This is a genomic window from Thermogemmatispora carboxidivorans (assembly GCF_000702505.1).
Taxonomy (GTDB): domain Bacteria; phylum Chloroflexota; class Ktedonobacteria; order Ktedonobacterales; family Ktedonobacteraceae; genus Thermogemmatispora; species Thermogemmatispora carboxidivorans.
Genome location: NZ_JNIM01000001.1, coordinates 461,374 through 519,044 on the forward strand (window position 1 = coordinate 461,374; position 57,671 = coordinate 519,044).

Genomic DNA, 57,671 nt, shown 5'->3' on the forward strand with positions numbered 1-57,671 from the left:
TTCGGCGGCTTCGGCGACTTCGGCTCATTCACGACGCTCAACGACATCTTCGAGACCTTCTTCGCTGGAACGGCAGGTTCGCAGCGCCGGACGGGACCGCAGCGGGGCGCTGATATTCGCTATGAGCTGACGATTACCTTCGAAGAGGCCGTTTTCGGTTGTCAGAAGGAGATCGAGCTGCCTCGCTGGGAGACCTGTCCTCATTGCCACGGAAGTGGCGCTCAGCCAGGCACTTCGACCGCTCGCTGCTCCTCCTGCGGCGGTACTGGCGAGATTCGGCGCGTGCAGCAGTCGATCTTTGGTCAGTTTGTCAATGTGACCGTCTGCGAGCGCTGCCGCGGCGAGGGGCGCGTGATTACGACGCCTTGCGAGAAGTGTCGTGGCCAGGGGCGCGTGCGCAATAATCGTCGCGTGGTGGTCAATATCCCTGCTGGCGTTGACGATGGAATCAATGTGCGCGTGACCGGTGAGGGAGAGGTCAGTGCCCGCGGTGGTACACCTGGCAACCTCTATGTGATCCTCACCGTTAAGCCCCATCCTTTCTTTAAGCGCCAGGGCAACGACATTATCTATGAGCTGCCGATCAGCTTTACGCAGGCGGCTCTCGGCGACGAGGTTGAGGTGCCAACGATCGATGGCAAGACCGCAACGCTCAAGATTCCCCCTGGTACCCAGAGCGGTCGCTCTTTCCGCCTGAAGGGCCTGGGGGTACCGGTGGTCCATAGTAGCGCTCGCGGCGATCAGCATGTGATCGTGAAGGTGGTTACTCCTACGAACCTGACGCCCGAGATGCGCCGCCTGCTCGAAGAGTTTGCTCGCCTGGAGCGTGAGCAGAGCGAGCAGAACGATAAGAACATCTTTCGCAATCTCTTCGAGAAGACGAAAGATGTCTTTCAGTGAGCCTTGATGCTGCACGCGCACTCTCAGGATGTCTTCAGCAGGCCGGGAAGGCGAGGGCGAGACTTCTTCTCTGCCCTCCCTTCCAATGGGCCACTGAGGCCAGCCTGGCCCGGTTTACGACAAGGAAAGGGTTGCTAGGGCCTGGGGCCTGGTTTGGGTTGGCTCTTTCTCTGGGGATGGCGTCGCGCTTGGGCCAAACTCGGCCAGCACGGGCAGGTGATCACTAGCCTGGGACCCCGTGATGCCGTTGCCTTCTTGCACGACCTGGCAGACCCTCAGCCGCGGCGCTAGTTCGGGACTGGCAAAGATGAAGTCGATCCTTCCCGCTGGCATGAGTGCCGGACAGGTGAAACCTGGCTCGCGCGGATGCAGGTGGCGGAAGCAGTCGATGTAGCCTGCACGCTGCAGCAAGGGAATACTCTTGCGCGGCACAGAAAGGCCCGCCAGGGCGTCAATGAACCAGAGCGCGAGTCGATTGCGCAAGAGGTGTGCCAGTAGTGGCTGCAGAGGGCGCAGGCGGTCAGGCAAGACATAGGCAAGATGGGGATGGCCATCGCGCTCTTGGCTCTCGTCGGGCAGGGTCTGATCCAGGTAAAGCACGTAGCGCAGCAGGGCGCTGGCTCGCAGCGGCTCGCCCGGCGCCAGCGTATTGAAGTCGCCCATGAGTAGATGAGGCTGGCCGCGCACGGCGGCCATGATGTTCAGAATGGTCTCAATCTCTCGCTGCCGCAGCTGCTCTGCGGTTCGCCCCTTGTGGAAGCTTGCAAGCAGATGAGCTACAAAGACGGTCAGCTCGTTCCCATCCTCCTCGCGTACATGGACCTCCAGAACCGGGCGAGTCAGCACACCTGGCCGGACATGTACCCGGCTGGCAAGGACCGGTAGCCTGGTGAGGCAGGCCACCTGAAACTCTTCGCCTGCCGTCGGATGGTCTCCCCGAAGCAAGGTCATCTCCAGGCGCTCTGCCAGTTCCTCTACAACAGCTTTCTCCGTTCCCCGGCGTGGATTAAGCCCCTCGGGCAACCCGATAATGTCGGGCTGGGCGGCGCTGATCAGGCGCAGCAGGGACTCCGTGCGTCGACCCTCTCCAGCGCAAGGAGTCATGCCACCGGCCAGAATATTATATGAGAGAACTCGTGTCATCCTTGTCAGTTACGGTGCTCTTCGCGCTTTGCGGAACTTGCAAAGCTCTCGTGACTCTTTGTTCGCCCTTCATCGTGCTGTGCTCCCCGTCGGCGAACGGCAGCGGAGCGCACAGATAGCGATCATGCTCTGCTCTCGGCTGCATGACCATCCGCAATTTAAGAACGGTTTGACTGGGGCGAAAAGCACAATTTGTTTCTCACTGCTTCTCACTATCTCTTGGTGACCTCTCCCTCTGCTGGACGGCGCAGCACTCACTGATCTGCGTCAGCAGCAAGACAATAAAAGGCAGAGGGGGGTCAGGTAGCCGAAGGAGAGCGCTCGATGGTGGGGGCGGTCAAGGACAGGGAATCATAACGAAGCTCGCTGATGTGCTGGACCAGGTGGCGCCCGCCGGGTCGAGAGACGAGCGAGCGTGTCAGACACGAAAGGGGAGCAAGTCCAGTCTGCCGCTGTGGTTCCTTGCTCCCCCTGGTACTGAATCCAGGTTAGTCGCGCAAGAGGCGCTGCTCAATCACTGCCAGGTTACGCGCTCGAGCAAGTAGGCTGGCAGCTCCTGAATGGCTACGCGCACCTGAGTCATCGTATCGCGGTCGCGCACCGTCACCGTCTGGTCCTCCAGGGACTGGAAGTCGACGGTCACGCAGTAAGGTGTACCGATCTCATCCTGGCGTCGGTAGAGGCGCCCGATGCTGCCAGTATCATCGTATTGAGCCACCATCAATCGGCGCAGGCGCTCGTAGATCCCGCGAGCCAGCGTCACCAGTTCCTCGTTGTTGCGCTTCAGCGGGAAGACGGCCACCTTCACCGGGGCGAGCATTGGATGCAGATGGAGCACGGTGCGTGTTTCGCCGCTCTTGCCCTGGGGATCAGGCTGCTCCTCATAGGCATCCAGCAGCAGGTAGAGGAAGGTGCGATCGACGCCGCCGGAGGTCTCCACGATCCAGGGGATGTAGCGCTCCTTGGTCACCTCGTCGACGTAGCTCAGGTCCTCGCCGCTATACTGGCTGTGGCGCGAGAGGTCCCAGTCCTGGCGCCAGTGGACGCCCTCCCACTCCTGCCAGCCGAGGATCGTCTGATACTCGATGTCGAAAGCCTGGCGGGCGTAGTGTGCCAGCTCATCGGGACCATGCTCACGCAGGCGTAGGCGATCCTTATGGTTAATCAGCCCGCGGTACCACTCGAAGCGGCGCTGTTTCCAGTAGTCGAACCACTGCTGCATCTCGCTCGGGTGGACAAAGAACTGCAGGTCCCACTGTTCAAACTCGCGCTGACGGAAGAGAAAGTTACCGGGCGTCACCTCGTTGCGGAAAGCCTTGCCGATCTGGCAGATCCCGAAGGGAACCTTCATACGTGAAGACTTGACGACGTTCAAGAAATCCAGATAGATATTCTGGCAGGCTTCACCGCGCAAGTACGTCTTGACGCGGTCGTCTTCGACCACGCCGAGGTAGGTCTCCATCAGCAGGTTGAAGGTACGGGGTTCCATCAACTCGCCGCCATCGTTGGGGCACTTGCGCTGCTCCAGGTTCTCGGGCGGCAGGTGATCGACGCGGAAACGCTTTTTACAGGTCTTGCACTCAACCAGGCGGTCCACAAAGTTCTCGACGTGGCCGCTGGCCTCCCAGACGCGGGGATGAGTAAGAATGGCGCCCTCGATTCCCACGACGTTATCCTGCGTCTGGACCATCGACCACCACCAGTAGCGGCGGATGTTATTGCGCAATTCGACGCCCAGAGGACCGAAGTCGTAGACGCCCGAGACGCCACCGTAGATTTCCGAATTGGGGTACACGAAGCCGCGCCGCTTACAGAGCGAGACAATTTTCTCAAGAGGAACAAAAGCTGTTTCGCTGGTCTGTGGCTGTTCAAGCTGGGTCATAGGCGAGTGGTCTCCTCCTCTGCAATAAAAATCGCCCCAGGCGTTCACGAACGCCAGGGACGAATATCGCCAATGTAAGCCGCCCGGGGCTGACCTCTCTCAGGCGATATGCGCGGTTCCACCCTGCTTCTTCGCACTCTTCGTCCCTACCCGCCACCTCTTCCGGTGTAGGCCCTGGCTATCGCAGGGCGAGAAGGGATCGCAGCGCGAAGCCACTCATTGTAGACATACCGGCTCCGAAGCGCCCTTCACCGGTTCTGGATTGCCGGCCTTCCACCAACCGCCGGCTCGCTGTTACCCTCGACCGGTTACTCCTCTTCATCATCGCCGGTCTCGTTGTTCAGTTGGTCTCTCTGTCGGTCGCCAAAGGAATTGCTCTGTTATCAGTCAGGAGCTTCTGTGTGTCTGTAGTATAGCAGGGTGTATTAGTCAGTGCAAGAGGGCAGGACCGACCCGTCCCTTCCTGGCCGGCACCTTCTGCCCGGCGGCCAGCCGGCCCTGCTTGCCCCCTTCCTTCTTTCATGCTACAATGAAATCATGAAACGAAATGGCCGTGCAAAGTCTCCCACGCGGAAGATCGTTTTTCATGTTGAGCAGCACCGTAGTCTGTTTTCTGGTAGCGCGTTAGAGAAAGGTTGAAATGGGCAAGAGAAACGTGGAGGTTGGCCCTGAGATTCAAGAAGAGATAGAGACATTTGCAAGTCGGTATCCGTTTCCTCTTGACACCTTTCAGAAAGAAGCCATAGCTCACCTGGCACGGGGACGATCGGTACTGGTGGCAGCTCCGACGGGAACTGGGAAAACGCTGGTGGCCGAGTATGCCATCTGGAAAGCCTGGCAACAGAATGCGCGCGTCATCTACACCACCCCCTTGAAAGCTCTCTCGAATCAGAAGTTCCGCGATTTACGTGCCGCCTATGGACCGGAGGCGGTTGGTCTTGTGACGGGAGACATTGTAGAGCGGAGCCGGGCGGCGATTGTCATTATGACCACCGAGGTCTACCGCAACATGCTCCTGGAGGAGGGGGCAGAGGACGGCCCTTCTTCGCTAGCCGACGTAGCCTATGTCGTCTTTGATGAGCTGCATTATCTAAGTGATCCTGAGCGCGGCCCCGTCTGGGAGGAGGCCATTATCTGCTCGCCTCCTCATGTACAGCTCGTTGGCCTCTCGGCGACGGTCAGCAATGCCCAGGAGCTGGCCGACTGGATCAGTCGCGTGCACCGTCCGGTGGCTCTTGTGATGCATGAAGAGCGAGCTGTGCCACTGGAGCATTACTACTTTCTCGATGGCAGGTTGCATCTCGTCCAGGATGCGGCGGGGCGGCGGGTAGAGCGCTTCCCCAACGTTGGGGGCGAGGCACGCCTGGCGCGGCGCTACGCATTTCTGCCTGATTCGGAGGAGGTGGAGGAAGCAGAGCAGGAAGCGAGAGTAGCTTCCGAAGCTGCTGCTGGTGAGGGGCCGAAGGCTGCCGCCGTGGCCTCGACGACGGAAAGCGCGGCCCATGAGCAGGGGCAGGAGAAAGCTCGCTCTAAGCAGAAGCGGGCGCGTCCGCCGCTGCGACGGGCCCCTGAGCCTGGCGAGGTTTTAACAGCTCTTCGCGATGCCGATCTCCTGCCGTGTCTCTACTTTCTCCCGGGTCGGCGAGCCGTCGAGGAGGCGGCGATGGGGGCAGCGCGTCACCTCTTCACCACGCCACAGGAGCAGGAACACATCCGTGAGGAGATCAGTGTCTGGCTGGAACAGTTGCCGCCCGAGGATCGCAACCTACGGCAGGTCCATGCCCTGGTCAGCCTCTTGCCTCGCGGTTTAGCTTTTCACCACGCTGGTCTGCTGCCGGGACTGAAGGTCCTGGTGGAGACGCTCTTTGCTCAGGGACATCTGCGGGCGGTCTTTGCCACCGATACGCTGGCGCTGGGCATTAACATGCCTGCTCGCTCGGTAGTAGTGGGCAGCCTGAGCAAGTTTGATGGCGTAGAGATGCGCCTCCTGACACCGAACGAATACCGTCAGCTCACCGGGCGAGCAGGCAGGCGCGGCATGGATGTGCGTGGAGCGGCGGTCATCCCATACTCGCCCTGGGAGCCGTTTGAGGAGGCCTTTGCCCGCATTACGGCAGATCTCCATCCGGTCTTCAGCTCCTTCGTGATCCGTTACAATTCGATTCTCAGCCTCTGGCGCGAGGGAGATATCGAGCACCTGCGGCGCATTTGTGCCTCCAGCCTGCGCGAATATCAGCGCTATCGGTACTGGGAGGAGCAGGAGCTGCGCTTCATTCAACAGGTAGAGCGCCAGCTTCGCAAGGGGCACAAGGTCAGTACGAAGAAGCTCAAAGCGGCAGAAGCGGCAGCGCGGGCCTTGGAACGGAGTCAGCGGCGGCGTGGCCGACTTCAGCTGAGCCGAGAGGGGAAGGAAGAGCTGCAGGGCACCGTCTTTGTGCTGCGGGCCTTGGGCTACATTGGACCCGACGACCGGCTAACCCTGCGCGGGCGCTTGCTGCGCAGCATCTTCCATCCGGCGGGCATCCTCATTGTTGAGCTGATCATGGATGGCATGCTGGATGAGCTGACCCCGGCGGAGCTGGCGGAGGTCTGCAGCTGGTTCACCTTCGACAACGATCGGCGCCTCTACAATCGCCATGTGCTCAATTCGCGGCTCAGGGAGGTGCGGCGCGAACTCAAGCAGGCTGAGAAGCGGGTCTGTGACATGGAGGAGATGGCCGGGCTATCGCTGACGCCGCGCACCGTTCCCGAGTTTCACGGTGTGGCCCTCTCCTGGGCGCGCGGTATGGCGCTCAACGGCCTCCTGCGGCGCATTGATCTGGCGGAGGGCGATATCCTGATGTTGCTCAACCAGACCATCGACCTGTTGCAGCAGGTGCAGGGAGCCATTGGTCAGCTGCTGGATGCGCGTGATCTCTGGCCCGAGGTGCTGACCTGGCCTAACGACGGCGCTGGCCTCAGCCGCAATACTCTCAAGCAGGTGCGACGGCACTTTGCAGAGCTGCAGGAGCAGCACAAGCGCCTCTCTCGCCTGCGCCCCTTGTTCGCTCAGGCCAGTGCTTTGCTGATGCGGGGCATCATCCTGCAAAGTCGAACGGTCCCCTCGATGGTGGCACGCATCAATGGGGAAGAGCTGCCGCTGGATGCCGAAGAGGATAGCGACCCCCACGAGGCCCTCCAGGATCTGATCGAAGAGGCCTAGAGCAGCCAGCCTGGCCGAGGATCAGACAGAAGCTGGACGCTCCCCCAGTCTGGATGTTTGACTCTGGGCGCCGCGGCTCGCTCCAGGGCAGTAGGTGCAGCGACTCTCTCCTGGGCAAAGAGCCGGCTGATAGCCACGCAGGTGAGGGGCCGCACCTATTCTTTTTCGTAGGTACCTGTTGGCTATTGACTTTTAGCAAAGTAACGTGTATAAATATATGACGATTTGAAATGGGTTTGCTCGGCAAGTTCGTGGACAAAGGGTCTGGCTCCATCATGTCTTTGATCAAATTACAGTTATTAATTACTCTCCCCTTATGGAGGGTAGACTGTTCATTCTACAGGTGGGGTGGACCCGGTGTCTTGCCTGAGGAAGAAGATTTTTTCCTCACCCCTGGAAACAGGGGTGGGGAATTTTTTTATAGCCTCAGCCAGGGCAGACCGCATCTCGTGAGCAGGCAAGGAGGATGCTCGCGCTCGCTCCGTTTCACGGTTGGTTGACGACAGCTGAATGGAAATGGAGCACCGACAAGCGTATGACCAGTCAACAGGTTATGCTGAAAGGCTAGCTGGAGGACAGCATGAATCAAGTGATCACTCATCCGCCTGGCTCACTTGAGCTGATCAGCGGAGATTTCAGGGGGAAAGATATTCTTTCTCTGGATCAATTTTCAGCAGCCGATCTGTATAGAGTCTTTGCGCTGGCGCGCGAGATGAAGGAGTTGGTCCTTGCGAGTGAGCCTTCTCAGCTACTTGCTGGTCAACTCGTCGCCCTGTTGTTCTATGAGCCCTCCAGTCGGACCTTTGGCTCCTTTGCGGCTGCGGTCAAGCGGCTCGGTGGGCAGACGCTTGATATCCAGAATCCGGAGGTGGTCAGCTCAGTCTGGAAAGGGGAATCGTTTGAGGACACGATCAGCGTCTTCGGGGCCTATACGCAGGCGATTGTCCTGCGCCATCCGCGCGCGGGAGCAGCCCTGCGGGCGGCGGAGGTTGCCAGCGTGCCAGTGATTAATGCCGGCGATGGTAACAACGAGCATCCCACCCAGACGCTGCTCGATCTCTTTACGATCTATGAGCGTTTTGGACGTCTTGATCATCTGAAGGGCCTGCTGGCCGGTGATCCGCTCAACAGCCGTACCCTGCACTCGCTCATTCGGGGTTTGGCGCTCTTCGAGGGTAATACCGTCTATCTCCTCTCGCCTGAAGCGCTGTGCCTGGCGCGCGAAGAGCTGAGTGCGCTGAGGGCCCGCGGCATCGAAATTAGAGAGATCCACAGTGAGCGAGACATTCCAACTGACTGTCATTTCTGGTATTGGACGCGTATTCAGAAAGAACGTCTCTCATCTCTCGATGAATATCAACAATTGGCTGCTGCTTCGTTCCAGGTGACACCGGCGTTACTGGCTGAGCGTGCCAATCGCGAGATGATCCTCATGGACCCTTTGCCGCGTGTGGGGACGATCGATCCCGCCGTCGATGGCGATGAGCGCGCGGTCTATCTGCGTGCCCAGATCAGGAACGGTTTGTACACCCGCATGGCCTTGCTGGCGTTGATTCTGGGGAAAGCGTAGTGCGTTGAAAGGACTTCCTGGATGCAGCAGAACATGGTAGATCGGACATTTCTGGTTGAAAACTCCTTTGCTGATCTCTCTCGCTTTGCGCTGGATACCGGTGCCCGCCGGGGGAGGCTGGTGCTGGAGGATGGCACGACCTTTGAGGGCACATCCTTCGGCTATGAGGCTTCCACCGCTGGTGAAGTCGTCTTTTGCACGGGGATGGTCGGCTATCCCGAAGCGATGACCGACGCCTCCTATGGGGGCCAGATCCTGGCCATGACCTATCCACTGATCGGCAACTATGGAGTACCGCAGTCGGCGCACTGGGAAGGCGAGCGGATTCATATCGCCGGACTGATCGTCTCCGACTATATAGACACCCCCTCTCACGCCCAGAGCGCCATGAGTCTGCGCACCTGGCTGCAACAGCAGCAGGTGCCGGCCCTGGAAATCAAAGATACCCGTCTCCTGACGCGACATATCCGTACGCATGGGACGATGCTGGGCAAGATCGTCATCGACGATGGAGATCTGCCCTTCTATGACCCGAATCTCGACAACCTGGTAGCGCACGTCTCCTGTCGGCAGGTCGAGCGTCTGGGGGAGGGCGATCTAACTGTTGCCTTGATCGACTGTGGCACCAAGCACAATATTGTTCGCTCTCTGCTGAGACGCAATGTGCGCCTGGTCCGCGTCCCCTGGGACTATGATCTCTTTGCGCCGGCCAAAACCTTTGACTTCGATGGCATCGTGATCTCCAATGGGCCTGGCAATCCAAAGACGGTACAGAAGACAATTCAGACTATTCAGATCGCGCTGAAGCGGACTATCCCAATGCTGGGCATCTGCCTGGGCCATCAGCTCCTGGCTCTGGCCGCCGGCGGCGATACCTATAAGATGAAATTTGGGCACCGAAGCCAGAATCAGCCATGTCTGCTGAATGATAGCAAGCGCTGCTTTATCACAACTCAAAATCACGGTTTTGCTGTTGGAACATTGCCGCCAGGATTTGCGCCCTGGTTTATTAATGGGAACGATGGCACCAACGAAGGCATGATCCATCATGAGCTTCCCTTCTTCTCGGTACAGTTCCATCCAGAGGCAAGGCCCGGTCCAATGGATACCGATTGGATCTTTGATCACTTCCTCGCGCGCGTCCGCGTTGAAAAGGAGGCTCGCTGCTCACGATGAAGAAATTGCGCAAGGTCCTGGTTCTGGGAGCGGGGGCACTCAAAATTGGGCAAGCCGGAGAGTTCGACTACTCCGGCTCCCAGGCCCTCAAAGCGCTGCGTGAAGAAGGGATCTCAACGGTTCTGGTCAATCCCAACATTGCGACCATTCAGACCTCCAAGGAGCTGGCCGACCAGGTCTACTTTCTGCCAGTCACTCCCTTCTTTGTGGAGCGCATCATCGAGAAGGAGCGCCCCGATGGTATTCTTCTCTCTTTCGGTGGCCAGACGGCGCTCAACTGCGGGGTCGAGCTCTTCAAAAGCGGCGTCCTGGAGCAGTATCAAGTCGAGATCCTGGGCACACCGGTCACCGCCATTATTCTGACAGAAGATCGCCAGGAGTTCGCCGAACATCTCCATACGATCAATATTCCAACGCCGGTCAGCAAAAGTGCGGAGTCGCTGGGGGAGGCTCAGGAAATTGCCCAAACCATCGGCTTTCCAGTCATGCTGCGAGCGGGGTTCGCGCTGGGAGGCCAGGGGTCGGGTATTGCCCACAATATGGAAGAGTTGAGGCGCATCGTCACCAGCGCTCTGGCCTTCTCTCCGCAAGTACTGGTTGAGCAATACCTGCACCACTATAAAGAGGTCGAGTATGAGGTAGTCCGTGATGCCTATGATAATTGCATCACGGTCTGCAACATGGAGAACATGGACCCGCTGGGCATCCACACCGGCGAGTCGGTAGTACTGGCCCCCAGCCAGACGCTCACCAATAGCGAGTACCACACGCTGCGCTCTGCGGCGATTGCCATTGTGAGGAGCCTGGGCATCGTCGGCGAGTGCAATGTCCAATTCGCCCTTAATCCGCGCACATCCGAGTACTACGTCATTGAGGTCAATGCGCGCCTCTCGCGTAGCTCAGCTCTGGCCAGTAAGGCGACCGGCTATCCTCTGGCCTATGTTGCCGCCAAGCTGGCCCTGGGCTATGCCCTCCCTGAGCTGACCAATAAGGTCACGGGGGTGACCCAGGCCTGCTTTGAGCCAAGCCTGGACTATGTGGTGGTCAAGATCCCTCGCTGGGACCTCGATAAGTTTAGGGGCGCCGATCAAACAATCGGCACCAGCATGAAGTCCGTTGGCGAGGTAATGGGCATTGGGCGCACCTTTGAAGAGGCCTATCAGAAGGCTATTCGCATGCTGGACCTCGGGCTTGAGGGGGCGACCTCCAAGCGGGTCTTTCTGGGGGAGGAGAGCGAGGCTGCGATTATCGATAAGTATCTCTATACTCCCACTCCCAAGCGCATTTTCGCCCTGCCTGTAGCGCTGCGCAATGGATTCTCAATCGAGAAGATCAGTGAGATCACCGGCATCGATCCCTGGTTTTTGTCTCGTATTCAGCATATTGTCAAGCTGGAAGAGGAGCTTGCACGCGATCGCGAGCTGACCGGCGCTCGTCTGCTGCTGCTGAAGCAAGCGGGCCTCTCTGATAGGCGGATTGGCGAGCTGGTCGGCAAGACCGAGCGAGAGATTCGGGCCCTGCGCCAGCGCTATGGGGTCCTGCCCTCGGTGTTTCAGATTGATACCCTGGCGGGCGAATTCCCCTCTGACACCAACTATCTGTACATGACCTATAATGGGCAGCATCACGATGTCGAGCCGTTGGGCAAGGAAGGCGTGGCCGTGCTTGGCTCCGGCCCCTATCGGATTGGCTCTTCTGTAGAATTTGACTGGAGCAGCGTCAACACTGTCCAGGCCCTCAAGAAGTACGATAAGCGCTCCATCGTCATCAACTGCAACCCAGAGACGGTCTCTACCGATTATGACATGTCGGATCGTCTCTACTTTGAAGAGCTGACCTTTGAGCGTATTGCCGACATCTGCGACTTTGAGAACCCTTCTGGGGTCATCGTCTCGGTTGGTGGGCAGACCCCCAATAACCGGGTCAAAGCGCTGCATGACTACGGTATTCCCATTCTGGGCACCTCTGCTGAGCACATCGACCAGGCCGAGAATCGCTCGAAATTCTCACAATTGCTGGACGAGCTAGGCATTCGTCAGCCAGCCTGGGATACCTTCGAGACCGTTGAAGATCTCCTCAGCTTTGCCGAGCGCGTTGGCTATCCGGTCCTGGTGCGTCCCTCTTACGTGCTCTCCGGCAGCGCCATGAATGTCTGCTACACTCCTGAGCAGCTGGAGCACTACGCCAAATATGCGGCTGCTGTCTCGCCCGAGCATCCGGTGACGGTCACCAAGTTCTTCCAGAAAGTCAAGGAGGTCGAGCTGGATGCTGTAGCCCAGCGTGGCGAGATCAAAGCCTTTGTGATCTCCGAGCATGTGGAAAACGCCGGTGTCCACTCTGGAGATGCGACGATCGTGCTGCCTCCCCAGACCATTAATGCTGAGACCCTCCAACGCATCGAAGAGGCGGGACGGGCCATTGCGCGCGCCCTGGAGATCACTGGTCCCTTCAACGTCCAGTTCCTGGCCAAGGATAACCAGGTCTATGTGATTGAGGCCAACCTGCGGGCCTCGCGCACCTTCCCCTTTATCTCGAAGGTGACCGGCCTCAATCTGATCGAGCTGTTTGTTGATGCGCTCTTCCAGAAGGAGGTCGCGCCCGTTACGCTACCTCCTTTGACCTTTACAGCAGTGAAGGCGCCGCAGTTCTCGTTCTCGCGTCTCACGGGGGCCGATCCCTTGCTGCGGGTCGAGATGGCCTCGACGGGCGAGGTGGCCTGCTTCGGCGAGGACCTGGAGGAAGCCTATCTCAAGGCCGTCATTGCCACCGGTAGCCATATCCCCCAGAAGGGCATCTTCATCAGTATCGGTAGCGAAGAGAAGAAGCAGAAGTTCCTGGAGAGCGCCAAATTACTGGCTTCTCTGGGGCTGCCGCTCTATGCTACCGAGAAGACCTGCGCCTTCCTACGCCAGCATGGCATTGGGGCGGAGATGCTCTTCAAGATCCATGAGCAGAAAGAGCCAAATGTACTGACGTACTTCCGCGAGCGCAAGATTGATCTTGCCATCAACGTGGTTGACAACTATGTCATGAAGGAAGTCGATGACAACTATACAATACGGCGAGCGGCGGTTGATTATAATATTCCGCTGCTGACCAAAGTCAAGCAGGTGCGTCTCTTCGCGCGGGCCATTGTCAGCAAGGATCTGCGCACGATCCCCATTAAGGCCTGGAACGAATATTGAGGAGCGGTGCTATGCCAACAATCCTCAAGGGCGCGCTCGTGCTGCCCGATCGCATTCTCAACGGAACGATCACTGTAGTCGACGGTAGAATCGCCCGCATAGAAGAGGGTTTCTCTGACCGGGACGGAGGAGAGACCTTTGATTTCCGGGGAAAGTACCTGTTGCCCGGCTTGATCGAAGTGCATGGTCACATGCGTGAGCCGGGTCTGGAGTACAAGGAGGATATTGCTCATGGGACGCGGGCGGGTCTGGCTGGGGGCTATACCACCATTTTAGACATGCCCAACACCAGGCCGCCGACCACGACCGCAGGGCGAGTTGACGAGCAGATCCAGCGCTATGCAACGCGCTCCTACTGCGACTTTGCCATCAATATGGGGGTCTCGCGCGAGGAGATCGACGAGCTAAGAGTGGTTGATCCTGACAAGATCACTGGGGTCAAGATTTTCGCCGCCGGCCACCAGAGCGCGCCGACGACCATTCCGCGCCTGAGCGATCTGGCCCGCATCTTTGCCATTCTGGGCGAGCGCGGCCTGATGGCTATCGTCCACGCCGAAAATCAGGAACTGATCGATTACTTTCTGCATCACTACCGTGATATCGCAGGGCGGCACGATCCCGCGGCCTGGGGAGAGGTGCGCAACCTCTCGGTCGTCTTGACCTCGGTCCTGGAAATGATCTCGCTGGCCAAATACTTCGGCGTGAAGCTCTACTTGCTGCATCTCTCGACACCGGAGGAGTTTGCAGCCGTCGACTTTGGCCGCAGGATTGGGGTGGAGGTCTATGGCGAGGTCACGACGGCCCATCTGGCCTTCAGCAGCGCCGATTATGCCCGTTATGGCAATCTGATCAACATTGCCCCGGCCCTGCGCTCTCCGGAGGCGCAAGATCAGCTCTGGCAGCTTCTACGCGCGGGGAAGATTGACACGGTAGTGACCGATCATGCGCCCCATACGCTGGCCGAGAAGCAGAAGGCCAGCGTATGGGAAGTGGCCTCGGGCATGCCTGGATTGCAGGAGGCGATCCCTGTCCTGGTAAGCAACTGGATCAAGCGTTTTGGGAGAGAGACCCTGGAAGAGGGACTCATCCGTATCGCTCAGGTCACCTCGGGCAATATCGCGCGCATCTTTGGCTTTGAGCAGAAGGGGGCCCTCGCCGTGGGCAAGGATGCCGATATTGTCGTCATTGATACCGAGCGGACCTGGACGGTGAGAAAGGAGGACCTCTATACCAAAAATCAGTGGTCGGTCTATGAGGGCCTGGAATTGAGCGGGCGCCCGCTAGCGACCTTTTTGCGCGGCCAACTCGTTTACCACAAGGGCCAGATTATCGGTGAAGCGCGAGGCCAGCTGCTGAAACGAAGAGCGGCCTGAAAGTACCCTGCGTCTAGCAGAGGGCGAACTGGCTCAAGTCCAGACTCCGAGCAGGCTCTCCTGCCTCCAGTAAAGGGGGAGAGCCTGCTCTTTTGCTGTTAGCGCGCTTCGCTGGCGAGATCCTCTGAAGTGGTGAGCTGGTGCCCTGCCTCTCTTTGAGGAGCCGTTGAGAGTGTCGGGGAAGGGGGGGCAAGGCTACAAGTTGCGGCCAGAGAGCCTTGATCCCGTTTCTGGTGGCGAAGAACCATTACCCACAACCATTACTTTGGTCATGCCTGCCAGGCGGATTCATTGTCAGAGCTGTGCAAATTAACTAAGATGTACAAGCGAAAAAATATTTCACGATACACTGTGGTGTACCCCCCCCGACGTGCCTGCGCGCTGAAGACTGGGTTGCACGTCGTTGCTGAAGAACAATCGCAGCTGGGCGATTGAAACAAAAGAGGATGTTGCATGAATCCTGAAGCTTTGATTGGAATGAAGCTGGGGACCTGCACGCTCCAGCGCTTGATCGGGCAGGGTGGTATGGGCGCGGTTTTCCTGGCACAGCAGTCGCGACCGCGTCGTCAGGTAGCTGTGAAGGTGCTCTTCCCGATGGCCTCGCTGACGCCTCATCAGCTGGCGGCCTTTCTGGAGCGCTTCCGGCGCGAGACGGATGCTGCCGCCTCGCTGGAGCATCCCAATATTATGCCAGTGTATGAGTATGGGGAGCAGCAAGGCCTGGCCTACCTGGTCATGCCCTATGTCAGCGGGGGGACACTGCGCGATGAGATGGAGCGTGAGGGGGCGATGGCCCTGCCCAAGGTGCTCAACTATCTTGAGCAGCTGGCTGCGGCCCTTGATTTTGCCCATGAGCGGGGCGTCATTCACCGTGACGTCAAACCGGCCAACATCTTAAAGACGCCTGATGGTCGCTTGCTGCTGACCGATTTCGGTCTGGTGAAAATTATCTCTGAGGAGCGGGCGAGCCAGGTGCGTTTGACGGGGCCGGGGGCGCCGGTGGGTACGCCCGATTACATGTCTCCCGAGCAGGTGCTGGGGCAGCCAGTTGATGGGCGGGCCGACCTCTACTCGCTCGGGGTCATTCTCTACCAGATGGTGACGGGTGTGGCGCCGTTCCGGGGTGAGGTCCCGATGCAGATCGCTGCTCAGCATCTCCAGACTCCGCCCACGTCACCACGTGTCTTTCGCCCTGATCTGCCTGTTGCTGCCGAGCAGGTGATCCTGCGCGCACTTGCAAAAAATCCTGCTGATCGCTACTTCAGCGGCCAGGAAATGGCTCTGGCCTTTCGTCTGGCTCTGACCTCCGCCGGCATCACTGTCGATACGGGCCAAAATCCCGCCATTGCAGCGCTGGGTCTCTCGGGAAAGTTCGCCGTGCCTGGTAATGCGGGCGGGCTGCTTGACCCACGCTGGATGACGGCCAGTGGCCACCAACCTGCCGTCAATATGGCATCCGCCCCACAAGCGCAGGCGGCCCAGGTAGCTCCTCCGGTGCAGGGGGCACCCGCTGGCGAGCCTCCGGCGATGGCCTTCCCTGTTCCTTCGCTGAAGTTGCCGGCGGCTGAGCCTCCTCAGTCTACGGCGAAGCTCCCGACAGCCAGCAGCTCCAGTCGCCGCGGTGGGCTGCTCTCGCGCACCGGGATGTTTCCCCGCGTAGGCGCCGGAGTGGTGCCGGACAGCGCGCTTGGCCAAGCCGGCCCGGTTACCAATGAACAGCCAGCCGTGCTCTGGTCGACTGAGGAGCAGCAGCCCAATTTCACCGATCCCCTGCCATCTGTGGTCGCTCCAGCCCCTGGCTCTGGCCTCTTAGGGGTGCGAGAGCAGCGACCCACGGAGAATCATAGTCAGGAGGTCCAGCAGCTGTCGCCCGCCCTGCCGACGACGACGGGGGCGCTGGCTCCGGTGGCCCAACAAACGGCCACCTCGCCTTTGGTGAAATTGACTGGCCCTGTCAAGGTGGTCAAGGTTCCCGTCGCTGGCCAGCCGGGTCGCTATGTAACCGGTCTGCTGCCCCTGGCCCCGTCCGCTACGGGGCAGGTCAAAAGTGCTGCCAGGGGCGAGCGTCGTCGGGCGCGCATGGTGGTCACCTTGATTATGGCGGCGCTCATCCTGGTGGTCGGTTCCGGCCTGCTGCTGTTAGGCCATCTACATAGCGGCCAGAAAACGGAGCCACAGGGAACCGCGACTCCGGCACAGCAGTCCACGGCCTCGCCGATGGCCACCGCGGCCAATGCCAGCGATGTGCTCTTCTCTGATCCGCTGTCGCAGAATGTCCATGATTGGCCGACGACACCCGCGGATACCTATGCCTTTAAGGATGGGGCGTATCATATCACGAACCATAGCCAGAAGGGGATCGCCGTTGTCCTTCAGTCGGCGCCTTTCACAGGGCCGACCGGCTACAGCCTGACCATGCAGGAGGTTAAGGGCGACGATACAAACATCAACAATTCGTTCGGCCTGATTCTGCGCTTCAGTCAGCAGACGCGCAGCGGCAAAACGGTAACGACCTTCTATAGCTTCGAGGTCCAGAACATCAAAGGCGGCGAGTACCGCTTCTATAAGTATGATGATAGCCGCGGCCCCAATAATGCCTGGGGTACGCCGATCTGGCGCAAGAAGTTTGGCAGCGAGTTTCACCAGGGACAGGGAGCCAAGAATGTGAATACCTTGAAGGTCTTCGCCAATGGCTCTAACTTTACCTTCATCGTCAATGGCAAGGTAGTGGGTCAGACGAAAGATAGCTCGCTCCCTTCGGGTACCGTGGGCATGTTGGTAAATCTCAACGGGACGGAGGTCGCTTTTAAGAATCTGCTGATTACGCGCAATTAACCAGGGATGCAATGGACGCTGAAGCACTGCGTGGGATGATCCTGGACTGGCATGGAAACGGGCACCCTGCGAGCCGGCTTCCTCGGCGAGAGGAAGGAGAAGGGGCCGTTGGTAGGGCGGGCAGGACAGGGCACGGAACAGGGCTGGTTGCTGGTGGTGGCAAGGACGGTGGAGGTGCTCTTTCTTCCGATGACCTTTCTCGTTCCTGCGCGGCTTCCGGCGTTCCTGGAAGGCTTCCGGCAAGATCAACGGCCAACAGCCAGAACACAAGGGGCAGCCGCCTTTCAGGGCACACTGCACGGAGCGCTCGAGATCTGCTGGCGGCGGCACTGGCATTGGCTGTTCCTGAGACTGAAGCTGGTTGCCACCTTCCGCCAGACGTTGACACTAGCACTGGCTAGCAGGCACTTTGTCACGAGAGGGAGGACAGCAGGGGATGCATCCATCTCAGAGTCCAGATCAGTCACGCCCACCACGACGAAGTCTCTTTGATCCTATCTGGCAGCAACAGAGCGCGCAAAATGCTGCGGACCTAACTGCCAATGCCGCCGCTTATGCTGCTCCCCAGCCTGGAGCTGGAGAGGAGGCGGCTGCAGGGAATGCCCTGTCCAGTGGGGGAGAGACTGCCGCTGGCACGGGGGCGCTCGGCTCGCGTCCGGTGCGCAAGCTCGGCCTGCTCAGTGCCGCCCGCCTCCAGGCTGAGACCACCATGCCGGCTGGCCCAGCGGCAGGCGAGACGCAGGTGCCTCAAATGCCTTTCCCGGGCGAGGAACAACCGTTTCAGACCCAGTTGCCTTCGGCCAGTGTCACGTCCCCATCTCCCTTCGGCTCTGCTGCCTTCTCCTCGTCCTCGGCTGGCACAAGCGCTATGGCAGGTACAGGAGCCGAGGCGCCAACAATGGCCCTCAATCAGACGGCTCTCTTCCAAAGCCAGCAGACGACCAATGCCTCCGCCTTTGGTGAAGGTCTACAGGCGACGCTTGCTCAGCAGGGGGCCTATCAGGCACCCTTTGCCGCTAGCCCGGATGCGTCAGAGGTCCAGCTGCCTTTTCCCTCACCGATGCCGACCTCCTTTACGGGTACGGGCTTCTCCCCCAATGTCACACGTGTCCTTACTCCCTTCACTGGCTCACTTCCAGGTGCCACAGGCACCCTTTCCAGAACAACGACCGGCGCCCTGGGACCCTCGCCCTTTGTTGAGGCCGGCGGCAGCAAGAATACTGCGGCCCTGACTGGCGCTCTGCGCCTGGTGCAGATTCCTGTCGCGGGCCAACCGGGACGCTACGTGACCAGTATGCTGCCCGTCCTGACTGAGCCAGGGCAGTCGTCCCCCGCTCAGGACAGTCGGCCCCAGCAGAGGGGGTTCTCTCCACCCTTGCTCTGGAGAGAGAAGAGAAATCTCCTCATCTTGTTAGTCGTTTTGCTGGTCGTGCTCACAGGGTCCGGCTTGCTCATGTTCGCCCGCCTGCACGCGAATCCTGCACCTCAAGCGAGGAAGGGAGCCGTCACCGCTGTGGCCACAACGGGAACAGCAGCGGTCAAAGGGACGCCAACGCCCAGCGTGATCATGGAGGACCCGCTGTCCCAGAATATCCACAACTGGCCTGTTGCCACCAGCGGCTCGCGCCTCTTTGTCTTCAAGAACGGGGCCTATCACATCATTAACAATGACGATAACAATATGGCGGTAGCCATCTTGCCTGACGCCCCTGGGCCATTGCTGAGCACCTCGCTGGCCTATACCTTGACGATGCAAGAGATCAAAGGAGATGACGGCTCGATCAACAACCAGTTTGGTATGATTGTCCGCTACAGCCAGCAATCCAAGGGAGGCAAGGTAACAACTCAGTTTTACGCCTTTGAAGTGCGTAATACCAGCGATGGCGAATATCAGTTCTGGAAGTTTAATAGCTCCGCCGCAGAAGATAGTCGCTGGACAAAGATCTGGTCGAAGAGCTTTGGTAAGGAGTACCACCAGGGGCATGGATCAAAGGCCGTCAATACGATCAAAATCGTGGCTAGCGGCAAGAACTTTACTTTCTACGTGAATGGCAAGAAGGTGGGAACAGCTCAAGATGGCTCGATTCCCTCTGGCTCGCTGGGGCTGCTTGTGAACTTGAAGGGAACGGAGGTGGCTTTCTCCAAGCTGCTCGTGACAACTCCTTGAGCTGATCGTTTTCTAGTAACGGGAACATCGTCGTTTTTCCTTGAGCGAAATCTGCCCACTTGTGGGCCTGTGGCTGGAGGCAGTATTTTGAGAGCGATCTTTGTCTGGCTGACACTGATTATCACGGCATTCCTGTTCTTGCTCAATCTTGGGCTTGTGATTGTCTTTCGCAGGCGAAAGAAGACAGAGGTGCTGTCCTATATCGGGGCTGGTTTGATTGAGCTGGCTGTCTTCTGCGTTGTGCTCCTCTTCCACCTGGGCGTGCTCACCTCTATCCCCTTTCATTTGCCGCCCGGCCTGAGCTTCAATCGCGCAGAGATTGCAGCAGCTCTGGCCCTGGGCATCGGCCTTTTCCCGGCAGCTTATTGGCATCGGGTATCTATGGCCCAGCTGCGTGCTCGTATGGAGCAGGATGCCAAATTGATGAAGATGCGCAGCGATGGCGGCGTGCGGATCAAAACCCCCGAGGAGTGGATGACCTGAGCAGGACGGTGGCTTCAATGCCACCTTGTGCCTGGCCGGCCAATCTTACCTATCTGATCCCCTGCCCTCGGCCCTTGCCTCGCTTGCTCTCGCCAAGGTCGTGAAGAGCATACTCTCTTGCTGTCTGTTCCTGCCTTGCCGCTAAGGTCTCCTCAGGCGTCATTCGTTGCAAGAGAGTTCTCCCTGCAACAGACCACAGGCTTGATCAGCTGCAACTCTGCTTTCTCTCTTTTGCTCATCTTTGCAGTCTCCTTCTCTGTCTGCCTTCTCCATCGTTTTGAAAGTGGCTACCCTGCCTGCGTTTTTCTATAGCGAATCTCTCCGAATAGCAGCTGTCCTTGACAAAGGAGTCCTTTGCGTGCTATAAAATATAGCAATTAGTTATAACTATTGGGGGTAAGAAGGATGTACTCCGATTCTCGGCAGTTTGCCGTAGCCAATCCTTTTGGACAAGGAATAGGAGAAGTACCACAGGAAGCAGCAATTGTCGCGCGTGACCTCGTGCGCGTCTTTGGCCAGAAGGTAGCGGTCAATCATCTCAATCTGGCGGTGAGGCGTGGCGAGTTCTTCGGCTTTCTCGGGCCCAACGGAGCCGGTAAATCGACCACCATCAAAATGATGGTTGGCTTGCTGCGCCCAACGGCGGGTCAGGTCTGGGTGGCTGGTGTCAATGTCTGGCAGAGGCCGCTGCAGGCCCGTCGCCTTATGGGGGTTCTGCCTGAGCAGCTCAACCTCTATGAGCGCTTGAGCGGGCGTGAGTTTCTGACCTTCACCGGTCATATGTATGAGTTGCCGCAAGAGGAGATCCGGCGGCGCTCGTCCGAACTGCTGCGCTTGTTGGCGCTGGAGGACGATGCCGATAAGCTCATCATTGACTACTCGGTTGGCATGCGCAAAAAAATTGCCCTGGCGGCGGCTCTCATCCATAATCCCCAGGTGCTTTTTCTGGACGAGCCATTCGAGGGGATCGACCCAGTCAGCTCACGAGTGATCCGCGATATCCTGCAAGACCTGACCAGAAGAGGGACAACGATCTTCTTTTCTTCCCACATTATGGAACTGGTCGAGCGCCTCTGCTCGCGTGTAGGGATCATCAATCAAGGGGTGCTCGTAGCTGAAGGGACCTTACAGGAGTTGCGTGCGCGAGCGAGTGGCGCCGGCGATATGCCGCGTGATGCCACTCTTGAAGACATTTTCTTGAACGTGATCGGGGTGCGCAACGAGGAGCATAACCTGAGCTGGCTCGAATAAAGAGGAGTCTTGTATGTCATCTCGCCAAATCACGGGTAGCCTGAGCGAATTCAGACTTGATTCGCATAAGATTCGTTGGCTGCTTTGGCTGCGTTGGCGCCTCTTTGTGCGTGGCTTGACACGCAATCCGCAAAGCGCCATTTCATTTGTGGTGACGGCCCTGTTTTTGACCCTGTGTTGCGGCGGCTCGGCCTTTGGTCTGACTATGGCCTATCGCCTGCTGGCTCCGCCAGGCAATGTAGAGCTGCTCTACGTGTCGCTGACTGTGATCACCTGCTTCTGGATTCTCTTGCCTGTCTTCCAATACGGCCAGAATGAGGGCCTGGACATCTCAAAGTTGCTCCAATTTCCTCTGACCCGTGGGGAAATAATGGTCGGCCTCCTCATTGCTCAGCTTATTGACTTGCTGAGCTTGGGGCTGGCGCTCTGTCTCGTCGCCATTATTCTGGGCTTTACACTCTCTCCTGGGCTGTTGCTTGTCAATCTTATGGCCATGCTCATCTTTTTCGGATTTGTGGTAAGCTGCAGCCAGCTGGTGATGGCCCTTCTCTCAGGTCTCCTGCAAAACAGGCGCTTCCGTGACCTGAGTTATATGATTGTTATTCTCGGTTTTGCCCTCTTTTACATTGCTCAGCAGCTCTTGCTGCGTGGCATCTTTGTCCAGAACTTCGCAAAGGGGTTGATGCAGCGTCAATATTCCTCCTACCTGGCATGGTTTCCCCCCGGCTGGATCGCCCGCGCGATCGAGGCTGGCCTGGGTGGCAACTGGCTGGCCAGTCTTGGCTGGTTGCTCCTGGCGCTGTTCCTCACCTTGATCTTGCTCTATCTCTGGCTGCGGATACTGGAGCGGGTAGTCACCCAGCCTGAAGTGGGAGGGGGAGGCCAGGCCGGACGGGCGTCGCGGCGGGTAGCGCCCATTGTTTCTGGCTCTGGCCTGACGCCGCCTGCTGCCGAAGCGGCAGCGATCCCGACGCTTGCGCAGGGCCAAGTCGGAGCCGCCTCCTCCTGGTTCGCGCGTTTCCTCTCTCCTCAGACGCTGGCTCTGGCCGCCAAAGATCTACGCTACTTCCGGCGCGATCCCCAGCTGCTGGGGCAATTGATCATGCCCCTGGTCGTAGCCTGTGTGGCTCTAGTGGCTCCTTTCCTTGGCAGGGATGGCGTTCGCGTCACAGGGGATGACTGGTTCTTTCTCTTCTATCCCCCTTTCATCGTCTTCCTCTACCTGTCTATGCTCTCGATCAACGCCCTGGGGCTGGAGCGCAAGCCGCTGACCGTCCTGCTCCTCTACCCGATCAAGCCAGAGCGTCTCTTCTTTGGCAAAAACCTGGCGGTCCTTTTGCCTGGTCTGGTGATCCTGCTGGCGATGCTGCTGTTTGAATGCATCTTTCTGGGCCTGTGGCATCTCTTGCTACCGTTCCTGGTGTCTGGGCTGGCGAGTATGGGCGTTGTGCTCGGTTGGGGAAACCTGGCCTCTGTCTTCTTCCCTCAGCCAGTAATCCAGAGGCGTGGCATGCTGGTGTCTGGCTCTGCCAGCTACAGTGGAGCTGGCTGTACGCGAGGCTTATTGCAGCTGCTGGTCCTGGCTATTACCGTGATCTCGCTGGCGCCGGTCATTCTGGCCATGATCCTCCCGATCTGGTTCAACGCAACCTGGATCTGGATTATTAGCATCCCTGTCTCGCTGGCCTATGGTCTCGCTTTTTATCTCCTTCTTACGCGTCTGGTGGCCGCTCCGGCGCTCCTGCGTCGAGGACCGGAGATCCTGGAGGCAGTGGTCCGCGATTAGGAAGGAGGAGCTGTTGAGAGGACGAGCCGGGTGAGTGGTAGGGTACGGTTGCTAGCGGCTGGCAGCCGGGCCGTCTCCTGCCCTCTATGCCAGAGGGGAGGGGCGACCCGGTCTTCCGGCTTCCTCTCGACCTTAGCCACTTGGGGGCTCATCCTTCGCCTGCTGTTTCTGTCCCTGTCTCGGGCGCTGACGCAGCCAGAAGAAGAGTATGGGGGCAATGATCACGAGGCCGGTCAGGGTGTAAAGGGCTACGGTAATGAAACGATTGCTTGACTCTGTTGTGGCTGGGGTTGTCCCCAGGGCGGGGGGATAGAGGCCAGTAATGATGAAATGCGGTGAGCCGCCCACATGGAAGACCTTGACGATCTGGCGCGCTGGTACGTCGAGCATGGCCACGTCGCCGTTGGCCAGGGCGACAAAGCCAAACTGGCCATCGCTGGTGATGGCCACCGCCTGGGGGGCAGCGCTGAAGGTGATGCTGTGGTCTGGCTCCGCCGGCGGGGGACTACCTGGGACAATCGGCGCCAGCACAGCGAGCTGTCGGCTCGCCTTGTCTGGCACGTAGATATCGCCCGTGATGGCGTCATAATCCATAGCGCCGAAGTCGCCACCCCGGAAGAGCGTCGGGTAGATTTCGCGCGTCCCCAGGTTGACCGCAATGATGGTGTGCTGGCGTGTGCTGACATAGGCGATGGAGCCGAGCGGAATCGTGATGGAGAGTGGCCCCTGGGGAACGGAGACAGTGGCCAGGCGCTGACCAGAGGAGTTATAGACTGCCAGGGCCTGGCTCTCCGATACCCAGAGCTGGTTACCTGTGCCGCCCGAAATACCGCTCCCGACTACAGCGACTGCCAGACCTGCGACGTTGCTCGCTGCGCGTATCGTTCTCAACAGCCCACAGTTTGCAGGGTTGAGCACACTAATGAGAGAGGCCTCGGGACCAGCAGCATAGAGCAGATTGGCTCCTGGATCAAAAGCCACGAAGGAGGGAGCGCCGGGCACATGGGCCGAACAGATCACCTGTCCCGTGCGAGCCGCAATCATGCTGACTGTGCCGAGCGTGGGCTGAGTCACGTAGAGAAAGCGCCCGTCCAGGCTGAGATAGGCCATGTGGGGATCGCCTGACAGGCGGATCGAGGGCTGGACCTGCTGCTTGACAATGTCGATCACGCCAATACCGTTCCCTCCACCGACGACATAGGCCAGGTTGGGTGCTCCCCCGTCAGCTCTGGCCGTCGGCAGATCTTCTAATGCTAGCAGAGCAACGAGGCTCAGGGCCGCCAGGAGCAACAACGAGAGAGATGTCAAAAAAGCTGATCCTCTTCCGACAAATGACATCCGCATAATGCCTGTTCCTTGCTTGGGCTTGGCCTGATAGGCCAGCAATGGCCAGTGAGCGCTGAGCCATTGCTGGCCCGTGAGCTATCAGGCTCATCAGGTGCTGGCTGGGGTCAGCGACTGCCAGTGCGCTCCATTTCCTTGGCCGCTGAGCACGTAGACCGCCGTTGGGTAGGAGAGCGACAGATAGAGCTGGAACGGATCAGCCGGATCGACTGCCAGCTCACTCAAGTTGCCACGGATCGTCGGCAGGCTGATCCAGCTCTGGCCGTCATCGGTGCTGCGGTAAATGCTGGTAGCAGTTTCGCCGTAGAGAACGTGCGGATTGCTGGGTGCAGCGACCAGAGAAGTCAGGAGAAAGAAGGAGCGTGCGCTCGCGCTGCGGGTAGTGGGCGTAAAGGTGCGGCCTCCGTCGCGCGAGATATACATGCCGGCGTCGCCGCTGGCATAGATTGGCTGGTTGGGGCCGGCAGTAGTAGCATCAAAGATACCGCCTTTAATGCCGGCAATCAAGCGCCAGTGGGCCCCACCGTCGCTACTCAGGGCCATCCCCGCACTGCTGTAGACCAGCAGGCGGCCTGGCGCTCCCGGGACTGGCAGCAGGCCACTGATCACGGAGAAAGGCAACGTCCCGGCCTCGCGGAAATGGCTACCGCTATCGTGGCTGACAAGCAAGCCATGCTCCTGACGCTCCGAGAGATAGATATAGACCTCGTCGGGGCTGTCGTTGCCGGCGGCAGCCAGAAAAATAGTGGTCCGCGTCAGACTGGCATTGCTCACCATCAGGTGCCAGGTCCTGCCCTGGTCCTTGCTCATATAGAGGCCCGGCGTGCCACGAGCGTTGCTCACGCTGGGGTAGGTCAGCACGTAGAGGTGTTGGGGATCAAGAGAGCTGACCGTGAGCGAGTAGGTCATGAGGTTCTCCATGATTTGCCCCTGGCCACCAGCAACCTCCTGCCAATGCTGGCCACCATCTTCCGAGCGGAAGAGGCCATAATGGGTGGCCAGAAGCAGGACGTGAGGCGGGAGAGCAAGCAAGGAATGGACATGGTTGGCGGAGCTTCCAAAACCATTGCCTTCTGTGACGACCGTGGGGGTTGAGGACGCTGAGCCTGAGCCGCTGCCTGGCAGGTTACAGGCCAGCATGCCTGCCAGCAGCAGCATGAGCAGCAAGATAGCCAGCGCCATTGGCCCGACATTCTTCGGCAGGCGCCGCCGTGGGCCGCTCCCGGTGTCTCCTCTCTCTTGCTGGGAGCGGCCCCGATACCATCCAACCAATACAACGGCCATGCTCTTTCGTTTCCTCGCTAGAAAGGAGTAAAGAACTTGATCTGTGCCTCGTGCAGCTTATTGTCCAGTGTCCTGACCTGGACGCGAGCTAACCAGTCGCCGCTCATGGTCAGGTCACCGTGACCGCTAAAGCTGCCGTCGGTGGCTGGCTGGAGGTTCAACACCTCGGTGCCCATATCCATATCGAGCATATTCAGGTAAAGTGTTACCCCGATCTGAGTCGCGGGACGCTGCGTTTGGCGATCGCTCACCTTGACGGTAAAGGTATTGGTGCCGAAGCGGTTCGGCGAGATGGTCAGCGTCACCGTAAAGCGACCGTCGCTGGTCGTAGCGCTGGTCGTCAAAGGCTTCGGGGTGGCGGTAGAGCTGGCCGTGGGAGCCGTTTGATTGAGCGCCGTAGTAGGAGTCAAAGTCCCGGCGAAGATATTCATCAAGCCGACGCAGATCAGCACTCCCACGCCAAGAAGCGGCTCCCAACGTAGCACAGTCGTCAGGCGACCAGTCAGCCTGGTCAGGCGCTTCTCTCGCAGCTTCAGCTGGCGTATCCAGCGCCTCTGTTGAATGGAGGCCTCTGAAGTCTCGGCGGTCTGTTCGGTCTGCTGCGCTATCGGATGCGCCTGGCTCTGCTCCAGGCGTTCGAGGCCGTAGGCATATTTGCCATATTCCTTTTTCAGGCGGGGACGCAGGAGCAGCACATGGAAAGCACTGGTCGCTAACAAGGCGGCCACCAGCACAATCTTGATCAGCAACGCCCGCCCGTAGGCCGTCGTAACCAGTTCCGCAGGGCTGGTCAAATGGACCGAAGCGCTGAAGGGACCGGTGACGGTCAGCAAGACCACGCCGGCGATCGCCCACGGAGAATAGTAGGGCAGCACTGTTGTTAAGGATTGCGCACGCAGTGGAGGGGCCTGCGGCTCTAGCAGAGGTAGATAGCATGTGACAATATAGAACATGCCACCAATCCAGAAAGCCGAGCCAAGCAAGTGCAGCCAGTCAATCAACACTGAAAAGAGAAAGATGTTGCTGCTCACCGCAGCGGCGTGGCTGGAGAGCGTCATAGCTCCGAAGAGAGCCAGGCCGAGCAAGAGATTCAGCCAGGCGCAGGCGCGCTCGAAAGGAGAGGGAAGCCGACGGGCCAGGAGCTGGTAAAGCGCCACTGCCAGAGCGAGCAGGATAACCACCTCGCGCCCCAACCAGAAGGCGCCAAAGCGGCTGCTGGTGACCATACTCAGCAAGAGAGAGGGCGCCAGGGCGCCGCTCCATTGACCGTTGCTCAGAAAGAGGGCCTGGCCGACCAGTACGCCCAGGTTGGCCACCAGAAGCAGCAGCAGAGTGGGTACAGCAAAGCGACGGCTGAAACGTGAAGGCATGGCCTCTACGATGGCCTGCGCCTCGGGGTTGTCGCTGTTCTCGCCAGTGGGCACCGCCTCCAGCACAAAAAAGCGCCACAGCTGGGCGCCGACCCAGAAAATGGCCCCCAACTCGCTCAGGGTCACTGCGACTAAATTGAAAAGGCCGACGGCATCGATTTGTCCCGTATAGAGGCTGCTTGTATTGCCGCCGCCGAGCAGATCCTGGCCGGGAGGGGGAGCGTTCGCGTTCAAATGGGGCACCGTCCCGTTGGGTTCGACGATCGTAAAGAGGAACGAGCCGCGCAGGACATGCCCATCGACGTTGGAGACGCTGCGCCAGACAACCACGTAGACGTCGGGGGGCAGGTTCGCTTTTAAGCCGAGATCAAGCTCACGGTGATCGCTGGACGAAACGTGTGCGTCCCCTTTATCGACACGCTGGCTATGGCTATTGACCACGGCGGCACTGCTCAGGGTCGGATTCAGATCCTCGCTAAACCAGAGGCGAACCTCTGTCGGAGCGGTCCGCAAGAGGGCATCCTGCGACGGATCGGAGCGCAAAAGCACAGCGTGAGCTTCAGCTGTTCCGGGCAAGAACAGGAAGAGGGCCAGAGCCACAAGTACCGCTGCGGTCGTCAGATGCCAGCGGGCCGAGAGGCGCAAATCCTTGCTCATCAGCATTGTCCTGTCCTCGGCTGTATAGGCATGATCATGGGCTTTGCTGGGCCTTTCCTTACTACCTACTCTATGAATACGCAAACATCGCGGAAAAGATCCTGGCGAAGAGAAAGAAAAGAGACCTTCACAACCCCTGGTCAGTTCCCATTGTCCGATGATTACCTCGGAGTGTCAAGAGACAAGGGGTGTTGCTGCGGCGCCGGGACCCGCCCGGAAGCGCCGATCTGCATGAGGGAGGCTCGACGCCTGCGGCTCAGGTAAGCTATAATAATACTGTATGACGGAGAGCACCAGCGATCTTGCAGAACTCGAAGCCCGATTACAGATTACCTTTCACGATCGACGATTGCTGGAGCGCGCGCTGACGCATCATTCTTGCTGTCCTGAGACAGCCATTCGTGACTCGTACGACACACTAGAATTTCTCGGTGATGCGATCATCAGCGCCCACGTCGTGGAGTATATTTATCGCAACTTCCCGGAGGCCTCCGAAGGAGAAATGACCTCGCTCAAGTCGGAGGTAGTCAGCCGGCGGGTGCTCTCGCGCATTGGACGCCAGCTTGGCCTCTTTGATTTCGTGCGGGTTGATACCGCTAGCCTGCGCACCTTCAATGAACGCTCGCGAGATTCCCTGTGCACCGATGTGCTGGAGGCGCTGGTCGGGGCCATTCACATCGATCAGGGGCCGGAAATCGCCCGTGAGTTCGTAGCCCGTTGGATTCTACCAGTGGTCAAAGATGTGCACAGGCAGCTCTTCAATAGCAATCCCAAAGGGCGCCTGCAAAATATCGTTCTCCAGCGCTCCGGCTGCCTTCCCCGCTATCGTGTCCTGGAGGAGGGCGGCAGTCGTAATGACCGCACCTTCACCGTCGGGGTCTTCGAGCATGACCTGTTACTCGGTGTTGGCACTGCTTCCAGCATCAAGGAAGCGGGGCGTCTGGCAGCGCTCGATGCCCTTCGTGCGCTCCAGCAAGAGAGGCCTCCCGAGACCCCGGCCTGAAGCAGGCATTGCCCCACGCTTGCGACACCGCGCTCATTGACCGGGGCTGGCTGCCTCGCTCAGCCAGGCAAGCTATGTAGAAGCGGTAGCTTGCAGGGACTGGCGGCCCGATGTAGAATGGTAGTGCTCAATTGGTGATAGGTGAGTAGCATACCTGGGGCCTGGTCCTGAGCGGCCTCCGCTACGGCGCGGGGGCTTGCTCCTCGGTCTGGATGGCCACAGGCGGAGCGCGAGCAGCCTGAGCTGCTACCTCTGCTGCTCTGCGGCCCGACGGCCTGGCCGTAGCGGGGACAGGTGCAGGTCTCAGCGAGGTTGGACAAAGGAGTCACCTTTATGGCTACAACTCGTCCCATTCGCGTGTTGGTTGCCAAACCAGGACTGGATGGGCATGACCGTGGCGCGAAAGTCATCGCCCGTGCCCTGCGCGACGCAGGCATGGAGGTTATCTATACGGGCATTCGGCAAACACCAGAGATGATTGTGGAAGCTGCCATTCAGGAAGATGTCGATGCCATTCTTTTGAGCATCCTCTCCGGCGCCCACATGGCCCTCTTCCCCCGCATTATGGAGCTACTGAAGCAGAACGGTGTCACCGATGTCCTCGTGGCCGCTGGGGGCATCTTGCCCGACGAGGACATCCCCGCGATCAAAGCAATGGGAATCAAGGGGTGTTTTGGGCCTGGAACCCCCATTGAGCAAATCATTCAGTTCGTACGTGAGAATATCCATCCTGAGCGTCTCCAGGTAGAGGTGTAGGTGCGGCTTGCAAAACCAGCATCGGAATCTGATCGAACGTCTTCTGAGCGGCGACCGGCGGGCGCTGGCTCGTATGGTGACCCTCATCGAAAATGAGGTGCCTGGTACGCGCGATTCTCTGGCTGAGCTGCATCGACACGCCGGGCGCGCTCACATTATTGGCATCACGGGGGCACCAGGGGTAGGCAAGAGTACCCTGGTGACGCAGCTCACGCGAGAATTCCGTCGTCGCGAGCGGCGCGTTGCTGTCATCGCCGTTGATCCCACCAGTCCTTTCTCTGGTGGCGCTTTGCTTGGCGACCGGATTCGTATGATGGAGCTGGCGGGTGATCCGGGCGTCTTCATTCGCAGCATGGCCAGTCGCGGAAGCCTGGGCGGCCTCTCTGCCGCAACGCGCGACGTGGTACGCGCGATGGACGCCGCCGGTTACGACCCGATTCTCATTGAGACCGTCGGCACTGGACAGGCCGAGGTTGAAATCATGCGCGCCGCCCATAGCGTCATGGTAGTTTGCGCTCCTGGCCTCGGCGATGAGGTCCAGGCCCTCAAGGCCGGTATTTTGGAGATTGCCGACCTCTTTGTCGTCAGCAAGAAAGATAAGCCGGGTGCCAACCAGACTGCCGCCGAACTGGCCATGCTCTTGAGTCTGGCCCCCGAGCGGCGCACGGCGGCCTGGCGCATTCCAATCGTCCTGACCAGTGCCCTCAAAGGCGAAGGGATTGATCAGCTGGTAGATGCTCTGGAGCGTCATCGCCACTTTCTGCAGGAGAGCGGCCTGCTCCAGCAGCGCGCCCAGCGTCAGATCCGTAGCGAAATCGAAGCGCTGATCCTACAAAAGGTGCTCCAGCATCTTGGAGAAGAAATCAGCCCTGATGAATGGCAGCGCCTGCTGAGCGAGATCAGCGAGCGAGCACGTGATCCCTATAGTGTTGCGCGCGAGCTAGAGGAGCGCCTTGGCCTGGTGCGCTGAGCGCTGCAGCAGGCGGATGGTCAGGTCACCGTGGCGGGGAAGGAAGAGGCAGGGGCCTCAGATGGGAGAAGCAGCAAGGAAAAAGAGAGGAGAAGAGCAGGCATGATTGTAATCGATCTACGCGGACGCGATCTTGTCTTGCTGCCTCCTGCCAACTGGAGTGCCTTGTCGATGGAGGAGCTGCGGGAGCGCCTCTTTGGGTCGCACCTGCCGGAGCGGGTTGCGGCACAGCTCGGGCGTGATCGTCGTCATGGCTTCTTGCGCACGCTTCCTATCCATTTCACTGCCATCAAGCAAGCTTTAAGTCAGCAGGGAACCCCTTTTCAGGTCGTTTTCGACGAGCGTCCGGCTCTACCCTTTGTCTCAGTTCCGGCGGTAGAAGCGCGACCCTATCAGCAAGAGGCTCTGGAGTGCTGGCTGGCGGCCCAGGGAGCGGGCGTTGTCGTCCTGCCGACCGGTGCCGGTAAAACGGTCGTAGCGGCTCTGGCCTTGCATACCCTGCAGCTGTGGACGCTCGTCGTGGTCCCCACCATTGACCTGCTGCAACAGTGGCGACTGGCCCTGGCCTCCATGCTGCAACTGGCGCCGGAGCAGATCGGGCTTTTTGGGGGCGGTGACAAGGACCTGCAACCGATCACCGTCATCACCTATGACTCCGCGGCTCTCTATCCCCTGGAGCTGCGGCGCTTCGGATTACTCGTCTTCGACGAGTGCCACCATCTGCCAGCGCCGACTTATCGTCAGATCGCGCTCAGCGCTTTTACACCGCACCGTCTTGGCCTCAGTGCCACCCCCGAACGCAGCGACATGGCTCACCTGGAGCTGGAGGAACTCATCGGCCCCGAGGTCTACCGACGCGGTCCGGCAGAGCTAACCGAGGGTCGCTATCTGGCCCAATATCGGGAGATCCGTATCGAGGTAATGCTCCCTCCCGAAGACCAGCAGCGCTATGACGAGCAGCGAGCGATCTATCGCTCCTTCCTGCGCCGTCGCAGAATTGCCATCCGCTCACCGGAGGATTTCCAGCAGAAGCTGATCTTTCTCAGTGCGCGCGACAAAGAAGCCCGGGCGGCCATGCGCGCCTGGCGGGAAGCGCGTCACATCGCCCTCAACGCCGCCGCGAAATATGAGCAAATCGAGCAATTGCTCAAGCGCCACGCCTGTGACCAGGTCATTCTCTTCTCCGAATACAACCAGGTTGTTGAAGAGATCAGCCGACGTTTCTGTCTGCCCAGCGTCACCTACAAGACTGCCGCCGAGGAGCGTCAGCTCGTTCTGGAACGCTTCCGCCGAGGGCAATACACCAAGCTCGTGACTGGGCGCGTCCTCAATGAGGGAGTGGACCTTCCTGACTGCCGTGTTGCCATCATTGTCAGTGGGAACAGCACCAGACGCGAATATATCCAGCGCCTGGGGCGCGTTCTGCGCCCCAAAGAAGGGCAGGCCATCCTCTATGAGCTGGTCACCAGCGGCACGACCGAAGAGGAAATTGCCCGCCGGCGGCGTCAGTCATCCTAGTGCCGAGGATCAGCCTCTCTGACCTCTCTTTCGCCTCGGGCGCCGTTAGCAGGGCGCTCCCGGCCTGGAGAGAGAGAACGGCTGGCCTGCCCTCCACCGATTGGGATTGAGTTTAGACCTTTTGCAGCGGGACGGCGGCCAGATACTGGCACTCGACGTAGGCTTGATACATCCCTGCCGAACCCTGATCCAGAGTAGGCTGATCGTTGGGCGGAATCACCCGTCCCGTATAGGAATCGGCGGCGGCCTTCTTCAGCTGCAGCGCCAGGTCAAGGGCGCTTTGACTTCCCATTTGCTGCAAAGGTGTCTGAGCGAGCTTAGCACTGTAAGTACGCATATTGGCCACCCACTGGCGCAGATCGCTCAAAGCATTATTGATATGCTGGATATGCTGCAGCATTGTGCTATTCTGACCAGCGATCTCCTGCAGGTGGCTGATCTCGCTGGTCATCATATCCAGGTAACCCTGAGTAGAAGGCGAAGAAATGAGGCCGATCGGAACCTGGAGCAGCGTGGGCTGATCAGCAGGAAGATCGCCGCTACTGCGAGCGTAATCGCTGCCGTCGATCATAGTAATAATGCGATTAGCCTGACGCCAGGCCAGGCCGTAGTCGTGGGGACCTTGCAAATCATCGACGATGCTGCCGGCCTTCTCATTGATGGACTTGATCGTCTCGAACATTGCCACAGCGATGCCCACCTTCTCGGGCAGGCCCGGGGCCATATAGAGCAAGTGCTGCAGGTAGGGGAGGGCGGCGCTATTCAGATTGCCGGCGTAAAGCCTGGACCCACTGGGGGCCTGGGGCTGTTGCTGGCCATCCTCCAGGGTGATGAAGAAGCCCACAGCCTGCGAAAGCAGGTTCGTATGCTGGGCATCGCCTGGGTAGACGAGGCTTGCCTTGCCGTTACTGAGGGTTAGCTTGCCAAGGGGAACGATGCGGGTGCCGCTGGCCTGCATCCAGGCGTAGTAAGCCTGGTTGGCCGCTGGCGTGGGCAAGCCAGAGAGATCGATACGGAGCACATCGGCGTGTCCCAGCGCGTCGTCCTGGAAGAAGACATAACCGGGAACGCTCGGCGTCGCCGCTGGCTGGCTGCTCGGCTGATTTTGACGGGGCCAGAGGCTGGCGACACTGGCACCCAAAATAATGATACAGAGAACAACCCCACTGATAATAGCGTAGCTAAGAGGAAACTCCTTCCCGCGTCCGCGGGCTGGGACAGCAGGCAGTACCGCCGTGGTCGCGGGAGGCAATGCCGGCGCCGGAGGTGCGGGTGGGAGAGGCTGAGGCAAGCGAGCGGGAACAGGGGCCGGCAAAGGCGTACTGGGACTGGGGGCCACGCCGCTCGCTGGGGTAACCACCGGAATGCGCCGTGTCGTCTGGGCGGTGGCGGCGGGCAGCGGACCAGAGAGAGTGCTGGGGGTCTCCTCGGGACCGTGACCATCGCGGAGCAACTCCTCACCCAGCGAAAGCTGACCCGTGGGGAGGGCCGCACAGGCTTCAGCGACCGCCTCAGCCAGCGCTGAAGCACTGCGGAAGCGCGTTGCCGGGTCCTTAGCGATCGCTCGCAGAATCACCTCTGAAAGCCCTGGCGGAATGCTCGCATTAATCAAGATCGGCGGAGTCGGCAGCACATTAATATGTTGCATCATCAGCGCGACGGCACTCTCGCTGCGGAAAGGCTGCACCCCGGTGCACAGCTCGTACAGGATGACGCCGAGCGAGTAAATATCGCTGCGCTCAGTGGGGGGCTGACCACGAGCCTGCTCGGGCGAGATATAGAGAGCGCTCTGCAAGCTGCTCGCCCCTTTGAATAGCGTAGCGAGGCCGAAATCTGTAATGCGCGGCTCGCCAATCTTGCTATGCAAAGCATGGCGCTGATCCAACAGAATATTGGAGGGTTTCAAACCGCCATGAATAACACCCTGCTGGTGAGCGTGATCAAGAGCGGCCCCAAGCGCTTTGAAAAGATAAACAAGGGCAGAAATAGGAGGAAAAAAGCCCTTGCGCAGGGTATGCTGAATATAATCGGCCAGCGTCTCCCCTTCGACATACTCCAGGGCCATACAGGCCGTTGTACTGTTGGTCTCCGGCACACGGAGCACCTCGAAGCCGAGCAGCGACACAATATTGGGGTGATGCAGGGCGCTCAGCATCTGGCCAGCTTGCTGGAAGCGCGCCAGGAAGTTGGGATCAGCCTGCAGATCGCTGTGGAACAGCTTGAGCGCTACCACCTGGTTGCGCTCAAGGTCGTAGGCCATCCAGACCTCGCCCAAGCTGCCACTGCCCAGTTGCTGCTGTAATCCATATCTGCCAATGCGGCGCGGGATGGTGCTCATAGCAACCCCCCTCTGTTCAGGATGGTGGTTGTCCTACAGTGTGTATGCTCTCTCCCTTACACAGAACACGGTGACAAGCGCCCATTTTGTGAGGACAGCGCTGCGCTGCTTCCTTGCCCAACCGGAGCGCCCGAGGGCGAGAGTTGCCGCCAGCCAGCCCTATGCCCATCCATCGCCTTCCCGTCAGTACTATACCAGATGCGGGACAACCATGCAATGAGATCATACCAATGTCTCTGGGTCAGCTTCTTTACAACCTTCACGACAAAATTCTTTTGTGTAAGAATAATGTTATCGATCATAATGATATTTTATTGCCCCCTGCTCTGCAAAACCCCCGATGTCCGTCATACCCTCATCAGATGGGAGAAAGGTCCCGCAACTGGCGCGGCTGCAGCTCAGCTCACTCGCCGGGTGAGGGCGAGGAGGTCACTGCTAGGCAGTGCCGCTTGTTTGCGATATAATGCCTCTGTCCGTTAGAGAACGACGGGGGCGAGAAGTCAGGGAGATCGTGTGTGCGTCTCAGTCTACAAGATGTCAAGAAGCAGGTCTATCGTCGTGGTGGCGAGCGTTATCTAGCGCTGCACTGGCTACAGCCGGGAGAGCTGCGCGCCGAGATCGCGCGTCTCCTTGCTTACTATGAAGGGCTGCGTGGGCAGCCGCGGCGTGCCTTTTCTCTGGATGAAGCCCGGGCCTGTATTGGTGACTACCGTCTTGCCGATGGCCTGATTGCCGTTCTTGGGGCCTGGTACACCTGGCAACAGCCGGCCTGGGCTGACGAGCTGAGCCGTCTTGCTGCCGGCGAGCCAGCGCTCGTGGCTCTCCAGCAAGCGGGAATCTCCTCCTCCATTCAGCTCCGTCTCGCACTCTTCGACTACGTCAACAGCAGCTACGATGGTTTTCTAGCTGGCAGCGAGCGCTTAGCGGCTCTCACGGCCTTTGCGGCGCGATTCTCTCTCTCGCTCCCCGAGCTAGAGCGACTGCTCGCTCTTGACAATGAAGACGAAGCCTGCCTGGTGCGGATAAGCGAAAGCCTTCCCCCGCCTGCGCTGATCATTGCCCATTACAACCAGGCTCTCTTTGAGGCCGCTCTCAACAGCGCGGCTCAGGTGACCTTTCTCCTCGATTCTCAGGCGCTGCGTGCTGCCGAGCCGGTCGGTCTGGGAGCGATCATCAAGCGTTTCTGCTATCTGGCGCGCCGTCTTGGCGTCTATTATGATCTGGACTACGCCGATGAGTTGGAGAGCGATCCTCTGCCGTTCTCCGAGAGGAGCCAATCCCCGCGTCTGCGCCTGACCTGTTATGGACCCCAAGAAATGACTGGCCTCCCTCAGCAGTATGGGCAGCGGCTGGCGCGTCTCTGTCGCTTGCTCCTGGAGTACGCTCCTTCTGCTGGATCGGGAGATACAGGCAGCCGACAGCGAGGGCGCGGCAGCGGCAGCGGCAGCGGCCAACGGCTGCGTAGGGCCATCGTGGCAGCCGAGGCCCAGGTCTATCTGGGGGAACGGGCCTATCTCCTGCCCCTGGACCCTGCACTGCTCTCCCTGCTCACCTTGCCGGGAGAGGAAGAGACGGGACGGTCAGCGAAAGGGGACGAAGCTCTCTTTGATAGCGAGCTGGAAAGCGCCTTTGCCGCTGCCTTTCAGGCACTCGAACGCAGCCCTGGTCAGGGACTGGAGGGCTGGTATCTGGAGCGCGAACCTGAGCCAATCCTGCTGCGAGAGGGCATCTTCATCCCCGATTTCGCCCTTTCACGAGGGCAGCAACGCCTCTATCTCGAGATCCTGGGTTTCTGGACACCCGCCTATCGAGAACGTAAAATACAGAAATTGCAGCAATTGCGAGGGCGTAACGATATTATTCTTCTCGTACCTCGCGAGGCGCGGACAGCCTTCGCTGCCCTGGAAGGGGCCTTTCCCATCGTGGCCTATGATGGCCAGGTGGCCCTGAGCGATCTCCTGCATCTGCTCCGCAGCCGTTACGATGACTTCTCCAGGCGCCTGGCCCTCCTTGACCGCGAGGCGATCCGGCAGCAGATTCGCCAGGAGAACTTCATTGCTGAGCGTGACTGCTATACGTTGCTGCACTGCTACCGGAGGACCGAACTGGAGCAGGCAGCAGCGGCCTTGAGTGATCAGAGCATTCGCTTTCTTCCCGGCGTCGGTCTCTATACGCGAGTGTGGTTTGAACGCTTTGCCGTCTCATTCGTAAAGTGGATAGAAGAACGTGGCACAGCGGCCTGGAGCGCTGTAGTGGCTGAGCTACGCCGGCAATGGCCATGCCTGACAAGCTGTGATGATGCAGCTCTGGAAGCCCTGCTTGAGCAGCTCGAAGGAGTGAGCATTGAGCACAATTCCATCTTTGAGACGCAGATCACCTATAGCGGTATGGGGAGCACAACCACGACCGAAACCAGCAGCACGGGGAGGGAATCGCCATCGGTCGCCGTTGTGACAAGGGGACGGCCCGTGCGAGAAGGCAAGCCGCGTCCTGGCTCCGGAAGCCGGGGCGAGCAAGAGCGCCGCTCGCGCGCTTGCACCTCTCAAGACATCGCGCAGCCTGATCTCTGGGCCTGAGCAGGGCACAGCAGCGCCACCATCTCTTTCTCTGCTTGCTGGGTAGTAAAAACAACAAGGGAATTGCTTCCTAAGGATAGAGAATGGACGTCAATGAGCTTCTAGGCGTGACACTTGGCACATGTACACTAGAGCGGATCATTGGACGTGGCGGCATGGGAGCTGTTTTTCTGGCTCAGCAATCGCGGCCTGTACGCACAGTTGCCGTCAAGGTGCTGATTCCTTCCCTCAGCTACGACCCCGAAGAGCAACGCAATTTCTTAGAGCGCTTTCGTCGAGAAGCTGACACTGTTGCTCGTCTAGAGCACAAAAATATTCTTCCTATCTATGAATATGATGAAGCTCTCGTTGGCAATGAAAGACTAACTTATCTGGTTATGCCCTACATGCGTGGGGGGACATTGCGCGACCGCATCGATGAAATGAAGCGTGAAGGCCGCCACTTTGACCTGCGCATCATCGTCAGCTACATGAGCCAGCTCGCGGATGCTCTCAACTATGCCCACAACTTTGGCATCGTCCACCGCGATGTCAAACCCGCAAATTTGCTCTTCCACCTCGACGGGCGCTTACTCTTGAGCGACTTCGGCATTGTGCGTCTGGAGACCTTGCCAGCCTTGACCGCTATTGGTGACTTCCTGGGCACTGTTGAGTATGCCTCGCCCGAGCAGGTCAGCACCAGTGAGGTTGATCAGCGCTCCGACATCTATTCAATGGGGGTTGTGCTCTACGAACTCTTGACCGGGGACGTGCCCTTTACCGGTACCACGCCTTTCATCGTCATGAACAAGCATCTGAGCGAGCCTGTCCCCTTGCCGAGCAAGAAGCGGCCCGACCTGCCACCGGCAGTCGAAGAGGTCGTTCTCAAGGCCCTGGCCAAGCGTCCCGAAGATCGCTATCAGAGCGCGCTAGAGCTGGCTGCCGCCCTGCGCAGCGCCGTGCTTGGGGCTTTGCCTACCCCCGCTTCGGGCGTATTGCGCATCAGCGGCAATGCTGACAATAGTGACTTAACCGTTGCCGAGCCGGTGAGGGAGGCAGTGAGCGAGGTTGTCGGAGCAGGGCCGAAAGGCCGGGCGGGAGGCGTCTCCCCAGAAGGGCGCGCTCCCTGGCAGCAAGGACCACGGCCCTGGGAATGGCCTTCGCAGCAGCAAGTTCAGGAGCAGCTCACGCCGCCTGTATCGCCGGACGAGGAGACGGAGCCGGCCCCGATCTTCCACGAGGGGCGGCGGCTCTTCTACTATAGCCTGATCCTCATCGCTCTGGTAGCTCAGTTCCCAATTCTTGCCTTGCTCTACGGGCTCAGCAGCGGCAAGGGCGTGCTGCTGGCTGATCTCGGAGTCTTGCTGTCCACGGGCGTCAATCTGCTAACCCTCGCCGCTCTCGGATTCTGCGGCGTGACCCGCTCCTCTCTGCGCAATGTCAGAGGTGCCATCTACCGCACCTGTGCATCCTCTCTGGTGGCCCTGGCCGGCGCCACGCTGTTGGTTGGCCTGACTGATGCCGCTGCTCCCTGGCTGCCGCTGCTGGCCTATATCCTGCTTTTAGGCAGCAACATCTACGCTGTGCGTCAGCTAGGGCAAGTCGATGTGGCCCATGATCAGGTCGAAGTCGCGCCCGTTCACTGGCGTGCCGCTGCCGAGGCAGCTCTCACCGGCCTGCTGCCCCTCACCATCATCCTGATCCTGACGCTAGCTACCTCGGCTCAGCACCTCTTTGCCTCTCATCTGCTTAATATGCTCGGCTTATTGTTCATAGCCCTTGTGGCTGCCCCAACGCCAGGCGCGGTAGTAGCCATAGAGACGCGCAAGCTCTCCACGGCCTCCTTCATACGCACCAGTGCCTGTGCTGGCCTCTTCATGTTTCTGGCGGCCTTCCTGCTCGCCTCTGTCTGGGGACTACTCGTTGCCAGACAGAGCTGGTTCTTTGTCCAGTTTAATCCCCCCTGGATCGCCCTGCTTCTCTGGGCAGGTCTGCTGGCCCTGATCGGCTCCTTGCGCGGCTTACTCGATGCCTATCTCTACCTGCGCACAACTCCGGGCAGCCCTTAAGGCCGACCAGACTGGTGGCGTGGCCCATCTCCAGTGAGTTGAGCGCTGGCCATCAGACCCTCAGCATTGAAAAGCGTAGCTTGACGAAGAGGGCGCCGTCAGGTATACTGTCCCTCAAAACTAGAACAAAATTTCTAATTCGGCCCCAAAGCCTAAGCGTAAGAAAGGAAGCAGGTGACAGTTTGAACCCGAGCCATCTTCGGCGAGAAGCGGAGGCTCTCCCTCTGCGTCGGCTCCCGCGTAGCGATGACGAACTGGCGAGCAAAGATCACGAGGAAGATGAAGCCTCCTGGAGGGAGGCACGTCCCACCAGCGTGGTGCGTCGTTATCAGGCCCTGGTCGATGTAAAGACCGAGGTTGGACGGGCCCACGCCGATGCCCTACCGGAGAGCAGTCTTGTCAGCGCCCGGCGTGGCGCTGCTCAACGTCAAAGTGAGGTGAGAACGCCCGGGCCAGCACGTCGTCGGGCCAGCGAGTCTCAGCCGGCACGAGGTCCGACCCCCGCTGCATCGGAGCGGACCCGCGAGCGGCGCACTGAGGAGCCATTGCGGCCAGTGCTGCCATCCCAGCAGGCCGCCAGGCGCCATCATTGGCTCGTGTGGCTGGGTCTCTTCTGGCTGGCAATGGTTATTGGCTGGGTCGTCCTGAGCGCCCTGGCCGGCTGGGGACAGACCATGCTCGACGACTGGCGCTATGGGCGTCCGCGCACCTTCCAGATCGATGCCGTGGTGGGGCATGGCGATTCTCCCGCGAACCCAAGCCATTTTATCGCCTTGAATCTCAATCGCCATGTGGAGGTCATCGAATTTCCTGGCGGCGATGCCACCAAGGCCCGCATCTACGTAGGGCCAGTACTGGTCGGGCCTGGGCAGGATCTGGCACCGGTGACGCTCGGCTTCCAGGATGTCAACGGCGATGGCAAACCCGATATGGTTGTGACCATCGAGGGCAGCCACTTTTTCTTCATCAACGAGAATGGTTCCTTCCGCCCCGCTCGACCTGGCGAGCCGCTCAGGTTCACCTCCCCCTGAGACGAAAGCGCCTTCTCGGCCCTGGAGTGGGGTTCACAGCCTCTCACCGGGAGAGAGCTGGCCGGGGCCAGCACCCTCTCCCCCGGCCCGGGAGGCAACAACGGCCTACCTGGCGCTGCTTTGCTCCTGGCTGACCCCTTGGCAGAGCAGGCACGCTCAGACTCAGCTGTCGCGCTCCGATTGAGCAGCTACTCCCGCGGTTTGCAGCACTGGTGGCTGTTGACGCTGCTGACCTGAGAGCTGGAACTCGGGCACAACGCTGACTTCTGCGGCAGCTGTGAGGGAGTAGACACGCTCTTCAGCCCCCTCTTTAATGGACGGCTCTGGACGTAATGCGAGAACAGCGAAGATGATTATCCAAGAAATGAGTAGTATCAGAAGTGTCCAATATATAATAGTTTGGCTTAGCAGAATAGCGAGACCGCTCATGGGCACATCCCTTAGAAATTTGGATAGGCTGACATTGACGTAGACGATAACCAGACGACAGCTTAACGATGGCTAGACCAAGGTACCGCTGTAGTCGCTGGCTGCACTGCGAGGGTCTCAAAAGGGTAGAGACAAGCTGGCCTCGCTCTGTCGAGCGTTATACCTTCTTCTCCCTTCTGGCTGATAGACTCTAGAGAAGCAACCGACCGTACAGACTCCCCAAGGTTTACAAACGTATCCTGTCCTAAAAAGTTACGTTGGAGGAGAGGAATTTTCTCCCCTCAATGTCTGACGGGGTTAGCGGACATCATCGGACCCATGCTCCTGATAAAGGAGAACAGGTCAGTCCTTGACCTGCACGAAAAGTCATGGCCTGGTTGGCCTCTGTACCAACTCACATGGCAGACGAGCAGGTTCTCTCTAGTAAGATAGCCCTGGAGAAAAGCGCGGCCTTGATGGGTGGCTGCTCAATCAAGCCCGATGAAGTCTCCCCCTCCCTGCTTGCCTTCCCATCGGGAGAGGAGCATAATAGAAGCGGATGATTCCGGTGGAAGATCGCTTCAGCCAGCGCTTGCTGAGCCTGGTAAGGAGGGAGTGTATGGAGCGTGTCAACTGGCAACGTGTTCGTGATGTTCTCATCAGCATTGTCTGCATCTGTATTCTGGGCTGGTTAGGATGGAGTATTTCCGGCCTCTTTCTGCATGCGCTGGTCCTGCTTCTGCTGGCGATGGCCATAGCTTTTCTGGTTTCGCCTTTTGTTGACAGGCTCCAGCGCTCTGGTCTGCCCCGCTCGCTAGCCACGCTCCTCGTCTACGCGGTGGTCCTGGTGGTGGTTGGGAGTCTCTTCTACGCCTTGCTATTTGCCCTCATTCGTCAGGCTCAGACCTTCTCGGTGACCATCCAAAATTATGCCTATCAGCTCCCTGAGCTTTCGGCAAAGCTGCAAAAATTCCTTGTTGACCAGGGCATTCCGCAAGAAAAGATCGACAGTGTCCTGACGCAGATCGAGATGCAGGCGACCGACTTCGCGCGTTCGCTCGTCAACAACATTGTCGGCTTTCTCTTCACCCTCACCGACCTCATCGTCAATGTGGTCCTGGTGACTGTCCTCAGCTTTTACCTGACCCTGGATGGCAAACGTATCCGGGACAGCCTTTTCAAAATAGTGCCGAGGCGCTCGCTTCCTCACTTTCTCCTCTTCGAAGATGCCCTCAATCGTGTTGTCGGGAACTATATTCGCGGTCAGTTAACGCTGGCAGTCATCATTGGAGTACTGGCGGGCCTGGGTTGCGCCACCCCCTGGCTGGGACTCAGGGACTACGCCTTGATTGTGGGGGCCCTGGCCTTTCTCTTTGAAACCATTCCTATGGTCGGCCCAGCCCTGGCCTCATTGCCGGCGGTGGCCATCTCCCTCCTCTTGCCCGAGCCGTTTCCGCGCACCTTTGTGGTCATCGGCTACTTCGTGATCATTCAAATTGTCGAAAGCAATGTGCTGGGTCCGCGCATCGTGGGGCATGCTGTGGGACTGCACCCGGTAGCCTCGATCCTGGCCTTGATCATCGGCGCCCAACTCTTTGGAGCCTTCGGGGCCCTGATCGCTACTCCTATTGTCGCCGCCGCCTGGGTGGTGGTAACCAGCATCTACCGCTCCCTGGTGAAAGGGGAGAGCGCCGAGCAGATCTTGACCCCGCGTCGTCAGCCGTGGGTCTTACGCCGGCGCCGTACTCAGCAGCAGCCGGGCCTGACTGGCGAAGCCAAGGCCACGCAAAGCCTGCCCAGAACAACCGGGGGGATACTTGAGCGAGGGATGAACCGTGTCAGCGCCGCTCCGGCTATCAAGAAGGGGATCGATCTGGAGGAGAAGATCGAGCAACTCGACCTTCTGCGCCCCTTCCCAGAGCCGCAGGAACAGCGCCACACGGTTGTTCAGGGTGAGCAACAGGAGCAGGATGAGCCCGTCGAACGCTGACAGGGGCAAGCAGACAGACAGGCAGCTTTAGCCAAGTGCTCCAAAAGCTTTGCGAATGGCGTCCTCACCTTCTGGACTCACCAGTGCGAAGATCTCGTCATCTTCCTCGATCACAGTGTCGGCGTTGGGGATAATGGGCTGGTTATTCCGCACGATCAGGGCCAGGTTGCTATTGCGCGGCAGGTTGATCTCGCGTAGGGTCTTGCCGATCGTGGGCGACTCCGCGGGAATGCGCAGTTCGACGAAGTCCAGGCCCGCCCTGCGTAGCTTCATGAGCGGTACAAAGCGTGTGGTTGGTATCTCTGCCTCGATGAGCGAGAGAATCGCCTTGGTTGGGCTGACGGTGATATCGATGCCGAGCTTCTGAAAGATCTTTTCGTGTTTCGGGTTGTTGAGCCGGGCGATGGTGCGATTAACGTTAAAGCGTCGCTTGGCCATCTGGCAGATGACCAGGTTGTCGTCGTCTTCACCGGTGACGGCGATGACCACATCCGCGCGCTTAACGCCGGCATCTTCCATGACGCGTGCTTCGCAGGCGTCGCCACGCACGACGGCTTCTCCCAGCTCTTCGCTCAGCGCCTGGTAGCGCGTGGCATCCTTCTCAAGGAGCAGAACCTCATGTCCCTGGTTCAGGAGCGTTTTGGTGAGGTAGTAGCCGATGTCGCCACCGCCTCCAATGATGATATACATAGAGCTATCCTCTATTGTTTCTCGTCTTGTTGCGCTGCTTTTGCTGCTGCAGGCTCACCGAGGAGGGCCTCAGCCAGCATCTGCGCCCCTATCGTCGTAGGACAGAAGGTCTCCAGTCCCAGCTCGTGATAGGTGCGCTCCCGAATCGGGTCGTAAATACGGCAGACGACCTTTTTGACATGGAAGATTTCCTTGGCGATCTGGCTCGCCATGATGTTGCGATTATCGCCATTCGTGACCGCCGCGAAGGCGTCGGCATCCTTGATACCAGCGCGGATCAGGATGTCCTCATCGACCCCATTGCCCAGGATAGTCTCGCCCTTGAAGTCGGGGTCAAGACGCTGAAAGGCTTCGCTGCTATAGTCGATGACCGAGACCTGGTGACCCGCGCGATCCATCATATTGGCCAGCGTTGCGCCAACGCGGCCACAGCCGAGGATCACTATTTTCACCTGTTGCCTCCTGATCTGCGGTGAGGGCTGGCGTCCCTCCCGCCAGTAGTACCAGCCTTGACTTGCTGACTGACCGATGCTTCACCTCTCCGCTTGTGGACAGATGTGCATAGCGGGGAAACCCGCCAGACGATATTATATCATTGCTGTGCCAGTCCGTACGCTCCCCCTGACCGGGCTTCCTGACCGGACCGTCAGCCCCCTCCTCCCTGGGCGGGTTTCTCTCTTGTCGAAAAGGCTGGGCATGATACAATAAGGCCCATGAAGCAAGGCTATATCTTGAAGACGATTGACGAGCGCCGGGTCTGGGATAGCTTTCTAGAGCAACACGATGGCCATCTGCTGCAGAGCTGGGGCTGGGGTGAGCTCAAGGCCGAGGCGGGCTGGCGCCCGCTGCGTCTGGCGCTCTGTGAGCGAGCGACGGGGCGCATGCTGGCCGCTGCTCAGGTCCTCTGTCGAGGGGCGTCCCAGGTGCCATACTGGTGCGGTCATCTGGCTTACATTCCTCGCGGCCCGGTGCTCGACTGGTCTCACGAGGAAAGCTGCTCTGCTTTCTGGACGGCTCTCCATCGCCTGCTGCGCCGGCGTGGAGCCTTAGCCCTGCGCCTGGAGCCACCGCTCCAGGAAGGCACCGCGCTGGGAGAGGCGGTCTCCCGCCGCCTGCTGACTTCCGGCTTCCGTCCTGTGCGCACCATCCAGCCTCTGCGCACGGTCATGGTTGATCTACAGGCCGATGAGGAGACGCTCCTGAAGCGGATGAAGGAGAAGTGGCGCTATAATCTGCGCCTGGCTGCCCGACGAGGCGTCAGGGTACGCGAGGCTCAGACCCTTGAAGATGTGCGCGCCTGGTATGAGCTATTGAAGATTACTGCGGCGCGCGATGGCTTTGGTATCCACCATTACGAGTACTATGAGCACGCCTGGCTGATTCTCGCTCCCCGCAACCAGCTCGATTTACTGCTGGCCGAGTATGAGGGGCAGCTCTTAGCGGGGATCTTCGTGGGGCGCATGGGACGCGAAGCCGTCTATCTCTATGGGGCCTCCAGCAACGAGCTGCGCCAGCTGATGCCCAATTATTTGCTCCAGTGGGAAGCAATGCGCCGCGCACGCGCAGCCGGCGCACTCCGCTACGATCTGTGGGGGATTCCTGCAACGGAAGACGAACATGAACCGCTGGCAGGGGTTTACCGTTTCAAGCGCGGCTGGGGTGGCCAGGTAGTCCGCTTCATCGGCGGTTACGAGTCTGTGTATCGTCCACTCAGTATGAACCTGGCGCGACGCCTGCTTGGCGAACGTCTTGCTCTCTAGAGAGGCGTGCGCCCTCTCCACCTGCTCCCCATGCTCTTCTCCGCCTTGCCTTGCCTTGCCTCGTCTCACCCTCTCGGAGCTGTCACCTTCAGGCCGGCTGATTCGTGTCTCTGGAGGGAAGAGCCAGGTGGAGAGAACAGGCTCTTTGCGATTGGACTGCTGGTGGGATATATAAGATACGTTCTCTCCTCCTGGATATCCTCCCCTCAAGAGAGGTAACTCACCTATGAGCTATATAAAAAGGCAAAAGCAGGTTCATTTTCCGAAGGACCTGCTTCGCCCTGTTGACTTTGCGTAAGCAGGGGAGTGCTTAAGGAGGCGCCATGTCCGGTGAGCGTGGATGTTTATTCAACTCACTGCTCTTTCTCATCATCGTCTTTGTGCCGATTGTCGGGCACATTATTGAGACGTTCATGATTCTAGAGGATGATCATTCAGCTGTGGGCAAGCTCCTCTGGCTGGCGGTCGTCTGGTTCATCCCGTTCCTTGGGCCGTTCCTCTACCTGGTCCTTGGTCAGCGGCGTCATCATGTTGCCTTTGGCCAGCCAAGCTATGGGACGCGCTAAGGCAGGGAAAGGGATGAAGGCGCAGTAGTCTGGGCTTCGCGCAGCATGGCCCACAGGCGCAGGCCCTGGCCGTGGGGCATGGGCGTCTCGCTGACCACGCGAAAGCCATGCCTTTCGTAGAAACCGACGTTGCGTGGATTCTGGGTTTCCAGGTAGCAAGGGAGGTGACGGGCTTCGGCCTGCTGGAAAACAACTTCGAGCAAGGCGCTGCCGATCCCCTGGCCCTGGTAAGGGGGATCAACGCCCAAGGCCCAGAGATACCAGTGGGGCCCATGTGTGTGGAGCGCGTGCTGGCGGGCGGCATAGCGCTCAGCCTGGCCGATACGCCAAAGACTGCCCAGGCCGAGGCGCAGAGGAGGAAAGCGCAGGCCGATCCTCAGCAGGCGCTCCAGCGTCGGTGTCGTCTCCCCCGGTGGCAGCCAGCATGCGATTCCTTCCAGGCCAGGAGTGGTGTAGACCTGACCGTAGCGCAGGCAATAGTGCACCGTCATGGTAAACAGGCCGGGCAAGACAGCGGCCCGTCGCTTCTCCTCGGGAAGCACAAAGACCATCAGGGGATCACGTTGGAAAGCCCGAGCCAAAACCTGGCAGGCCTCGGCTGCCTTCTCCGCGGGCAACAACATTGGTTCAGACCGTGACTGACTCATAGCCTTCCTTTCATCCTTCTCTTCTTGTTCAGGCAACCAGCTCTACTTCGCTCATCAGGCCAGCGGACAGGCGGCCTGGAGTGGTCATCAGGCCAGCCAGGCCACATCACAACCATCGCCGCGCTGACCCTTGACAGCTCCAGCCATCTCCGCTATACTAACTAACAACTATAATGTACCCGAACAATTGAACCGACGCGGTTAGCGCTCTCATCAAGACGGGTGGAGGGAGACGGCCCTGTGAAGCCCGGCAACCCGCCAGCAGAGCTGCTGGCAAGGTGCCAATTCCGGCGGAACACCGTTCCGCAAGATGAGGGGAACCTGGCAATGATGCTAAAGACCCCTTTTCACAAAAGGGGTTTTTTCTTGCCCCGCGTACCGGTACCGGGCGGGTACGAGTGTGCTCACCAGTCGTCTAGCGGTCAATCGAATCGAGAATAACGTTGACGAGGTCGAGTAGACGTCGTGTGCGGCTACAGAGAGTCGGTGGCGCTGAGATGCCGGCGCTGCGGCGGCGTTGAAAATGCCCTCCGAGTTGCAGGTTGAAGGCCCGCGTTGGCGGGCGAGTAGACTGTGCCGGGTGGCTCCGTTATAAGCTGCAGTGTTGCGAGCAAAAGAGATCCCAGGCCGGGCAAGGCTTCTGCCGGAGCGGAGGGCCGCGGTCGCGCCTGGAGACACGCGACTCAGCAACACTCCAAGGCCAGCGTCGTGAGGCGCTGGCAAAACAGGGTGGTACCGCGAAGAGACTGTCCCTCGCCCCTGGGTAGGGTGAGGGTTTTTTTGTTCCCTTTTTGTTGCAAGGAGTGTGCACATGGTGGCTCGCGTCGAGCACAGCGTGGTGACAGGTACACAGCCTGCTCCTGTGAATCACTTGCAAAGCTATACCTTCGACTCGTTGCCGCTTCAGTACGGTGGCCATTTTGGCCCCGTGACGCTGGCCTACGAAACCTGGGGGCGCCTCAACGCGGCAGGCGACAATGCCATCCTGATCGCTCATGCCCTGACGGGCAGTTCGCATGCCCATGATCCTGAGCACCCGAACGACCCGAAGGCCGCCTGGTGGAACCCGCTGATCGGCCCTGGCCGGCCCTTCGATACGTCGCGCTACTTTGTCGTCTGCTCAAACGTGCTCGGCGGCTGCTATGGCAGTACTGGCCCTGCGTCGATCGATCCGGGCACGGGGCGACCCTATGGCATGCGTTTCCCGCTGGTCACGATTCGCGATATGGTCCATGCCCAGCGCCGCCTGATAGAACACCTGGGTATTCGGCGCTTGATTGTGGCCGGCGGCTCGATTGGAGGACAGCAGGCGCTGGAATGGGCAGTCTGCTACCCGGAGCTGGTGGAGAAGGTCATCGTGGTGGCCGCCACGGTGGCTTTGACAGCTCAGGCTATTGCCTTCAGTGAGGTGGGGCGCCAGGCCATTATGCTCGACCCACGCTGGCAGGGCGGCGATTATCTGCCCGGCCAGGGACCCGATGCCGGCCTGGCCATCGCGCGCATGCTCGGCATGATTACCTACCAGAGCGAGGAGGCAATGGAACTGCGCTTCTCCCGTCGCCCAGCTCGCTCTTGTGAGGTTCCTACACCGACCCGCACCCCAAGCCTGGGAATGCGCTTCGATGTAGAGAATTATCTGTATTATCAGGGCCAGTCTCTGATACGGCGCTTCGACGCTAATACATATCTGTATCTGAGCCGCGCAATGGATCTTTACGATGTCAGCGAGGGCTACTCTTCTCTCGATGCGGCTCTTGCTCGTATTCGCAGCCGTGCGCTCTTTATCGGCATTCGCTCTGACTTTCTCTTTCCGGCGGCGCGGGTCCGCTGGCTGGCCGGGCGAGTGCGGGAGCTTGGAGGAGATGCCACCTATATCGAGCTGGATTCTCCTCATGGCCACGATGCTTTCTTGAAAGAGTGGGAGCAGATGAACGCTGCTCTGCGCTGGTTGGGAGCCTGAGCACGTTCCGCCTTACCGGACGCCCACCCACTCCTTGCTCGACAAATCGTCGGTGGTTTTTGGCCGCCTCTATGGTGGCGGTCTGTCGTCAGATCTGGTTTTGTCTCAGGAGTAGATTCTCTCATGGCACTGAACAGCAATCGTAGTTATGGTTTTGAAACGTTGGCGTTGCATGCAGGTCAGGAAACGGCTGATAGCGCCACAGGTGCCCGGGCCGTTCCTATCTATCAAACAAGCTCGTTCGTGTTCGATAGCCCGGAGCACGCCGCCGATCTTTTCGCCCTGCGCAAGTTCGGCAATATCTATACACGCATTATGAATCCCACCCAGGACGCCTTCGAGCGTCGCATAGCAGCCCTAGAGGGCGGTGTGGGGGCGCTGGCAACCGCTTCCGGCCAGGCGGCGGAGACGCTGGCCATTCTGACTATTGCTGAGGCAGGCGATGAGGTGGTCTCCTCCACTAGCCTCTACGGTGGCACCTATAATCTCTTCCGCTACACATTGCCGAAACTCGGCATCACTGTGCGCTTCGTCGACAGCCGGGACCCGGAGCAGTTCCGCGCTGCGATCACCGAGCGCACCAAGGCGATCTACGCCGAGGCCCTGGGCAATCCCCGGCTGGATATGCTTGATATCGAGGCGGTGGCGGCCATTGCCCATGAGCACGGCGTCCCCTTAATTGTTGATAATACCTTGCCTACGCCCTATCTGTTGCAGCCGCTCAAGCATGGGGCCGATATTGTAGTGCATTCGGCTACCAAGTTCATCGGCGGACATGGCACCTCCATCGGCGGAGTCATTGTCGATGGCGGCAAGTTTGACTGGGCCAATGGGCGCTTCCCGGCCTTTACCGAACCGGACCCCTCTTATCATGGCCTGCGTTATGTCGAGGCCTTTGGGCCGCTAGCCTACATCATCAAGACCCGTGTGCAGCTGATGCGCGATATTGGCGCCGCTGTCAGTCCTTTCAATGCCTGGCTCTTCCTGCAGGGTTTGGAGACGCTGCCCTTGCGCATGGAGCGCCATAGCCAGAACGCCCTACGTATCGCTGAGTTTTTGGAAGAGCACCCGGCGGTGAGCTGGGTCAGCTACCCTGGTTTGTCCAGCCATCCTCAGCACGAGCTGGCGGCCCGCTATCTGACGCACGGCTATGGGGCTATTCTGGGCTTTGGGATCAAGGGAGGACTCGAGGCCGGCAAGATGTTGATTCGCCATGTAGAGCTGTTCTCTCATCTGGCGAACGTGGGCGACGCCAAATCACTGATCATCCATCCAGCCAGCACAACTCATTCGCAGCTGACCCCCGATGAGCAGCTCGAAACGGGCGTCACCCCCGATTTTATCCGCCTGTCGATTGGCCTGGAGACAGCTGAAGATCTGATTGAAGACCTGGATCAGGCGTTGCGAGCGGTCTCGACTAAGCTTGGCGAGCCGCTTGGTGTTGCGTAGGAAGAAGCGAGGCGAGCAAGTGGTGCCTCGCCTGGGAGATAAAGGGTGATTGTCAATGGATGTTGAGTGTTCGCTCTGTGTCCTAAAGTTTGGTGGTACCTCTGTTGGCAGTGGCGAGCGTATTCGCCGTGTTGCTCAGATTGTAGCTCAGGCGGCCAGTAAAGCTCTCAACGAGGCGGCGCCTTTCCCTGTCGTGGTGGTCTCGGCGATGTCGGGCATTACGGATCAGCTGCTGCGCATTGCCCAGTTTGCCCGGCGTGGCGAGAGTCTCGAGTGGCGCCGCGAGTTAGCTGCTCTCCGTGAACGGCATCTTCAGGCTGCTGAGAAGGCTGTTCATGATGGAAAGCGCCTGGCGGAGCTGCGTGCCGCTCTCGAAGAGACGCTGGCCGGGCTAGAGCGCGAGGCTGCTGGCTGTGAGGACTATGTCGACGCTGTAGCGGCCTGGGGTGAGCGTCTCTCGGTGCTCTTGCTGGCTGCTGCCATCAACGACCTCAGTCTGCCGGGAGTAGCGGCTGCTCCAGTCCGTGAGGAAGTGATCGTAACAGGGGAGCCGCAAGGCAGTGCGCCGAGCGAGCCGGGCGCTGTCATTGGCGCTGAGCCGCTGGAAGAGGAAACACGCGCGCGGGCGCAGCTTCTACTGCAGCCATTGCTCCAGGGGCGGACGGTCCCGGTGGCCCCGGGCTTCATCGGGCGCACGCCTGCTGGTCTGGTCACAACCCTGGGGCGCAACGGCTCCGACTACTCTGCCACTGTCATCGGGGCCGCTATCGACTGCTGCGAGGTCGCCATCTATACCGACGTAGATGGGGTCATGTCCGCTGACCCGCGCATTGTTGCCAATGCGCGTCTGCTGCCGGCCTTGACCTATGCGGAGGCGGCGCGCCTCTCCTGGTTTGGGGCAAAAGTCTTACATCCGCGCACCCTGATCCCGGTGGCTCAGCGCAATATCCCTGTGCGCGTGCGTAACACCTTCCGGCCACAGATGCAAGGCACGCTCATTGGACCGGAGGGCAGGTATCACAGTGGGGCCACGGCCATCACCGTGCGGCGGCGCCTGGCCCTGGTGACCGTTGAGAGTACCAACATGTTTGGGGCCCCTGAGAACGCTGGCCAAGTCTTTGCCCTGGCGGCTCGCGTTGGAGCGGCCCCCGTGGCCATCTGCTCCTCTTCTGGTCATCATCTCTCGTTTATGGTCGAAGAGCAGGCCGCGGCCTCTGTCGTCTCCTTGCTTCAGCACGACCTGGGTCACTGGCGAGTAAGCTGTCGTCTGGGCCTGGCGGCCTGTGCCTGCCTCGGTTCTGGTTTTACGAGCGATCCGATGAGTCCAGCCCGGGCCATCAGCGCGCTGGCGCGCGAGCGCATTCCCGTTATCTCCCAGGGTGCTTCTGAGCAGGGCATTATGCTCATCATTGAGGATGGCGATAGCGAGCGTGCTTTGCGCTGCCTCCATCGAGATTTGATCGCGCCGGTGATTCCTCTTGTACGCCATCCGGCCCATGAAAAGCGTCTGGAAGCGCTGAAGGCCCGCTAGAATCGAGAGGACACGCGAGTAGAAGGCATGGGCAAAGGAGGATGCCTTGACGATGCAACAGATGCAAAAACGTCTCCCGGTGGCGGTCCTTGGGGCGACTGGCATGGTTGGGCAGCGCTTCATCGAGCTGTTGCAAGACCATCCCTGGTTTGAGCTAGTAGCTCTGGCGGCCTCTGACGTGCACGGGGGGCGCCCCTATGGCGAGGTAGCGCGCTGGCGTCTTGGTGGCAGCATGCCCGGGCAGGTCGCCCGACTGCCGGTCTTGCCCTGCCGCCCGGAGGCTCTGCCTGAGATCAAGATCGCCTTCTCGGCCCTGCCAGCTGAGGTGGCCGGTGAGGTCGAGGCCGCTTTTGCAGGAGCTGGTGTGGCCGTCTTCAGCAATGCCAAGAGCTATCGCATGGAGCCTGATGTACCGCTGCTGGTGCCCGAGGTCAATGCTGAGCATGCTCTGGCCATTCAGCAGCAGCGCAAGCGTCGAGGCTGGAGTGGCTGCATTGTGACCAATCCCAATTGTTCGGCCACGCCGCTGGTGATGGCGCTCAAGCCCTTGCAGCAAGCCTTTGGCCTACGCAAAGTTCTGGTGACGACCCTCCAGGCGATCTCTGGCGCTGGCTATCCAGGGCTGCCCTCCTACGATATTCTCGACAACGCCATTCCTTTCATCTCTGGTGAGGAGCCGAAGGTTGAGAGCGAAACGCTCAAGATGCTGGGCGAATGGCGTGAAGAAGAGGGTTTCAACTGGGCGCCGCTGGTTGTGAGTGCGCACTGCAATCGTATCGCCACCCGCGAGGGCCATCTGGAGTGCGTGAGCGTCGAGCTAGAGCGCCAGGCCTCGCCCGAAGAGGTGATCGCCGCCTGGGAGCACTTTCTACCTGAACCGCAGCGTTTGCGGCTGCCGAGTGCTCCTCTGCCGCCACTGATCTACCGCAGCGAGGAAGATCGTCCCCAGACGCTACACGATCGCGATGCAGGTCAAGGGATGGCGGTTACCCTGGGGCGTCTGCGTCCCTGCCCCGTCTTGAGCTATAAATTTGTCGCCCTGGCTCATAATACCATCCGCGGTGCGGCGGGTGGCTCCCTGTTGAACGCAGAGCTATGTGTCAGCAAGGGCCTGCTCTGAGGAGAAGCTGAAGGGGGTGCTGGCCTGGCTGGCTCCCGCTGCGTGCGGCAACCGATTGGCAGACCAACTGGCGCACCTGGCAGACCTGCCTGTCGCTCAAGGTGCGCCAGCTTTATCTGGCCGCCTATCTGCTTCCCTGGCCGACGGGAGAGAGACTATTGACCTGTCGCTGCCAGGTTGGCCTGGGTGCGAATCAGATCGGGGATGAGGTATTGTGCATTGGGGCTGCCCAGCCCGGTCACTGCGTCCCAGCCTGCTCCGGCGGGGTAACCGGGCACATTCACACCCTGGTTGACGCTGTTATCTCCCACGGTAATATCGTGAAAATCGCGCTGATAGTTCGCTGAAGTGGCAATGGTATACAGAGCTGGATTCAGAAAGCCGAGTGGATGGCCAGCCATCTGATTGGCAATCGCCGCCAGGGCGGCCCACATCGGAGCGGAGGCGCTGGTTCCACCGACCGTCTCCCAGACACCGTTGAAGTAGAAAGCCAGATTGGTCGCCGGGTCGGCAGCCGCGGCCACATCGGGAACTCCACGGCGGCCCTGGAAGGCTGCTTGTGTGGCGGCAGGCAGCGACTTCTGATAGGCTGGCTCCGGGAAGAAGCTACTGAAGCCGCCACCGCTCCTACTCCAGCCGATCTCATGAACCTGCTGCCCCTGGCGCAGCAGCGTTGTTCCCCCCACGCTAGTCACCCAGGGCACATCGGCGGCGAAACTGGTCGTGGCCTTGGGTGAGAGCCGCGACATATTCAAATCGGCGTAATCAGTGGCGCCGTTGTCTCCCGAAGAGCTGAAGAAAGTCATATGCTCCTCTACTGTTGCCCGCTGGAGCAGGGCGTTCCACTGTTGGATCTCCTGCTGACCGGCAGCATCCGCCAGCGTAACTTCGGAAGCCCCCCAGCTTTGGGAGACGATCGTACCCAGGTGGTGATCGATGGCGTACTGGATCAACTGCCGAAACTCGGGCAACCCGACCGTACCTTCTGTTTCAGCAACTGGGCTGACCAGTACCACAATTTGGGCCTCGGGAGCCAACGCATGGATGATCTCGACGTCGAGCTCGGTTTCACCGGCCCAGCCGCTCTTATCGTGATGGGGATCGTATTCCGGCTTCTGGATTGGCTGAATCACTTGAACCTTGGTGAGAGGCAGCTGAAAACGACGGCTGAAGACATCGAGATCCTGCTGCAAGGTGGGGCTGCCAAACGAGACGATATCGATAATGGTCTGGCCCTTACCGGTATAGCCACGCTGGATCAGCGGCTCGAAACCGTAGTATTGGCGAAGCTGGAGAGGAGTATAGCAAGTGACTGAGGAGCTGAAGAGGACCGGGGGACAGCTCTCTGCTGCTGCGCTGGGAGTGGCTGGGCGCGGCGTCGGGGTCGTCGTAGCAGTACCCCCTATCCCAGGTAGACCCGCGCAGCCGCTGAAGGCGAGTGCGAAGGTAAAGGATATCAGTAGCAATAGCTTGAGGAAAGGCTTTTGTTGGCCGTGGCCTTGCATCCAGCTCTCCTTCTGGAAAATATTCCTGTCTGTCCTGCTACGCCATGAGCGGGCATAGACAGCGCAGCTCCCCGTAGCGGTTCACTGCGGCCCAGTGAGAAAGCAGTATATCGTGATAGCTCAAAAAGGTCAATTCTTCTTCTTGGTGGTTCCTCCTCTCTCAAGCGATCTCATCAACTCGACAGAAGGAAGCGACTGCTCCAGATAGCGTGACAGCGGCGTTGAGCTGACAAGAAGCAGGCGGTTAAGAAGACTCCTACCTTGCGGTACTATGGTCCTAACAGTAGCAAGGCGCGCTTGACCGCTCTCCTCCTTTCAGAGTACATTCAGGCATGATGACATAGAAAGATATCAATGAGAAGGCGCGCAACAACGCGGCTCATAATTTTAACGATAGGAAAGCAGCATGCTATCATTTAAGGACCGTCAAGACAGAGTCGCAGAAACGCAAGAACGAGCTGAGGAGCCGATTCGCATCCCTGGGCTAGTCACCCAGTTGTCGCCGGTTGAGCAACTTGCCTTTCCGGATCAGTCGGTCTCCCTACCCGGTGCGACTGACCTGAGCGATGGCCGGCAGACGCCTCTCCCGGAAGTGGTGGGTGAGGGGGAAGAGAAGCAAACGGCCTTGTTGCCAGTAGCCAGGGCGGAGGAGGGGACAGGGTATGCTGAGCCCGAGACAGGGCAATTGCCAGAACTGCAGACGGCCCTGTTGCCGTTGGTGGGCTCCGCCGGCAGCAGCGCGGCGCGTCCTCCGCTCATCATTCGTGGCGATGGCAAAAAAGCGCTCAGGCGTCAGGATGGGGCGCTGCGGCTTCCACGCAAGCGCTGGCATGTCCATGCGGCGGTCCTGGTCCTGGTTGCGCTGATTCTCACCGGCACCCTGCTCACAGTGCTGCCCGAGAGTCCGGTCGGGGCCCGGAGTGGGGGCGGGCTATTCCAGTCCATTATGAGCATGATCCCGAGCAACAGCGGTAGCTCCAGTACCCTGGATCTGGCTGCTATGCGCGCTGCCACGGCGACGGCCATTGTCCGTAGTGGGGTGGGTTACGATCCTGGCCCGAGCAATCCGACTGGTGTGCAGTCGGGGCCGGTTGTTGGCAGCAGTGCCGGTGATCCTTTCCCATATGGCCAGTGTACCTATTGGGCCGATTACCGCTATCATCAGCTGACAGGGGTCTGGGTGCCCTGGGGCGGCAACGCCGATGAGTGGGTAGCGGGAGCCAGAGCCTATGGCTGGATAGTCTCAACCCAGCCGCACATTCCTTCCATCGTCGTCCTGATGCCGGGCGTTCAGGGGGCCAATGTCGTCTACGGCCATGTTGCTGTAGCTGAGAGTCTGACTTCCGACGGTGGCGTTAATACAAGTAATATGAACTGGTACGCCAATGGCGGCGGTTGGGGAATCGTCTCCTACTATACCTTCTATCCCGGCAGCGGCGTCTATTTTGTCTGGATCTAGCCGCCAGGCTTGATGTGGCTAGCCACAACAGGCCCCGCCCAAGTGAAACTGGCCCACACGCTGGCCGAGCGAGCGAGCCTAGCGCCAGATCTTACCTGCGTGAGAGCCAGGAGGAGAGGCCGATCTGACAGAAGAGATCGGCTTCTCCTTTCTGTTCTCCTCGCTCACTGCAGCTTCAGAGACCTCTTCCTGTGAGTACACGCTCCCGGCGCACGTGCTCTGACTACCTCTCTCCACCCTATTCTCTGGCCATCTCCTGACGTCGCTCGACTCCATTTGCTCCTCGCGCTTGCTTCACGGTTGCAGGCCGCTCAGCGCCTGGCAAGGCTGGCTCTCGATGGCTTGCTTCTCAAAACAGGTGTAAAAGACAATTACTGTTTGCTTGCTATTTGAGAAATATTAGTACGATATTCCCATGTAGGAGCAAAAGCGCCTTGACCATCAACGATCTACTGAGTAGAGTCAAACACATACGAAGAAAGGCAACAGGTTTGACTCTAGCCAGATCGGGGAGCATATATGTCATGGTTGAAGGGTTGTCGAGATGGTACCAGTGGAACGAGGATGGAGCAGCAGCAGCACGCTGTCAAGCGGGCCGGAGTGAGTGGAGGGCCAGCGGCGCTTGCCGAGCCACCATCGCCTCTACCGGTCTCGGCGGCAACCGCTGATGATTGCCCGCTCATCCAGACTCCAGAAAAAGCCTCGCTCAAGCCGTCGACGGAAAGAGAAAGGCCGTCCGCTGCTGTGCCAGTGGTCCACGGTCGAGGGCGCCCGCCGCTGGTCATTCATGGAACGTCAGCGGGAGGCACTGGAGGCGGACCGCCGGCGCGGCGCCGGCGCTGGTGGTTGCAGCTTGCCACGCTGAGCCTGGTCATATTGATGATTCTGATAACGCTGATAACTGTTCTACCTGTGGGGCCGGGCGATAGTAGCAGGGGCTTCAACCCCTTGCGCTCGGTCATCAGCTTTATTCGTGCTGGCCAGGACAACACCTATCAGATTGGGCCCCAGGCGGCCACGGCCACGGCTGTCACACAAGACGGCTACGATAGCGGGCCATTGCACTATCCAGGGTTGCCTTTACAGCCGGCGGAGGGAGATTTGAACCGTTTTGCCTATGGTCAGTGTACCTACTGGGCCAACTTACGCTATCACGAATTGACCGGTTACTGGGTGCCCTGGCAAGGAGATGCCTACCAGTGGGTAGCGGGGGCTGAGCAATACGGCTGGGTAGTCTCTTCGCAGCCGCACGTTCCCTCAATTATCGTCTTGCAGCCGGGTGTCCAGGGAGCGAGCGCCTATGGACATGTAGCGGTAGTAGAGCGGATCAATCCCGATGGCAGCGTCTATACCAGTAACTACAACTGGTATGCCAATGGCGGCTGGAATCGCCTTTCCTATGCCACCTTCTATCCTGGTCCTGGCGTAGCCTTCGTCTGGCATCCCTGATGTTTGCAGGGTCGATCTGGCTGCTCGCCTGGCTTTTCATCAGCTGAAGCCTTCTCCGTGTGGGGTTGCCAGCAGCTGATAGCCAGCCAGGGCGAGCGGCGCAGCCGGAGGGGGGGGAGGTAGTGGGCGCCGGCGGGTTTCTCACACCGTCTTTGAGCAAGGCTGATGCGTCGACCGATCCTTGTTTGCCAGCCAGGAACATTGCGCACCCTTGCGAGAGAGACATACAATATGGCTGGGTCCGCTGTTATCAGGCGGGCGCAGACAGAAAGAAGGTCAGGCGAGCGAGCCAGCTAGCAATGTCGCCTGCCTGGTGGTGCCGCCGACAGTCGGTGGCATCCTCGACTCGGACACAAAAACTGATCTGGAGAGAGGAAAGCCCGATGCGCACCAAGATAACCATTGTTGGCGCCGGTTTTGTTGGAAGCACGCTCGCGCAGCGTCTGGCAGAGCGCGACTATGCCGACGTGGTGATGTATGATATTGTGCCCAATATGCCGCAGGGCAAAGCCCTGGACATGCTCCAGGCCGGCCCCATCCTCGGCTATGATAGCCTCATAGTTGGCACCAATGACTATGCCGACACCGCCAACTCCGACCTGGTAGTAATCACCTCTGGCTTCCCGCGCAAGCCTGGCATGTCGCGCGACGATCTGCTGCGCAAGAATCAGGAAATCGTCACCCAAGTGGTGCAGGAAATCGTCAAATACTCGCCCAACTGTCTGCTCATCGTGGTCACCAACCCGCTGGATGCTATGGCTCAGCTGGCCTATCATGTCAGCGGCTTCCCGCGCAATCGTGTAGTAGGAATGGCTGGCGTGCTCGACACCGCGCGCTTCCGCACCTTCATCGCCCAAGAGCTAAACGTCTCCGTGCGCGATGTCCAGGCCTATGTTCTCGGTGGCCACGGCGACACCATGGTACCGCTAGCCCGCATGTGTACGGTCGCGGGGGTCCCCATCTCGCAGCTGCTGCCTGCCGAGCGGATCGAACAGATTATTCAGCGCACGCGTGATGGCGGCGCGGAGATCGTCAACCTGCTGGGGACCGGCAGCGCCTATTTTGCCCCGTCCGCAGCAGTCCTGCAGATGATCGACTCGATCGTCCTGGACAAGAAGATGATCATGCCCTGCTCGGCCTACCTGCAAGGCGAATATGGCATTCACAACCTCTATGTCGGCGTGCCCGTGAAGCTCGGAGCCGACGGTGTGGAACAGATCATCGAGCTAGAGCTAACAGAGAACGAGCGTGCCCTCCTGCAGAAGTCTGCAGCGGCAGTGCAGGAGCTC

General features: G+C 59.4%; 38 protein-coding genes and 1 riboswitch (2 of these 39 only partly in view). Of the genes, 28 read left to right on the forward strand and 10 right to left on the reverse strand.

The window, feature by feature from the left end:
* Positions 1-900, forward strand: partial view of a molecular chaperone DnaJ gene (gene dnaJ / locus N688_RS01825; protein ID WP_052887693.1) — the 3' portion only. Its footprint begins 258 nt before the window's first position; only the last 900 of its 1,158 coding nucleotides appear in the window; the start codon falls outside the window, past its left edge; it ends in the stop codon at positions 898-900.
* 114 nt (positions 901-1,014) lie between these two features.
* Here the strand turns inward: dnaJ and N688_RS01830 are convergent, their stop codons facing one another.
* Complete coding sequence (locus tag N688_RS01830; protein WP_052887694.1) at positions 1,015-2,043, reverse strand: endonuclease/exonuclease/phosphatase family protein; 1,029 nt, start codon at positions 2,041-2,043, stop codon at positions 1,015-1,017.
* A 514-nt stretch (positions 2,044-2,557) separates the two neighbouring features.
* Positions 2,558-3,925, reverse strand: coding sequence for a glycine--tRNA ligase (locus N688_RS01835; protein ID WP_052887695.1), 1,368 nt, complete (start codon positions 3,923-3,925; stop codon positions 2,558-2,560).
* A gap of 640 nt (positions 3,926-4,565) precedes the next feature.
* Between N688_RS01835 and N688_RS01840 the strand changes: the two genes are divergently transcribed.
* The 10 genes from N688_RS01840 to N688_RS01885 all read left to right on the forward strand — a co-directional run bounded on the left by N688_RS01840 (position 4,566) and on the right by N688_RS01885 (position 22,953).
* Positions 4,566-7,127, forward strand: coding sequence for a DEAD/DEAH box helicase (locus tag N688_RS01840; protein ID WP_052887696.1), 2,562 nt, complete (start codon positions 4,566-4,568; stop codon positions 7,125-7,127).
* A 580-nt stretch (positions 7,128-7,707) separates the two neighbouring features.
* Complete coding sequence (gene pyrB / locus N688_RS01845) at positions 7,708-8,697, forward strand: aspartate carbamoyltransferase (protein WP_052887697.1); 990 nt, start codon at positions 7,708-7,710, stop codon at positions 8,695-8,697.
* A 21-nt stretch (positions 8,698-8,718) separates the two neighbouring features.
* Positions 8,719-9,873 (forward strand): glutamine-hydrolyzing carbamoyl-phosphate synthase small subunit, encoded by a 1,155-nt coding sequence (gene carA / locus N688_RS01850; RefSeq protein WP_202901817.1) that lies wholly within the window; start codon positions 8,719-8,721, stop codon positions 9,871-9,873.
* Positions 9,870-13,058, forward strand: coding sequence for a carbamoyl-phosphate synthase (glutamine-hydrolyzing) large subunit (gene carB / locus N688_RS01855; protein WP_052887698.1), 3,189 nt, complete (start codon positions 9,870-9,872; stop codon positions 13,056-13,058). The genes carA and carB overlap by 4 nt, the downstream gene beginning before the upstream one ends.
* 11 nt (positions 13,059-13,069) lie before the next feature.
* Positions 13,070-14,431: a dihydroorotase gene (locus N688_RS01860; protein WP_052887699.1), complete on the forward strand. Its 1,362-nt coding sequence runs from the start codon at positions 13,070-13,072 to the stop codon at positions 14,429-14,431.
* A gap of 453 nt (positions 14,432-14,884) precedes the next feature.
* Complete coding sequence (locus N688_RS01865; RefSeq protein WP_052887700.1) at positions 14,885-17,266, forward strand: serine/threonine protein kinase; 2,382 nt, start codon at positions 14,885-14,887, stop codon at positions 17,264-17,266.
* Positions 17,267-17,702: 436 nt separating this feature from the next.
* Positions 17,703-19,433 (forward strand): hypothetical protein, encoded by a 1,731-nt coding sequence (locus N688_RS01870; RefSeq protein WP_052887701.1) that lies wholly within the window; start codon positions 17,703-17,705, stop codon positions 19,431-19,433.
* 87 nt (positions 19,434-19,520) lie between these two features.
* Positions 19,521-19,916, forward strand: a complete 396-nt coding sequence (locus N688_RS01875; RefSeq protein WP_052887702.1) for a hypothetical protein — start codon at positions 19,521-19,523, stop codon at positions 19,914-19,916.
* A gap of 405 nt (positions 19,917-20,321) precedes the next feature.
* Positions 20,322-21,167 (forward strand): ABC transporter ATP-binding protein, encoded by an 846-nt coding sequence (locus N688_RS01880; protein WP_081838406.1) that lies wholly within the window; start codon positions 20,322-20,324, stop codon positions 21,165-21,167.
* A gap of 13 nt (positions 21,168-21,180) precedes the next feature.
* Positions 21,181-22,953 (forward strand): cation-translocating P-type ATPase, encoded by a 1,773-nt coding sequence (locus tag N688_RS01885; protein WP_052887703.1) that lies wholly within the window; start codon positions 21,181-21,183, stop codon positions 22,951-22,953.
* 132 nt (positions 22,954-23,085) lie between these two features.
* On the opposite strand, the gene N688_RS01890 is transcribed toward N688_RS01885, so the two are convergent.
* From N688_RS01890 to N688_RS01900, 3 genes are all read right to left on the reverse strand, one after another.
* Positions 23,086-24,297, reverse strand: coding sequence for a YncE family protein (locus N688_RS01890; RefSeq protein WP_156025246.1), 1,212 nt, complete (start codon positions 24,295-24,297; stop codon positions 23,086-23,088).
* 90 nt (positions 24,298-24,387) lie between these two features.
* Positions 24,388-25,581: a WD40/YVTN/BNR-like repeat-containing protein gene (locus tag N688_RS01895; protein WP_156025247.1), complete on the reverse strand. Its 1,194-nt coding sequence runs from the start codon at positions 25,579-25,581 to the stop codon at positions 24,388-24,390.
* Positions 25,582-25,598: 17 nt separating this feature from the next.
* Positions 25,599-27,608, reverse strand: coding sequence for a copper resistance CopC/CopD family protein (locus tag N688_RS01900; RefSeq protein ID WP_162179470.1), 2,010 nt, complete (start codon positions 27,606-27,608; stop codon positions 25,599-25,601).
* A 280-nt stretch (positions 27,609-27,888) separates the two neighbouring features.
* On the opposite strand from N688_RS01900, the gene rnc reads away from it, so the two are divergent.
* From rnc to N688_RS01920, 4 genes are all read left to right on the forward strand, one after another.
* Positions 27,889-28,611, forward strand: coding sequence for a ribonuclease III (gene rnc / locus N688_RS01905; RefSeq protein ID WP_052887707.1), 723 nt, complete (start codon positions 27,889-27,891; stop codon positions 28,609-28,611).
* A gap of 333 nt (positions 28,612-28,944) precedes the next feature.
* Positions 28,945-29,367 carry a cobalamin B12-binding domain-containing protein gene (locus N688_RS01910; RefSeq protein WP_052887708.1) on the forward strand — a complete coding sequence of 141 codons (423 nt, stop codon included), beginning with the start codon at positions 28,945-28,947 and terminating at the stop codon, positions 29,365-29,367.
* A 7-nt stretch (positions 29,368-29,374) separates the two neighbouring features.
* Positions 29,375-30,337 (forward strand): methylmalonyl Co-A mutase-associated GTPase MeaB, encoded by a 963-nt coding sequence (gene meaB, locus N688_RS01915; RefSeq protein WP_202901818.1) that lies wholly within the window; start codon positions 29,375-29,377, stop codon positions 30,335-30,337.
* A 102-nt stretch (positions 30,338-30,439) separates the two neighbouring features.
* The gene (locus tag N688_RS01920; protein WP_052887709.1) at positions 30,440-31,855 is read left to right on the forward strand and encodes a DEAD/DEAH box helicase; all 1,416 of its coding nucleotides are present in this window, start codon (positions 30,440-30,442) and stop codon (positions 31,853-31,855) included.
* A 112-nt stretch (positions 31,856-31,967) separates the two neighbouring features.
* On the opposite strand, the gene N688_RS01925 is transcribed toward N688_RS01920, so the two are convergent.
* Entirely contained in the window at positions 31,968-34,193 is a 2,226-nt protein-coding gene (locus tag N688_RS01925) for a serine/threonine-protein kinase (protein WP_052887710.1), read from the reverse strand.
* Between the two features lie 515 nt (positions 34,194-34,708).
* On the opposite strand from N688_RS01925, the gene N688_RS01930 reads away from it, so the two are divergent.
* The 4 genes from N688_RS01930 to N688_RS01950 all read left to right on the forward strand — a co-directional run bounded on the left by N688_RS01930 (position 34,709) and on the right by N688_RS01950 (position 42,246).
* Positions 34,709-36,769 carry a DUF790 family protein gene (locus N688_RS01930; RefSeq protein ID WP_052887711.1) on the forward strand — a complete coding sequence of 687 codons (2,061 nt, stop codon included), beginning with the start codon at positions 34,709-34,711 and terminating at the stop codon, positions 36,767-36,769.
* A gap of 107 nt (positions 36,770-36,876) precedes the next feature.
* A complete protein-coding gene (locus N688_RS01935; RefSeq protein WP_162179471.1) occupies positions 36,877-38,817 on the forward strand; it encodes a serine/threonine-protein kinase in 1,941 nt (646 codons plus the stop codon).
* 182 nt (positions 38,818-38,999) lie between these two features.
* Positions 39,000-39,848 carry an FG-GAP repeat domain-containing protein gene (locus N688_RS01940; RefSeq protein WP_052887713.1) on the forward strand — a complete coding sequence of 283 codons (849 nt, stop codon included), beginning with the start codon at positions 39,000-39,002 and terminating at the stop codon, positions 39,846-39,848.
* Between the two features lie 967 nt (positions 39,849-40,815).
* A complete protein-coding gene (locus N688_RS01950; protein WP_052887715.1) occupies positions 40,816-42,246 on the forward strand; it encodes an AI-2E family transporter in 1,431 nt (476 codons plus the stop codon).
* A gap of 27 nt (positions 42,247-42,273) precedes the next feature.
* Here the strand turns inward: N688_RS01950 and N688_RS01955 are convergent, their stop codons facing one another.
* Positions 42,274-42,936, reverse strand: coding sequence for a potassium channel family protein (locus N688_RS01955; RefSeq protein ID WP_052887716.1), 663 nt, complete (start codon positions 42,934-42,936; stop codon positions 42,274-42,276).
* 11 nt (positions 42,937-42,947) lie between these two features.
* Positions 42,948-43,466: a potassium channel family protein gene (locus tag N688_RS01960; RefSeq protein ID WP_337588097.1), complete on the reverse strand. Its 519-nt coding sequence runs from the start codon at positions 43,464-43,466 to the stop codon at positions 42,948-42,950.
* A 183-nt stretch (positions 43,467-43,649) separates the two neighbouring features.
* On the opposite strand from N688_RS01960, the gene N688_RS01965 reads away from it, so the two are divergent.
* Together N688_RS01965 and N688_RS01970 are read left to right on the forward strand one after the other, a co-directional pair.
* Positions 43,650-44,696: a lipid II:glycine glycyltransferase FemX gene (locus N688_RS01965; protein WP_052887718.1), complete on the forward strand. Its 1,047-nt coding sequence runs from the start codon at positions 43,650-43,652 to the stop codon at positions 44,694-44,696.
* 323 nt (positions 44,697-45,019) lie between these two features.
* Positions 45,020-45,262: a PLD nuclease N-terminal domain-containing protein gene (locus N688_RS01970; protein ID WP_052887719.1), complete on the forward strand. Its 243-nt coding sequence runs from the start codon at positions 45,020-45,022 to the stop codon at positions 45,260-45,262.
* On the opposite strand, the gene N688_RS01975 is transcribed toward N688_RS01970, so the two are convergent.
* Positions 45,259-45,909, reverse strand: a complete 651-nt coding sequence (locus tag N688_RS01975; RefSeq protein ID WP_081838407.1) for a GNAT family N-acetyltransferase — start codon at positions 45,907-45,909, stop codon at positions 45,259-45,261. The two genes, N688_RS01970 and N688_RS01975, sit on opposite strands and share 4 nt — an antisense overlap.
* Positions 45,910-46,116: 207 nt before the next feature.
* Positions 46,117-46,226: riboswitch (SAM riboswitch) on the forward strand.
* A gap of 494 nt (positions 46,227-46,720) precedes the next feature.
* Here N688_RS01975 and metX point away from each other — a divergent pair.
* The 4 genes from metX (at position 46,721) to asd (ending at position 51,969) form a co-directional block, all read left to right on the forward strand.
* Positions 46,721-47,869: a homoserine O-acetyltransferase MetX gene (metX, locus tag N688_RS01980; RefSeq protein WP_052887721.1), complete on the forward strand. Its 1,149-nt coding sequence runs from the start codon at positions 46,721-46,723 to the stop codon at positions 47,867-47,869.
* 123 nt (positions 47,870-47,992) lie between these two features.
* Positions 47,993-49,318, forward strand: a complete 1,326-nt coding sequence (locus tag N688_RS01985) for a homocysteine synthase (protein ID WP_081838408.1) — start codon at positions 47,993-47,995, stop codon at positions 49,316-49,318.
* Between the two features lie 55 nt (positions 49,319-49,373).
* The gene (locus tag N688_RS01990; RefSeq protein ID WP_052887722.1) at positions 49,374-50,849 is read left to right on the forward strand and encodes an aspartate kinase; all 1,476 of its coding nucleotides are present in this window, start codon (positions 49,374-49,376) and stop codon (positions 50,847-50,849) included.
* A 52-nt stretch (positions 50,850-50,901) separates the two neighbouring features.
* Positions 50,902-51,969, forward strand: a complete 1,068-nt coding sequence (gene asd, locus N688_RS01995; protein WP_202901819.1) for an aspartate-semialdehyde dehydrogenase — start codon at positions 50,902-50,904, stop codon at positions 51,967-51,969.
* A 155-nt stretch (positions 51,970-52,124) separates the two neighbouring features.
* On the opposite strand, the gene N688_RS02000 is transcribed toward asd, so the two are convergent.
* The gene (locus tag N688_RS02000; protein WP_052887723.1) at positions 52,125-53,474 is read right to left on the reverse strand and encodes a S53 family peptidase; all 1,350 of its coding nucleotides are present in this window, start codon (positions 53,472-53,474) and stop codon (positions 52,125-52,127) included.
* Between the two features lie 406 nt (positions 53,475-53,880).
* On the opposite strand from N688_RS02000, the gene N688_RS02005 reads away from it, so the two are divergent.
* From N688_RS02005 to mdh, 3 genes are all read left to right on the forward strand, one after another.
* The gene (locus tag N688_RS02005) at positions 53,881-54,933 is read left to right on the forward strand and encodes a CHAP domain-containing protein (protein ID WP_081838409.1); all 1,053 of its coding nucleotides are present in this window, start codon (positions 53,881-53,883) and stop codon (positions 54,931-54,933) included.
* Between the two features lie 519 nt (positions 54,934-55,452).
* A complete protein-coding gene (locus tag N688_RS02010) occupies positions 55,453-56,382 on the forward strand; it encodes a CHAP domain-containing protein (protein WP_081838410.1) in 930 nt (309 codons plus the stop codon).
* Positions 56,383-56,765: 383 nt separating this feature from the next.
* Positions 56,766-57,671: the 5' portion of a malate dehydrogenase gene (mdh, locus tag N688_RS02015; protein ID WP_052887726.1), read on the forward strand. The gene runs 21 nt beyond the window's last position; only the first 906 of its 927 coding nucleotides appear in the window; the start codon lies at positions 56,766-56,768; the stop codon falls past the right edge of the window.

What these genes read in the sequence shown, in the direction of transcription:
- N688_RS01830 (WP_052887694.1), bottom strand. Translation starts at nt 2,043, where the DNA reads ATGACACGAGTTCTCTCATATAATATTCTGGCCGGTGGCATGACTCCT.
- N688_RS01835 (WP_052887695.1), bottom strand. Translation starts at nt 3,925, where the DNA reads ATGACCCAGCTTGAACAGCCACAGACCAGCGAAACAGCTTTTGTTCCT.
- N688_RS01840 (WP_052887696.1), top strand. Translation starts at nt 4,566, where the DNA reads ATGGGCAAGAGAAACGTGGAGGTTGGCCCTGAGATTCAAGAAGAGATA.
- pyrB (WP_052887697.1), top strand. Translation starts at nt 7,708, where the DNA reads ATGAATCAAGTGATCACTCATCCGCCTGGCTCACTTGAGCTGATCAGC.
- carA (WP_202901817.1), top strand. Translation starts at nt 8,719, where the DNA reads ATGCAGCAGAACATGGTAGATCGGACATTTCTGGTTGAAAACTCCTTT.
- carB (WP_052887698.1), top strand. Translation starts at nt 9,870, where the DNA reads ATGAAGAAATTGCGCAAGGTCCTGGTTCTGGGAGCGGGGGCACTCAAA.
- N688_RS01860 (WP_052887699.1), top strand. Translation starts at nt 13,070, where the DNA reads ATGCCAACAATCCTCAAGGGCGCGCTCGTGCTGCCCGATCGCATTCTC.
- N688_RS01865 (WP_052887700.1), top strand. Translation starts at nt 14,885, where the DNA reads ATGAATCCTGAAGCTTTGATTGGAATGAAGCTGGGGACCTGCACGCTC.
- N688_RS01870 (WP_052887701.1), top strand. Translation starts at nt 17,703, where the DNA reads ATGCATCCATCTCAGAGTCCAGATCAGTCACGCCCACCACGACGAAGT.
- N688_RS01880 (WP_081838406.1), top strand. Translation starts at nt 20,322, where the DNA reads ATGTACTCCGATTCTCGGCAGTTTGCCGTAGCCAATCCTTTTGGACAA.
- N688_RS01885 (WP_052887703.1), top strand. Translation starts at nt 21,181, where the DNA reads ATGTCATCTCGCCAAATCACGGGTAGCCTGAGCGAATTCAGACTTGAT.
- N688_RS01890 (WP_156025246.1), bottom strand. Translation starts at nt 24,297, where the DNA reads ATGCGGATGTCATTTGTCGGAAGAGGATCAGCTTTTTTGACATCTCTC.
- N688_RS01895 (WP_156025247.1), bottom strand. Translation starts at nt 25,581, where the DNA reads ATGGCCGTTGTATTGGTTGGATGGTATCGGGGCCGCTCCCAGCAAGAG.
- N688_RS01900 (WP_162179470.1), bottom strand. Translation starts at nt 27,608, where the DNA reads ATGAGCAAGGATTTGCGCCTCTCGGCCCGCTGGCATCTGACGACCGCA.
- rnc (WP_052887707.1), top strand. Translation starts at nt 27,889, where the DNA reads ATGACGGAGAGCACCAGCGATCTTGCAGAACTCGAAGCCCGATTACAG.
- N688_RS01910 (WP_052887708.1), top strand. Translation starts at nt 28,945, where the DNA reads ATGGCTACAACTCGTCCCATTCGCGTGTTGGTTGCCAAACCAGGACTG.
- N688_RS01920 (WP_052887709.1), top strand. Translation starts at nt 30,440, where the DNA reads ATGATTGTAATCGATCTACGCGGACGCGATCTTGTCTTGCTGCCTCCT.
- N688_RS01925 (WP_052887710.1), bottom strand. Translation starts at nt 34,193, where the DNA reads ATGAGCACCATCCCGCGCCGCATTGGCAGATATGGATTACAGCAGCAA.
- N688_RS01950 (WP_052887715.1), top strand. Translation starts at nt 40,816, where the DNA reads ATGATTCCGGTGGAAGATCGCTTCAGCCAGCGCTTGCTGAGCCTGGTA.
- N688_RS01955 (WP_052887716.1), bottom strand. Translation starts at nt 42,936, where the DNA reads ATGTATATCATCATTGGAGGCGGTGGCGACATCGGCTACTACCTCACC.
- N688_RS01965 (WP_052887718.1), top strand. Translation starts at nt 43,650, where the DNA reads ATGAAGCAAGGCTATATCTTGAAGACGATTGACGAGCGCCGGGTCTGG.
- N688_RS01970 (WP_052887719.1), top strand. Translation starts at nt 45,020, where the DNA reads ATGTCCGGTGAGCGTGGATGTTTATTCAACTCACTGCTCTTTCTCATC.
- N688_RS01975 (WP_081838407.1), bottom strand. Translation starts at nt 45,909, where the DNA reads ATGAGTCAGTCACGGTCTGAACCAATGTTGTTGCCCGCGGAGAAGGCA.
- metX (WP_052887721.1), top strand. Translation starts at nt 46,721, where the DNA reads ATGGTGGCTCGCGTCGAGCACAGCGTGGTGACAGGTACACAGCCTGCT.
- N688_RS01985 (WP_081838408.1), top strand. Translation starts at nt 47,993, where the DNA reads ATGGCACTGAACAGCAATCGTAGTTATGGTTTTGAAACGTTGGCGTTG.
- N688_RS01990 (WP_052887722.1), top strand. Translation starts at nt 49,374, where the DNA reads ATGGATGTTGAGTGTTCGCTCTGTGTCCTAAAGTTTGGTGGTACCTCT.
- asd (WP_202901819.1), top strand. Translation starts at nt 50,902, where the DNA reads ATGCAACAGATGCAAAAACGTCTCCCGGTGGCGGTCCTTGGGGCGACT.
- N688_RS02000 (WP_052887723.1), bottom strand. Translation starts at nt 53,474, where the DNA reads ATGCAAGGCCACGGCCAACAAAAGCCTTTCCTCAAGCTATTGCTACTG.
- N688_RS02005 (WP_081838409.1), top strand. Translation starts at nt 53,881, where the DNA reads ATGCTATCATTTAAGGACCGTCAAGACAGAGTCGCAGAAACGCAAGAA.
- N688_RS02010 (WP_081838410.1), top strand. Translation starts at nt 55,453, where the DNA reads ATGTCATGGTTGAAGGGTTGTCGAGATGGTACCAGTGGAACGAGGATG.